This is a genomic window from Streptomyces sp. NPDC058231 (assembly GCF_042882275.1).
Lineage (GTDB): Bacteria > Actinomycetota > Actinomycetes > Streptomycetales > Streptomycetaceae > Streptomyces.
Genome location: NZ_JBHVWN010000008.1, coordinates 126,080 through 182,556, shown reverse-complemented (window position 1 = coordinate 182,556; position 56,477 = coordinate 126,080). Strand labels below are relative to the sequence as shown.

At 69.5% G+C, this 56,477-nt stretch carries 56 protein-coding genes (2 of these 56 running past the window's edge); 11 read left to right on the top strand and 45 right to left on the bottom strand.

All coding sequences use genetic code 11. From position 1 onward, the window contains the following. The 8 genes from ACFVXE_RS08765 to ACFVXE_RS08730 all read right to left on the bottom strand — a co-directional run. Positions 1-39 carry the 5' portion of a LysE family transporter gene (locus ACFVXE_RS08765; RefSeq protein WP_389670303.1) on the bottom strand. Its footprint begins 570 nt before the window's first position, so 39 of the gene's 609 nt are visible here — the first part of the coding sequence; the start codon lies at positions 37-39; the stop codon falls past the left edge of the window. A gap of 15 nt (positions 40-54) precedes the next feature. Further along, on the bottom strand, positions 55-843 hold the full coding sequence (locus ACFVXE_RS08760) for an EI24 domain-containing protein (RefSeq protein ID WP_389670302.1): 789 nt from the start codon (positions 841-843) through the stop codon (positions 55-57). 129 nt (positions 844-972) lie between these two features. Next, the gene (locus ACFVXE_RS08755) at positions 973-2,490 is read right to left on the bottom strand and encodes an alpha-N-arabinofuranosidase (RefSeq protein ID WP_389670301.1); all 1,518 of its coding nucleotides are present in this window, start codon (positions 2,488-2,490) and stop codon (positions 973-975) included. Positions 2,491-2,531: 41 nt separating this feature from the next. Further along, complete coding sequence (locus ACFVXE_RS08750; protein WP_389670300.1) at positions 2,532-3,413, bottom strand: carbohydrate ABC transporter permease; 882 nt, start codon at positions 3,411-3,413, stop codon at positions 2,532-2,534. After that, a complete protein-coding gene (locus tag ACFVXE_RS08745) occupies positions 3,410-4,369 on the bottom strand; it encodes a carbohydrate ABC transporter permease (protein ID WP_389670299.1) in 960 nt (319 codons plus the stop codon). Before ACFVXE_RS08745 ends, ACFVXE_RS08750 begins: the two co-directional genes overlap by 4 nt. Further along, the gene (locus ACFVXE_RS08740; protein WP_389670298.1) at positions 4,366-5,718 is read right to left on the bottom strand and encodes an extracellular solute-binding protein; all 1,353 of its coding nucleotides are present in this window, start codon (positions 5,716-5,718) and stop codon (positions 4,366-4,368) included. The genes ACFVXE_RS08745 and ACFVXE_RS08740 overlap by 4 nt, the downstream gene beginning before the upstream one ends. Positions 5,719-5,903: 185 nt before the next feature. After that, on the bottom strand, positions 5,904-6,332 hold the full coding sequence (locus tag ACFVXE_RS08735) for an organic hydroperoxide resistance protein (protein WP_389670297.1): 429 nt from the start codon (positions 6,330-6,332) through the stop codon (positions 5,904-5,906). Between the two features lie 83 nt (positions 6,333-6,415). Further along, the gene (locus tag ACFVXE_RS08730) at positions 6,416-7,435 is read right to left on the bottom strand and encodes an NADP-dependent oxidoreductase (protein WP_389670296.1); all 1,020 of its coding nucleotides are present in this window, start codon (positions 7,433-7,435) and stop codon (positions 6,416-6,418) included. A gap of 128 nt (positions 7,436-7,563) precedes the next feature. Between ACFVXE_RS08730 and ACFVXE_RS08725 the strand changes: the two genes are divergently transcribed. Further along, positions 7,564-8,007 (top strand): MarR family winged helix-turn-helix transcriptional regulator, encoded by a 444-nt coding sequence (locus ACFVXE_RS08725; RefSeq protein WP_389670295.1) that lies wholly within the window; start codon positions 7,564-7,566, stop codon positions 8,005-8,007. 27 nt (positions 8,008-8,034) lie between these two features. Here the strand turns inward: ACFVXE_RS08725 and ACFVXE_RS08720 are convergent, their stop codons facing one another. Continuing rightward, on the bottom strand, positions 8,035-8,640 hold the full coding sequence (locus ACFVXE_RS08720) for a hypothetical protein (protein WP_389670294.1): 606 nt from the start codon (positions 8,638-8,640) through the stop codon (positions 8,035-8,037). 354 nt (positions 8,641-8,994) lie between these two features. Here ACFVXE_RS08720 and ACFVXE_RS08715 point away from each other — a divergent pair, with 354 nt between their 5' ends. From ACFVXE_RS08715 to ACFVXE_RS08705, 3 genes are all read left to right on the top strand, one after another. Further along, positions 8,995-9,558 (top strand): hypothetical protein, encoded by a 564-nt coding sequence (locus ACFVXE_RS08715; RefSeq protein WP_389670293.1) that lies wholly within the window; start codon positions 8,995-8,997, stop codon positions 9,556-9,558. Between the two features lie 148 nt (positions 9,559-9,706). Then, entirely contained in the window at positions 9,707-10,744 is a 1,038-nt protein-coding gene (locus ACFVXE_RS08710) for a rod shape-determining protein (protein ID WP_389670292.1), read from the top strand. Between the two features lie 20 nt (positions 10,745-10,764). Next, positions 10,765-12,360: a GAF domain-containing protein gene (locus ACFVXE_RS08705; RefSeq protein ID WP_389670291.1), complete on the top strand. Its 1,596-nt coding sequence runs from the start codon at positions 10,765-10,767 to the stop codon at positions 12,358-12,360. Here ACFVXE_RS08705 and ACFVXE_RS08700 read toward each other — a convergent pair. Further along, positions 12,338-12,769, bottom strand: coding sequence for an Lrp/AsnC family transcriptional regulator (locus tag ACFVXE_RS08700; protein ID WP_389670290.1), 432 nt, complete (start codon positions 12,767-12,769; stop codon positions 12,338-12,340). The two genes, ACFVXE_RS08705 and ACFVXE_RS08700, sit on opposite strands and share 23 nt — an antisense overlap. Before the next feature lie 315 nt (positions 12,770-13,084). Between ACFVXE_RS08700 and ACFVXE_RS08695 the strand changes: the two genes are divergently transcribed. Further along, positions 13,085-14,590, top strand: coding sequence for an acyl-CoA synthetase (locus ACFVXE_RS08695; RefSeq protein ID WP_389670289.1), 1,506 nt, complete (start codon positions 13,085-13,087; stop codon positions 14,588-14,590). A gap of 195 nt (positions 14,591-14,785) precedes the next feature. After that, entirely contained in the window at positions 14,786-15,586 is an 801-nt protein-coding gene (locus tag ACFVXE_RS08690) for a VOC family protein (protein ID WP_389670288.1), read from the top strand. A 45-nt stretch (positions 15,587-15,631) separates the two neighbouring features. On the opposite strand, the gene ACFVXE_RS08685 is transcribed toward ACFVXE_RS08690, so the two are convergent. The 5 genes from ACFVXE_RS08685 to ACFVXE_RS08665 form a co-directional block, all read right to left on the bottom strand. Beyond that, entirely contained in the window at positions 15,632-16,909 is a 1,278-nt protein-coding gene (locus ACFVXE_RS08685; RefSeq protein WP_389670287.1) for an MFS transporter, read from the bottom strand. Between the two features lie 120 nt (positions 16,910-17,029). Next, positions 17,030-18,913 (bottom strand): ABC transporter ATP-binding protein, encoded by a 1,884-nt coding sequence (locus tag ACFVXE_RS08680; protein ID WP_389670286.1) that lies wholly within the window; start codon positions 18,911-18,913, stop codon positions 17,030-17,032. A 153-nt stretch (positions 18,914-19,066) separates the two neighbouring features. Further along, positions 19,067-19,264, bottom strand: a complete 198-nt coding sequence (locus ACFVXE_RS08675) for a hypothetical protein (RefSeq protein ID WP_389670285.1) — start codon at positions 19,262-19,264, stop codon at positions 19,067-19,069. Positions 19,265-20,559: 1,295 nt separating this feature from the next. Then, the gene (gene xerC / locus ACFVXE_RS08670; protein ID WP_389670284.1) at positions 20,560-22,137 is read right to left on the bottom strand and encodes a tyrosine recombinase XerC; all 1,578 of its coding nucleotides are present in this window, start codon (positions 22,135-22,137) and stop codon (positions 20,560-20,562) included. A 72-nt stretch (positions 22,138-22,209) separates the two neighbouring features. Continuing rightward, complete coding sequence (locus ACFVXE_RS08665; protein ID WP_389670283.1) at positions 22,210-22,791, bottom strand: helix-turn-helix domain-containing protein; 582 nt, start codon at positions 22,789-22,791, stop codon at positions 22,210-22,212. A 135-nt stretch (positions 22,792-22,926) separates the two neighbouring features. Here ACFVXE_RS08665 and ACFVXE_RS08660 point away from each other — a divergent pair, with 135 nt between their 5' ends. Next, positions 22,927-23,148 (top strand): DNA-binding protein, encoded by a 222-nt coding sequence (locus tag ACFVXE_RS08660; protein ID WP_389670282.1) that lies wholly within the window; start codon positions 22,927-22,929, stop codon positions 23,146-23,148. A 288-nt stretch (positions 23,149-23,436) separates the two neighbouring features. On the opposite strand, the gene ACFVXE_RS08655 is transcribed toward ACFVXE_RS08660, so the two are convergent. From ACFVXE_RS08655 to ACFVXE_RS08635, 5 genes are all read right to left on the bottom strand, one after another. Then, positions 23,437-23,766 carry a hypothetical protein gene (locus tag ACFVXE_RS08655; protein ID WP_389670281.1) on the bottom strand — a complete coding sequence of 110 codons (330 nt, stop codon included), beginning with the start codon at positions 23,764-23,766 and terminating at the stop codon, positions 23,437-23,439. 70 nt (positions 23,767-23,836) lie between these two features. Beyond that, positions 23,837-24,331 (bottom strand): hypothetical protein, encoded by a 495-nt coding sequence (locus tag ACFVXE_RS08650; protein WP_389670280.1) that lies wholly within the window; start codon positions 24,329-24,331, stop codon positions 23,837-23,839. Positions 24,332-24,536: 205 nt separating this feature from the next. Next, positions 24,537-24,866 (bottom strand): hypothetical protein, encoded by a 330-nt coding sequence (locus ACFVXE_RS08645; protein WP_389670279.1) that lies wholly within the window; start codon positions 24,864-24,866, stop codon positions 24,537-24,539. A gap of 209 nt (positions 24,867-25,075) precedes the next feature. Next, positions 25,076-25,918, bottom strand: a complete 843-nt coding sequence (locus ACFVXE_RS08640) for a helix-turn-helix domain-containing protein (RefSeq protein ID WP_389670278.1) — start codon at positions 25,916-25,918, stop codon at positions 25,076-25,078. Continuing rightward, positions 25,915-26,658, bottom strand: a complete 744-nt coding sequence (locus ACFVXE_RS08635) for a DUF6879 family protein (RefSeq protein ID WP_389670277.1) — start codon at positions 26,656-26,658, stop codon at positions 25,915-25,917. Before ACFVXE_RS08635 ends, ACFVXE_RS08640 begins: the two co-directional genes overlap by 4 nt. A 161-nt stretch (positions 26,659-26,819) precedes the next feature. On the opposite strand from ACFVXE_RS08635, the gene ACFVXE_RS08630 reads away from it, so the two are divergent. Both ACFVXE_RS08630 and ACFVXE_RS08625 read left to right on the top strand, forming a co-directional pair. Beyond that, positions 26,820-26,999: a hypothetical protein gene (locus ACFVXE_RS08630; RefSeq protein ID WP_389670276.1), complete on the top strand. Its 180-nt coding sequence runs from the start codon at positions 26,820-26,822 to the stop codon at positions 26,997-26,999. A 98-nt stretch (positions 27,000-27,097) separates the two neighbouring features. Beyond that, entirely contained in the window at positions 27,098-27,295 is a 198-nt protein-coding gene (locus tag ACFVXE_RS08625) for a hypothetical protein (protein ID WP_389670275.1), read from the top strand. Positions 27,296-27,560: 265 nt separating this feature from the next. Here ACFVXE_RS08625 and ACFVXE_RS08620 read toward each other — a convergent pair whose 3' ends face one another. The 13 genes from ACFVXE_RS08620 to ACFVXE_RS08560 all read right to left on the bottom strand — a co-directional run bounded on the left by ACFVXE_RS08620 (position 27,561) and on the right by ACFVXE_RS08560 (position 40,108). Further along, a complete protein-coding gene (locus tag ACFVXE_RS08620) occupies positions 27,561-28,109 on the bottom strand; it encodes a hypothetical protein (RefSeq protein WP_389670274.1) in 549 nt (182 codons plus the stop codon). A gap of 113 nt (positions 28,110-28,222) precedes the next feature. Continuing rightward, a complete protein-coding gene (locus ACFVXE_RS08615) occupies positions 28,223-28,489 on the bottom strand; it encodes a hypothetical protein (protein WP_389670273.1) in 267 nt (88 codons plus the stop codon). Positions 28,490-28,499: 10 nt separating this feature from the next. Next, positions 28,500-29,537 (bottom strand): N-acetylmuramoyl-L-alanine amidase, encoded by a 1,038-nt coding sequence (locus ACFVXE_RS08610; protein WP_389670272.1) that lies wholly within the window; start codon positions 29,535-29,537, stop codon positions 28,500-28,502. After that, positions 29,537-29,869, bottom strand: coding sequence for a hypothetical protein (locus ACFVXE_RS08605; protein WP_389670271.1), 333 nt, complete (start codon positions 29,867-29,869; stop codon positions 29,537-29,539). Before ACFVXE_RS08605 ends, ACFVXE_RS08610 begins: the two co-directional genes overlap by 1 nt. Before the next feature lie 8 nt (positions 29,870-29,877). Continuing rightward, entirely contained in the window at positions 29,878-30,651 is a 774-nt protein-coding gene (locus tag ACFVXE_RS08600) for a hypothetical protein (protein WP_389670270.1), read from the bottom strand. A 358-nt stretch (positions 30,652-31,009) separates the two neighbouring features. Then, positions 31,010-31,696 (bottom strand): hypothetical protein, encoded by a 687-nt coding sequence (locus tag ACFVXE_RS08595; RefSeq protein WP_389670269.1) that lies wholly within the window; start codon positions 31,694-31,696, stop codon positions 31,010-31,012. A 562-nt stretch (positions 31,697-32,258) separates the two neighbouring features. Next, entirely contained in the window at positions 32,259-33,266 is a 1,008-nt protein-coding gene (locus ACFVXE_RS08590) for a hypothetical protein (RefSeq protein WP_389670268.1), read from the bottom strand. 87 nt (positions 33,267-33,353) lie between these two features. Continuing rightward, the gene (locus tag ACFVXE_RS08585; RefSeq protein WP_389670267.1) at positions 33,354-34,790 is read right to left on the bottom strand and encodes a hypothetical protein; all 1,437 of its coding nucleotides are present in this window, start codon (positions 34,788-34,790) and stop codon (positions 33,354-33,356) included. Continuing rightward, entirely contained in the window at positions 34,790-38,035 is a 3,246-nt protein-coding gene (locus tag ACFVXE_RS08580) for a hypothetical protein (RefSeq protein WP_389670266.1), read from the bottom strand. Before ACFVXE_RS08580 ends, ACFVXE_RS08585 begins: the two co-directional genes overlap by 1 nt. Positions 38,036-38,122: 87 nt before the next feature. Further along, positions 38,123-38,347, bottom strand: a complete 225-nt coding sequence (locus tag ACFVXE_RS08575) for a hypothetical protein (protein WP_389670265.1) — start codon at positions 38,345-38,347, stop codon at positions 38,123-38,125. Then, on the bottom strand, positions 38,347-38,994 hold the full coding sequence (locus ACFVXE_RS08570; protein ID WP_389670264.1) for a hypothetical protein: 648 nt from the start codon (positions 38,992-38,994) through the stop codon (positions 38,347-38,349). The genes ACFVXE_RS08575 and ACFVXE_RS08570 overlap by 1 nt, the downstream gene beginning before the upstream one ends. A gap of 140 nt (positions 38,995-39,134) precedes the next feature. Continuing rightward, positions 39,135-39,512, bottom strand: coding sequence for a hypothetical protein (locus ACFVXE_RS08565; protein WP_389670263.1), 378 nt, complete (start codon positions 39,510-39,512; stop codon positions 39,135-39,137). Then, on the bottom strand, positions 39,509-40,108 hold the full coding sequence (locus tag ACFVXE_RS08560; RefSeq protein ID WP_389670262.1) for a hypothetical protein: 600 nt from the start codon (positions 40,106-40,108) through the stop codon (positions 39,509-39,511). Before ACFVXE_RS08560 ends, ACFVXE_RS08565 begins: the two co-directional genes overlap by 4 nt. A gap of 302 nt (positions 40,109-40,410) precedes the next feature. Between ACFVXE_RS08560 and ACFVXE_RS08555 the strand changes: the two genes are divergently transcribed. Further along, positions 40,411-40,800, top strand: coding sequence for a helix-turn-helix domain-containing protein (locus ACFVXE_RS08555; RefSeq protein WP_389670261.1), 390 nt, complete (start codon positions 40,411-40,413; stop codon positions 40,798-40,800). 2 nt (positions 40,801-40,802) lie between these two features. On the opposite strand, the gene ACFVXE_RS08550 is transcribed toward ACFVXE_RS08555, so the two are convergent. From ACFVXE_RS08550 to ACFVXE_RS08530, 5 genes are all read right to left on the bottom strand, one after another. Next, positions 40,803-41,609 (bottom strand): hypothetical protein, encoded by an 807-nt coding sequence (locus tag ACFVXE_RS08550; RefSeq protein ID WP_389670260.1) that lies wholly within the window; start codon positions 41,607-41,609, stop codon positions 40,803-40,805. After that, positions 41,609-42,316, bottom strand: a complete 708-nt coding sequence (locus tag ACFVXE_RS08545) for a hypothetical protein (protein ID WP_389670259.1) — start codon at positions 42,314-42,316, stop codon at positions 41,609-41,611. The genes ACFVXE_RS08550 and ACFVXE_RS08545 overlap by 1 nt, the downstream gene beginning before the upstream one ends. A 2-nt stretch (positions 42,317-42,318) precedes the next feature. Beyond that, positions 42,319-43,023, bottom strand: a complete 705-nt coding sequence (locus ACFVXE_RS08540; protein WP_389670258.1) for a hypothetical protein — start codon at positions 43,021-43,023, stop codon at positions 42,319-42,321. A 214-nt stretch (positions 43,024-43,237) separates the two neighbouring features. After that, a complete protein-coding gene (locus ACFVXE_RS08535; RefSeq protein ID WP_389670257.1) occupies positions 43,238-43,693 on the bottom strand; it encodes a hypothetical protein in 456 nt (151 codons plus the stop codon). Then, positions 43,693-44,169 carry a hypothetical protein gene (locus tag ACFVXE_RS08530; protein WP_389670256.1) on the bottom strand — a complete coding sequence of 159 codons (477 nt, stop codon included), beginning with the start codon at positions 44,167-44,169 and terminating at the stop codon, positions 43,693-43,695. The genes ACFVXE_RS08535 and ACFVXE_RS08530 overlap by 1 nt, the downstream gene beginning before the upstream one ends. Positions 44,170-44,577: 408 nt before the next feature. Here ACFVXE_RS08530 and ACFVXE_RS08525 point away from each other — a divergent pair, with 408 nt between their 5' ends. Next, on the top strand, positions 44,578-45,141 hold the full coding sequence (locus ACFVXE_RS08525; protein WP_389670255.1) for a hypothetical protein: 564 nt from the start codon (positions 44,578-44,580) through the stop codon (positions 45,139-45,141). 475 nt (positions 45,142-45,616) lie between these two features. Here ACFVXE_RS08525 and ACFVXE_RS08520 read toward each other — a convergent pair whose 3' ends face one another. The 7 genes from ACFVXE_RS08520 to ACFVXE_RS08490 form a co-directional block, all read right to left on the bottom strand. After that, the gene (locus ACFVXE_RS08520) at positions 45,617-51,076 is read right to left on the bottom strand and encodes a hypothetical protein (protein ID WP_389670254.1); all 5,460 of its coding nucleotides are present in this window, start codon (positions 51,074-51,076) and stop codon (positions 45,617-45,619) included. 311 nt (positions 51,077-51,387) lie between these two features. Next, positions 51,388-51,843, bottom strand: coding sequence for a hypothetical protein (locus ACFVXE_RS08515; protein WP_389670253.1), 456 nt, complete (start codon positions 51,841-51,843; stop codon positions 51,388-51,390). 79 nt (positions 51,844-51,922) lie between these two features. Next, positions 51,923-52,654, bottom strand: a complete 732-nt coding sequence (locus tag ACFVXE_RS08510) for a hypothetical protein (RefSeq protein ID WP_389670252.1) — start codon at positions 52,652-52,654, stop codon at positions 51,923-51,925. Between the two features lie 68 nt (positions 52,655-52,722). Next, entirely contained in the window at positions 52,723-53,163 is a 441-nt protein-coding gene (locus ACFVXE_RS08505; RefSeq protein ID WP_389670251.1) for a hypothetical protein, read from the bottom strand. Positions 53,164-53,446: 283 nt separating this feature from the next. After that, on the bottom strand, positions 53,447-53,905 hold the full coding sequence (locus ACFVXE_RS08500; protein ID WP_389670250.1) for a hypothetical protein: 459 nt from the start codon (positions 53,903-53,905) through the stop codon (positions 53,447-53,449). Between the two features lie 14 nt (positions 53,906-53,919). Next, on the bottom strand, positions 53,920-54,741 hold the full coding sequence (locus tag ACFVXE_RS08495; RefSeq protein ID WP_389670249.1) for a cupin: 822 nt from the start codon (positions 54,739-54,741) through the stop codon (positions 53,920-53,922). 82 nt (positions 54,742-54,823) lie between these two features. Then, a protein-coding gene (locus ACFVXE_RS08490; RefSeq protein WP_389670248.1) for a major capsid protein crosses the window boundary here: on the bottom strand, positions 54,824-56,477 show its 3' portion. Its footprint extends 59 nt past the window's final position; the window shows 1,654 of its 1,713 coding nt (coding positions 60-1,713); the start codon falls outside the window, past its right edge — the gene reads right to left on this strand; the stop codon is at positions 54,824-54,826.

The window sequence follows — 56,477 nt, the reverse complement described above, 5'->3', positions numbered from 1 at the left end:
GAGGACGGTGATGACGGCGACGGCGACGATCTCGGTCACGGGCCAGGCCCTCCTCTAGTCCTTGTCGAGGCTGAACGGCGAGGGCGCCGGCTCCCCGTCCCCGGCGGGCGGCGCGACCAGGTCCCGGGCGAGCAGGGTGGCTCCGGCGACGGCGCCCGGCATCAGGAACACAGCGACGAACGGGACCAGGAAGGCGAGCCCCAGCGGCACGCCGAAGCCGAGGGTCAGCAGCCGTCGGCCGCGCAGCAGGACGAGCCGGTCCGCCAGGACCATGCCGCGGCGCTGGAGCGCGACGGCGGTGAGCTCCTCGGCGAGGAAGTAGCCGGTGACGCAGAACCCGATGGCGGGTATCACCGTCTGGCCGACGACCGGGACGAAGCCGAGGGCGAAGAGCAGCACGGCGTAGAGCGAGACGCGCACCAGGATGCGGATGCTGTCGCGGGCGGAGATCCACAGTTCGCGCCAGAGCGGCAGCCCTGACTCGGGGACCTCACCGCCCTCCGCCCGGTCGACCTCCTCGGAGAGCGACTCGTAGAACGGCTGGCCGACCAGCAGGGTCACCGCGGTGAACGTGATCACGGCGAGGAACAGCCCGAGGGCGAAGACCAGCACGGTGAGGGTGGTGCGGAGGAGACCGAGCCAGGGACTGGACCAGGCGTCGGCGAACGGGGTCGACCAGGCGGCGAGGTCGTCGGCGCCGAAGCCGAGACCGACGAGCGCTCCCGCGTACACGACGAGTGTGATGAGGCCGGGAACGAGGCCGAAGCCGAACCACCGCCCGTGCTGGGCGACCCAGCGCTGCCCCTTGATCAGATAGCTGAGACCCACCCCTATGTCGCGCATGGCGTCAGCGTACTTGCGGGCTCGGGCACCCCCGCCCCGGGAGCCGGGGCCGGGCCCGTCCGGCGCGACGGATTGTCCGCAATCGCCGGACAGGCCCGACACGGCCAGGTCAGGTCAGGTCAGGTCAGGTCAGGTCAGGCGGATCATGTTCCAGGACATCGGTTCCAGCGTCGCCCGCAGCACTCCGCCGTCGAGCACGGTGCCCTCCGCCGGGTGCGGGGTGACACGTTCCGGCTCGGTGAGGGTGTTGCGGGCGTCCGGGTCCGCGTCGGCGACGACCTGGTGTGCGGCGATCTCCGTCAGGTCGAAGCCGTGCATGGCGACTTCGAGCGGCAGTGCCGCGTGCCGGCCGCGGTTGACCGCGAAGACCGTGACCGCACCGGTCTCCGGGTCGCGGACCGCCGTGGCGTGCAGCAGGTCCGTCTCGCCGTACTTCGCCGTCCGGTACGTGGGTGAGTCGACACGTACGTCGAGAACCTGGCCGCGCCCGTACCTCGCCGCCTGGGCGAAGGGGAAGAAGGTCGTCTGCTTCCACGCGGGTCCGCCGGGCTCGGTCATGATCGGGGCGATCACATTGACCAGTTGGGCGAGGCAGGCGACGGACACCCGGTCGGCGTGGCGCAGCAGCGCGATCAGCAGGGTGCCGAAGACGACGGCGTCCGTGACCGTGTAGTTGTCCTCCAGCAGCCGCGGCGCCTCGGGCCAGTCGAGCGGGTTCTCCTCGGCCTCCTTCTGGGTGCGGCTCATGTACCAGACGTTCCACTCGTCGAAGGAGAGGTTGATCTTCTTCGACGACTTGAGCCGGGCCCCGACGTGGTCGCAGGTGGCGACGACGCTCTCGATGAAGGACTCCATGTCGACGGCGGAGGCGAGGAACGAGTCGCGGTCGCCGTCGAGTTCCTCGTAGTAGGCGTGGAGCGAGACGTAATCGACGAGGTCGTACGTCTCGGCGAGGACCGTCGCCTCCCACTCGGCGAAGGTCGGCATGGACCGGCCGGACGAACCGCAGGCGACCAGTTCGACGGACGGGTCGATCTGCCGCATCGCCCGCGCCGTCTCGGCGGCGAGCCGCCCGTACTCCTCGGCGGTCTTGTGGCCGGTCTGCCACGGGCCGTCCATCTCGTTGCCCAGGCACCACAGTCGGATGCCGAAGGGGTCCTTGTCGCCGTGTGCGATGCGCCGGTCGGAGAGCTCGGTGCCGGCCGGGTGGTTGGCGTACTCCTGGAGTTCGATGGCTTCCTGGACACCCCGGGTGCCGAGGTTGACGGCCATCATGGGTTCGGCCTGCGGGCCGATCCTCCGCAGGAAGGCGATGTACTCGGAGAGCCCGAACCGGTTCGTCTCGGTGGAGCGCCAGGCGAGGTCGAGGCGGCGCGGGCGCTCGTCGACGGGGCCGACGCCGTCCTCCCACCGGTAGCCGGAGACGAAGTTGCCGCCGGGATAGCGGATGGCGGTGACGCCGAGTTCACGGATCAGGTCGAGGACGTCGGTGCGCAGACCGGCCTCGTCGGCGGCCGGGTGGCCCGGCTCGAAGATGCCGTCGTAGACGCAGCGGCCGAGGTGTTCGACGAAGGAGCCGAAGAGTCGGGGGTCGACGTCGCCGACGGTGAACGCCGGATCGAGGGTGAAGCGCGCGGTGCGGGTCATGACTTCCTCGGTGTGGGTCGGGGTAAGGGTCGCGGTGCGGGTCACTGGCCGGCCAGACCGGTGTGGGCGACACCGGCGACGATCTGGCGCTGGAAGAATACGAAGACGATGATCAGCGGCAGCCCGGCCATCAGTCCGCCGGCCATGAGCTGGGCCCACTGGATGCCGTAGGAGTTCATGACGGTCGCGATGCCGTTCGGCATGGTCATCAGGTCGGGGTTGTTGGTCACCATGTACGGCCACAGGAAGTTGTTCCAGGAGGCGATGAAGGTGAAGATGCCGACCGCGGAGAGGGAGGGCCGGGAGAGCGGCACGACGACGGTGAAGAAGACCCGCCAGCGTCCGGCGCCGTCGATGAACGCGGCCTCCTCCAGCTCCCGCGGGATCCCCTGGAAGAACTTGTAGAGGATGTAGACCATCGCGGCGGGCGCGCACTGCGGCAGGATCATCCCCCAGTAGGTGTCGACCATGCCCATCTGCTGGACGGTCGTGAAGAGGGGGACCCCGAGGACGGCGGGTGAGACCATCAGGCCCGCCATGACGAGGCCCATCAGGGCGCCTTTGCCGCGGAACTCGGTGCGTGCGAAACCGTATCCGGCGAGCGCGCTGACCAGCAGCACGACGGCCGTGACACAGACCGATACGACGAGTGAGTTCACGAACCAGTTGGTGATGTTGCCGGTCTCGAAGATGGCCTTCCACGCCTGCGCCGTCCACACCTTCGGCAGCCAGTGCGGTGGCACCTCGACGGCCTCGGTCTCCGACTTCAGGGAGGTGAACAGGGCCCAGGCCAGCGGGGCCACCCACACCGCGGAGACGGCGACGCCCGCCGCGGTGAGGACGATCTGGCCGGCGGTCCAGCCCTTCCGGACCCGGCCCGCGCGGACCCTGCCGCTCTTCGTACGGATCTCTGTGGCGGTCATCGCACGCCCTCCTCACGCTTGCGCAGCAGCCACATGCGCCCGAGGGCGACGGCCGCAATGATCACGAAGAAGATGATGGAGATCGCGGAGGCGTAGCCCACGCGGTAGCTGGTGAAGCCCTCTTCGAGGGTGTACTGCACGAAGGTGCGGGTCGACTCCTCGGGCCCGGGGCCGAAGTCGTAGATCACGACGGCCTGGTCGAAGACCTGGAGCGACGCGAGGACCTGGAGGGCGATGACGAGACCGGTGATGTTGCGCAGCAACGGCAGGGTGATGTGGACCATGCGGTGCCAGGCGTTGGCGCCGTCCAGTCTGGCCGCCTCGTACAGGTGGTCCGGGATGCCCTGGAGCGCGGCGAGGTAGAGCAGGAAGCTGAAGCCGACCGTCCACCACAGGGTGGTGATGACGACGGCGAGCATGGCGGTGGACTTCTCGGTGAGCCAGGGCGTGTCGATGCCGAGGACGTGGTTGACCATGCCCGTACCGGGGTTGAAGAGCCACTGCCACAGGTTTCCCGCGACCGTCGACGGCAGCAGGAACGGGGCGAAGAAGCACAGCCGCCACAGCCATTTGGCGCGCTCGATGTGGTGGGCGAGCATCGCCATCAGAAAGGCGAGGACGGTGATGCAGGGCACGACCAGGAGCGTGAAGTACGCGCTGTGGCCGAGGGAGTCCCACACCAGCGGGTCCTTGAGGGCCTCGCGGTAGTTGTCCCAGCCGAGGAAGCTCTCGCCGACTCCGGAGACGTTGGCGTCGGTGAAGCTCAGGTACACGCCCCGCAGGACCGGCCAGATCACGAACAGGGCGAACAGTACGAGGAACGGCGCGACGAACCAGCCGCCGTGCTGGAGCCTGCGGCCCAGGCGGGCCCGGACGCTGTCCGTGTCCGCGGGGCCGAGGGAACGTATCGCCTTCGGGGCGGGCGCGAGAGCCGCCCCGGCGCCGGCCGTCGTCATGCGGCACCTCTCTGTGTCTGCGCGGCGGTCCTGCCGTCCATCGGGTTCTTCATGGCCAGGAGCGTTTCCAGGACGTTCTTCATCCGGTGGGCGGCCGCGGCGGGCTCGGCCGACCCGAGGCTGGAGGCGGCGACGACGGGCCCGATGCGGGCGGCGAGGGTGCCGGTGGAGCCCGAGAACCAGGCCTTCGGCTCGGTCGCCTGGTGGTCCATGGCCGAGACGTACTCGTTCTGCGGTGTGAGCTTCCGGTACGCGGCGGTCGACAGGGTCGGCGTGTACGCGGGAATGTGACCGCCCGCCGCCCAGGCCAGGGCGTTCTTCACGATGTACGCGGCCAGCCGGTGGGCTCCGTCGTTGGACGCGCCGCCCCGGTCGGCCTGGTGCGGCAGGACGAAGGAGTGCGACTCGGCGTGGGTCGCCTGCTTGCCGAAGACGGGCGGCAGCGGGGTGGCGCCGTACTCGATCTTCGCTCCCGAGTAGACCGGCACCGACCAGTTGCCCTCCCAGACGAAGGGCGAGCCGTTCATGAACTGCTCGGCGTCGGCCGCGCCGGCGACGGCGTATCCGTCCGTGACGTGCTGCCGCAGGAACTCCAGGACCTGGGTGGCCCTGTCCTCGTCGAAGGTGACCTCGGTCATCGCGTCGTTGAAGTAGGAGCCGCCGAGCTGGGTGTAGAAGGCGACGAAGAACCACCAGGCGAAGTTCTGGTCGTTGGCGTGGATGCCGACCGTCTGCAGCCCTTTCGCGGTCGCCTTCCTGGCTGCCTTGAGGGTGTCGAACCACTCCTGGGTGGAGGTGACCGGCACGATGAGGCCGTCGTCGCCGAGCAGTCCGGCCTTCTTGAGGACGTCCTTGCGGTAGAAGTTCAGCTGGACGTGGATGTCGAGCGGCAGTGCGTAGAGCCGGCCGTCGATGGTGGCGCGCTTCCACAGCACCGGGTTGAAGTCCTGTTCGCGGATGCCGTACCTGGCGAGCAGATCCGTGTCCCAGGGGTCCAGGAGCCGTCCCGGCGCGAAGCCCGCGACGCGTCCCAGGTGGCTCACACCGAGGTCAGGGGCGCGGCTGCCCGCGGCTGCCATGGCGAGCTTGGTGTAGTACGGATTGCCCCACGCGAGGGTCGAATCCTTCACGTCGATGTCCGGGTTCGCCTTACGGAAGGCGTCCAGCATCGCGATCATGTTGTAGCCGTCGCCGCCGCTGAAGAGGTTCCAGTAGCGGACCCGGGAGGCCGCGCTCGACGCGAGGGCGTCGGCACCGCTGCCCAGCGCCGCGAAGCCGAGGCTGCCGGCGACGGCCAACCCGCCCAGCCCCGTGATCAGTTGCCTGCGATTCAGGCCAGGTCGCTCCATGCCCCGCCCTCACTGTTCGAAATCCCGAATACCGCTCGTAACTTCGAACGGACCGTAAAATCGGAGCGCTTGCGCGTCAATGGGTCGCGCAAGAATTCCGAACAATGTCCGGGGTGTCGAACGAAACCGAGGGCCGTACCCCGGCAGGGGTACGGCCCTCGGTCATGTGCGGGCGGCGTGGGCGGTCAGGCGACCGACAGCTCGACCTTGATGTTGCCCCGCGTGGCGTTCGAGTACGGGCACACCTGGTGGGCCTTCTCGATGAGCGACTGTGCGGTGGCGGTGTCGACGTTCGGGATGGACGCGGTGATCGCGACCTCCAGGCCGAAGCCACCCTCGGCGGTCTTGCCGATACCGACCGCGGCGGTCACGGTGGAGCCGGAGATGTCGGCCTTCTCCTGACGGGCCACCACACCGAGGGCGCTCTGGAAGCAGGCGCTGTAGCCGGCCGCGAAGAGCTGCTCCGGGTTGGTTCCCGCGCCGCTGCCGCCCAGCGCCTTCGGCGGGTTGACGACGACGTCGAGCTGACCGTCGTCGGAGTGGACGCGGCCGTCACGGCCGTTCTCCGCGGTGGCGACGGCGGTGTACGCGACGGTGACTTCCTGAATGGCCATGGTGGGGATTCCTCTGCTGTGGGGCCGCGGTGCGCACCCGCGTTCGCGGCCTGCGAATGGAACTGACGGATACCGGGCGGCCGTCAGGCGAGGGAGACGATCATCTTTCCGGTGTTCTCGCCACGCATCAGCCCCAGGAAGGCGTCGAAGCCGTTCTCGATGCCCTCGACGAAGGTCTCCTGGTACTTCAGATCGCCGGAGGCCAGCCAGCCGGCGACATCCTGGACGAACTGCGGCTGAAGGTCGGCGTGGTCGCCGACGAGCATGCCCTGCAGGCGCAGCCGCTTGCCGATGACGAGCGCGAGGTTGCGCGGGCCGGGGGTCGGCTCGGTCGCGTTGTACTGGGCGATCATTCCGCAGATGGTGGCGCGGCCGTGCACATGGAGCGAGGAGATCGCCGCTTCGAGGTGCTCACCGCCGACGTTGTCGAAGTAGACGTCGATGCCGTCGGGGGCGGCCTGGCGCAGCTGCTCGGCGACCGGACCGTTCTTGTAGTTGAAGGCGGCGTCGAAGCCGTACTCCTCGACGAGGAGCTTGACCTTCTCGTCGGATCCGGCCGAGCCGATGACCCGGGAGGCGCCCTTGAGCTTCGCCATCTGGCCCACCTGGCTGCCGACCGCGCCGGCCGCGCCGGAGACGAAGACGGCGTCGCCCTCCTTGAAGGAGGCGACGTCGAAGAGGCCGGCATAGGCGGTGAGACCGGTCATGCCGAGGACGCCGAGGTAGGCGGAGAGCGGGGCCAGGTCGGGGTCGACCTTCACGACGTGCTTCGCCGGGACGTCGGCGTACTCGCGCCAGCCCAGCCCGTGCAGGACGTGGTCGCCGACCGCGATCCCCTCGGCGCCGGAGGCGATGACCTCGCCGACCGCGCCGCCCTCCATGGGGTGGTCGAGCTCGAAGGGCGGGGTGTACGACTTCACGTCGTTCATCCGGCCCCGCATGTAGGGGTCGACGGAGAAGTGGAGGTTGCGGACGAGAACGCGGCCCTCGCCGGGAGCGGTGACCGGTGCCTCACGCAGCGCGAAATCCTCGGCCTTCGGCCAGCCGTGCGGACGGGCGACAAGGTGCCATTCACGGCTGGACGTGGGAAGTGCTGCAGACATGAGCTCGGGGTCTCCTCGATGCCTTACGGATGGAGCGAAGCGTTCCCGCCAGGGAAAAGCTTCATGACGTGAAACAACCATGCTCCTGAATATTTCATATTGTCAAGTAACCGGGTATCCTGAGTGTCATGGCCACCACGCGAACGGATCCCCTGACCCTCGAAGTCGTCGAGCTCATCGGCACTGTCGTGGCGCGCTACTACGAGGAGTACGACCGGGCCGCGGCCGCGCACTCACTGACCGGCGCACAGGCCAGGGTGCTCGGGCTGCTCTCCCTGGAGCCGATGCCGATGCGCAGGATCGCCCAGAAGCTGAAGTGCGAGCCGTCGAACGTGACGGGGATCGTCGACCGGCTGGAGGCCCGCGGCCTTGTCGAACGCCGGCCCGACCCGGCCGATCGGCGGGTCAAGCTGGCCGCCCCGACGGAGAAGGGCATCGACACCGCCCGGGAACTGCGCGAGTCGCTCGGCTTCGCCCGGGAACCCCTGGCGAGGCTGTCCGCCGCGGACCGCGAGGTGCTGCGGGATCTGCTGCGGCGGATGCTCGGCGTGGACGTGGACGCCGCTCACTGACACCTCACCGGGTGGCGGGCGGTCCGCTCAGGAACAGAAGATCAGGAACCAGCACGTCTGCGTCCGGGTCGGACGGGGCGTGGGTGAGGGCGGCGCCGGGTTCTGGGGCGGTGTCGGATTGCCGGTGGGCTGCCCCGTACCCGTCGGGTCGCCGGGGGTCCGGGAAGGACTCGGGGCGGACGACGGGTCCGTGGAGGACGTGGCCCCGTCTGCGGGCGAGGTGGCGGTCGGTGCGCCGGAGCCCTCGCCTCCGGGGGCGCCACCGCCGTTGACGGCCGAGGAGCCCGGACGGGAGGTGCCGGTGGCGTGCGCATCGGTGGCGGGGACCACGGAGGGGCTGCCCACCGGTGCGGGGTCGGCGAGGGCGTGGCTCGACGAAGGGTCGGGCGCCGGTTCGGTCGTGGCGTCGACGGCCTCGCGCACGTAGTCCGAGGCCCCGTCGTCGCCGCTCGGCTCGATGGCCAGCCGGGCGAGACTCAGAGCCCCGGCGGCGAGCACGACCCCGAGAAAGGCGAGCAGCGCCTTGCGGCCGCGGCGCCGGTGCGCGCGGCGGCCACGGCCCGCCCTGCCGCCGGCCCCTGTCCCGGCCCCACGCCTTGCCGCCCTGCCGCCCTGGGTCTCGGCGCCGGACACGCCGCCGCCTCGTCCCCCCTGGCCGCCTCGCCGCGAGCCGCCGGAAGAACGCGCGCCTCGGGACCCGCGCGCGCCCGGTGCGGGTTCGGCGGCGCCGCGGGACCGGCGTCGGCGACCGCCGGGTGCGGGCGGTGCGGTTTTCGCTCGGTCCGCGTCCGGTTCGTGGCCGGAGAGGGCGGGCGTGGCGTAGTGGCTCAGCGCCTCGACCGGGGTTCCGCACCCGGCACAGGCGAGGGCGCCGTTGAGATGCCGCTGACACGGGTGGCAGTAATCCATGGCGCCCGAAGATTAAGTGCCGACAGGACAACAGAGAAAGCGGATCAAGTGAGGATTCTGTGTGGAAGCGTTGAATCCATGACCACCACCCCTTTCGGTGCGCTCGAATTCCAGCTCGTCCTGCTCCGCCGGATGGCCGACCACCATCCGGACCTCGTCGAGGACGCCCGGCACGAACTGGGCGCGTCGCTCGCGCAGATGCGGGAGGCCAACCGCCGCTGGCAGGCGATGGTGCGCGCGCCCCGCGGCCGCGGTTCGCTGCGCCGCTACCGCTCGGTCCTGGGCGAACCCGAGTCCTCCGTGCCCCGCCGGATCGGTGACCTGGAGTGCGACGCGCTGCTCTGGCCGATGCCGCTCTGGCCGGATCTGCGGTTCGAGGTGATGGTCGCGCCCGGCGGGGCCGTGTGGAACGAATGGCTGGTGCGGGCCCCGGGGGCGGCCGCTCCCGAGCTGCGTACGGTCGAGGATCTCCGCCCCTGGTCGTGCACCGTCGACGAGGTGGCACGCGCCTTCGCGCCGGCCCGCCCGATGGAGGGCAGCGCGCCGACCCGGTGGGCGCTCGCGATCACCGCCCCCGGGGCGGGTTCGCCGTGTGTCGCCGAGTTCACCTGGGGGCTGTTCCAGCGACTGCTGTCCGGCTGACTGCGGCGCGCCCCACCCCTGTCGCCCCGTCAGCTCTGTACCCTCCTCCGGCTCATCCCAGCGCGCGCAACCCGTCCGCGCGGCGCACCATGCAGAGAGGGCCGGCTGCCGCCGGCACCCCACATCAGCGCTCTCGGGAGACTCTGCCGTGACCGTCAGTCTTGAGCAGTTGCGCCGTTGCCACGTAGCCGTCGACCTCGGGGCCGCCAGGACCCGTGTATACGTCAAGGGGCCCGGGCTCGTCGTCGACGAGCCGAGCGTCGCCGCCGTGAACACCCGTACCGGCTCGCTCATCGCCGTCGGCGCGCTCGCCGAGCAGATGACGGGCCGCACACCCGACTACATCCGCGTGGTCCGCCCGGTCTCCGGCGGGACCGTCGTCGACATCGATATGGCCCAGCGCATGCTCCGCCATCTGCTCGGCGAGAAGCTCCGCCGCCAGCTGCGCCGCAAGCCGCGGCTGCGCGCCGCCGCCTGCACCCCGCACGACAGCGATCCGCTCGCCCAGCGAGCCACCGTGGAGACCATGATCGGACTCGGCGCCCGGCGGGTCGAGCTGGTCGACACGCTGATCGCGGCAGCCGTCGGCTGCGGGCTGCCGGTCGAACAGCCCACCGCCACCATGATCATGGTGTGCGGGGCGGCGACCACCCAGATCGCGGTCCTCTCGCTCGGTTCGATCGTCACCGCCGCACGGGTCCCGATCGGCGGCGACGCCATCGACCACGCCGTGATCCAGCATCTGCGCCAGCACCACGAACTGATGCTGCCGAGCCAGTCCGTGCGCCCCTTGCAGCTGGCGCTCAGCGGCAACGGGCTGACCCCGCACGGCCCCGCGACGACCGAGATCCACGGCCGTGACGTGGCGACCGGCCTGGCCCGTTCGGTCCATGTCGACACCGCCGCCGTGCGGGAGGCCCTCTACACCCCGCTGACCTCGGTCCTCGACGGTCTCGGCAAGGTGCTGCGCGACTGCCCGCCCGATCTGGTGGCCGACCTCGCGGACCGCGGCATCATGATGGTCGGCGGCAGCGCGCTGCTGCCCGGCCTCGACCAGATGCTGCGCGACGCGACGGGCATGCCGGTGCAGATCGCCGACCGGCCCGACGTCTGCTCCGTGCTGGGGCTCGGTGCCATGCTGGACGGCAAGGTCCAGCCGATGGTCCTCAATCCGCTGGCCGCCTGACCACCACCGGGGTCCGGCGGATGACGGGGCAGGACCGGGACGCGGCCGACGGGCCGCCGGCCGGGGAGCGGAGCGGCAGCTCCCCCCGGCTGCCGCTGCTGCTGGAGTCGGTGCTCAGCGTCGGCACCGATCTCGGACTGCGGGCCACGCTCCAGCAGACCGTGGACACCGCCACCAGACTCACCGGGGCACGGTACGGGGCGCTCGGCGTCCTCGACCCGGAGCGCGGCACCATCACGGAGTTGTTCACCTCCGGCCTGACCGACGCGGAGCGGGCACGCATCGGCGCCTTCCCGGACGGGCACTCGGGGCTGCTCGGCGTACTCATCGAGGAACCGCGGCCGCTGCGCTGCGACGATCTGACCGCCGATCCGCGCTCCAGCGGTGTGCCGCCGGGGCATCCGGGGATGCGCTCCTTCCTCGGAGCACCGATCCGGGTGAGCCAGGAGGTGTTCGGCAATCTGTATCTCACCGGGAAGGGCACCGAGCACTTCACCGACACCGACGTGGCGCTGCTCCGGGTCCTCGCCTCGCAGGCCGGCATCGCGATCGCCAACGCCAGGCTGTACGAGACGGTGCGTCAGCGGGAGCGCTGGATCGAGGGCGCCGCGGCCGTCACCACGGCTCTGCTGAGCGGCACGAACGCGGCCGACGCGCTGATGACGGTCGCCGAGCAGGCCAGGATCCTCGCCGACGCGGCAGCCGGGGTGATCCTCCAGCCGACCGGGAACGGCGGGATGGAGATCGTCACCGCGTCCACGCCCGACGACCCGGTCGGCATCGTCGGCACCACCATCGAGCCCGGCTCCCCCGTACTGGAGCAGCTGCTGGGCGGTGAACCGGTCTTCATCGGCGACTCGGCGACCGATCCGCGGATGACGACCCACGTACGGTCCCGGTTCGGCCCCAGCATGATGCTGCCGCTGCAGAGCGGCGGGCGGCTCATCGGCACCCTCGCGCTGCCCCGGCGGCGCGGTGGCGCACCGTACACGTCGGTGGACCGGCTGCTGGCCTGTCAGTTCGCCTCGCAGGCCGCGCTCGCCCTGGTGCTGGCGGACGCCCAGCAGAACAGGGAGCAGCTCGCGGTCTACGAGGACCGCGACCGGATCGCCCGCGATCTGCACGATCTCGTCGTCCAGCGGCTGTTCGCGACCGAGATGATGCTGGAGTCGACCCGCCGCCGGGCCGCCGCAGCGGAGACGGACGAGCTGCTCGGCAGGGCCGTCGACGAGCTGGACTCCACCATTCAGGAGGTACGGACGACGATCTTCGCCCTCCAGCAACCGCCCGCCGAGGCGCCCACCACGTTCCGCGGGCGGGTACTGAGGGAGACCGCGGGCGCGGCCTCCGTGCTCGGATTCCAGCCGTCGCTGCAGTTCAGCGGGGCGGTGGACACACTTGTGCGGCAGCCCGCGGAGGAGCAGCTGCTGGGCGCGCTGCGCGGCGCCCTCGCCGCCGCGCACCGCCGGGCCGGGGTGTCGGCCATCGAGGTGGAGGTGGACGCGACGGCGCGGCTGCCGGACGGCCGGTCCGCGGTGCGTCTGACGGTCGCCGACGACGGCCGGGACGACGACGGGGCGCGCTCGACGACTCTCACCTGGCAGGCGCCGCTCTGAGCGCGACGCGAGTGCTGGAGTGGGCGACGCCCGCCTCCCGCTTGAGCCGGCGCAGCAGCCCGTCCAGGGCGGCGGTGTCGGCGACGGTGGCGCGGACGAGATAGTCGTGCCCGCCCGTCACATGGATCACTTCGGTGATGCCGGGCAGCGCGAGCACCGCCCGCTCGAACACCTCGTTGGTCGTGTCCATGCGCAGCGTCACGTCGATGAAGACGACCAGGCCCGTCCGGGTGTCGGCGGCCGGGTCGATGATCACGGTGAAGCCGCGGATGACGCCGTCGCGGCGCAGCCGCCGCACCCGGTCCGCTGCGGCGTTGGCGCTGAGGCCGACCCGTACCCCCAGGTCGCGGTACGAGATCCGCGCGTCCTCCTGGAGGACGCTGAGGATTTCCCTGTCCAGACGGTCCATACCGCGATTGTCGCAGCTTATCCCGGATTGTGACTTCGGAGACCTCGTCGGCCCGTGCAGCCGCCCGCCGCTCGTACGGCGTAGGCCGACGGGCCCACCCGCCGAGCTCGGCCTTGACCGACGGCGTGGACACAGCGGGCGGGGTACGTGTACGCGTACGGACGATGCGGAACATCAAGCGGGAGTGAGGGACCGACCAGGGCCGGAGAGCCGGCGGTGTCCGCGGCCGCCCACCGTCCGCCGGGCGCGTACCGGACACCGCGGTCGGGCGGGACTCGCCTACACGCCCCGGGGACAGCCCGTAGGGTCGGGAAGGTGACTTCTCTTCTGCCTGCACTGCAGGACGGCGCCGGCCCGGCGGCCTCTCGGGAAGCCGTCCGGTTCGGCGAACACAGCCTGACGTACGCACAGTTGACAGCGGCGTCAGGCGCGCTCGCCGAGCGGATCGCGGGCGCCGGGCGGGTCGCGGTCTGGGCCACGCCGACCGCCTCGACCGTCGTCGCGGTGGTGGCGGCGCTGCGGGCCGGGGTGCCCGCCGTACCCCTCAACCCGAGGTCCGGCGAGCGAGAACTGGCCCACATCCTCGACGACAGCGCCCCGTCGGTGGTGCTGGCGGGGCCGGGTGACGTGCTCCCGCCGACGCCGGCCCCGCTGGACCGCTGGGACGTCGACACGGCGGCGACGGGGGACGGCGGTGTCCTCCCCGAGCCCTCCCCCGAGTCGCCGGCCCTCATCGTCTACACCTCCGGCACCACGGGCCCGCCCAAGGGCGCGGTCCTGCCGCGCCGGGCGATCGCCGCCTCCCTGGACGCTCTGCAGGACGCCTGGCAGTGGACGGGCGACGACGTCCTCGTCCACGCCCTGCCGCTGTTCCATGTGCACGGCCTGGTCCTGGGCACCCTGGGGCCGCTGCGCCGCGGCGGTTCCGTGCGCCATCTGGGGCGGTTCTCCACCGAGGGTGTGGCCCGGGAGCTGACCTCCGGAGCCACGATGCTGTTCGGTGTGCCGACCATGTACCACCGGCTGGCCGAGATCCTCGGCGACGGTACCGGGCCGGAGGCCGCCGGGCTCGCCAAGGCGCTCGCCGGTGCCCGGCTGCTGGTGTCGGGGTCGGCCGCGCTGCCCGTGCACGACCACGAGCGGATCGCGGCGGCGACCGGGCGCCGGGTCATCGAGCGGTACGGCATGACGGAGACCCTGATGAACACCGGTGTCCGCGCGGACGGCGAACCCCGTCCGGGGACGGTCGGCGGGCCCTTGCGCGGGGTCGGACTGCGGCTGGTCGAGGAGGACGGCTCCCCGCTCGCCGACCCGGCGGCCGAGGGCGCGGTGGGCGAGATCCAGGTACGCGGTCCGAACCTCTTCACCGGCTATCTGAACCGCCCCGACGCGACGGCGGCCGCCTTCACCGAGGACGGCTGGTTCCGGACCGGCGACATGGCGACCCTCGACGCCGACGGCTATGTCCGGATCGTCGGACGCAAGGCAACGGACCTGATCAAGAGCGGGGGCTACAAGATCGGCGCGGGCGAGATCGAGAACGCGCTGCTGGACCACCCGGGCGTCCGCGAGGCCGCCGTCACCGGGGAGCCCGACCCGGATCTGGGCGAGCGGATCGTCGCCTGGGTGGTGCCGTCCGACGCCTCCGCACCGCCCACCGAGGCGGAGCTCGCCGAGCACGTGGCGGCTCAGCTCGCCCCGCACAAGCGGCCCCGCACGGTCCGCTACCTGGAGGCGCTGCCCCGCAACGACATGGGCAAGATCATGAAACGCTCGCTCGGGGGCCGCGGGCCGTCCCGCAGCTCGCGGCAGACGACCTGACGTGCTCCCCCGACGCCGTACGCGGCACGGCCGATCCGCCGCGCCCGCACTCCCAGGACCGGTGGAACCGGGCATCGCGTGAGGATTCACGGATCCCGGCCCGCCGGTGTCCTGACGGCGAGTTGACCGCGCGTGTGACGGATGGCTGGTTAGCGTGAAAAACCGGACCAATCATCGAGTCAGGAGCACAGAACCATGGCCGTAGCACCTGAGGGCACGCCGTGCTGGGCGGACGCCATGTTCACCGATGTCGACGGGGCGAAGAGCTTCTACGGCGACGTACTGGGCTGGACCTTCGGCGAGGAGTCGCCGGAGTTCGGCAACTACACGCAGGCGTACGTGAACGGCAAAGCGGTGGCGGCCGTCGTACCGCCCATGCCCGGCCAGGAGGGGCATTCGGCGTGGTGCCTGTATCTCGCGTCGCCGGATGCCGCCGCCACCGCCGCGAAGATCCATGACAACGGTGGCGAGGTGCTGATGGACCCGATGGAGGTCGGCGACTTCGGCTCGATGCTGCTGGCCCGCGACCCGGGCGGTGTGACGTTCGGCGTGTGGCAGGCCGGGCAGCACGAGGGATTCGAGGCCACCGGCACGCCCGGTGCGTACTGCTGGGCGGAGGTGTTCACCCGGGAGCCCGGGAAGGCGGACGCGTTCTTCCCCGCCGTGTTCCCGTACCACGTGAAGCAGATGAAGGACGACGCGATCGATTTCGCCCTCTACGACCTGGGCGCCGATCCGGTCCTGGGCCGGATGAGGATGACGGACGACTTCCCGCCCGAGGTCCCCCCGTACCTCAACGTGTACTTCACCGTCGAGGACTGCGACGCGGCCGTGGCGAAGGCGACGGAGCGCGGGGCGGTCCTCCGGTTCGGGCCGATGACCAGTCCGTTCGGCCGGTTCGCGGCCCTGAGTGACCCGCAGGGCGCGGCCTTCTCGGTGATCGACGTCAAGACGACCGGGGGCGACATGCCGGAGTTCTCCGACCCGACCACCTGAAGGCGACGCGGGACGGGCGGCGGCCGTCCCGCCGCCCGACGGCGGTCACGGCTGCGGATCGCGCGCGTCGTACCGGGTGAATCCGCGCCACTTCAGCGCGAGCAGCGTCACCGCGATCACGCAGGCGATCCCGCCCCCGGTGATCGCCACCGTCGGGGACGCCAGGTCGGCGACCGAGCCCGCCAGGAAGTCACCGAGCCGCGGCCCGCCGGCCACCACCACGATGAACACACCCTGCAGCCGCCCCCGCATCGCGTCCGGCACCGCCGCCTGGAGCATGGTGTTCCGGAACACCATCGAAACGGTGTCCGCGCACCCGGCCAGCGCCAGCAGGACCAGGCCGAGCCAGAGCTGACGGGTCAGACCGAAGACGGCGACGGCGCCGCCCCAGCACGCCACGGCGACGACCACCGCCAGCCCGTGCCGTCTGATGCGGCCCAGCCAGCCGGAGAACACGCCGCCCAGCAGCGCCCCCATCGCCGGAGCCGCGACGAGCAGTCCGGTGGTCTTCGCGTCACCGGCGTACCAGACCACGGCGACGACCGGGAAGAGCGCCCGCGGTTGGGCGAGCACCATGGCGCACAGGTCGGAGAAGAAGGTCATCCGCAGATTGGGCCGTGTCCCCAGGAACCGCAGCCCGTCGGCGACGGACGCCCGCTTCTCCTTCTGCCCGTTCCCCGCGGCCTCGCCGCGGTCCGGCAACATCGCGGGCAGCCGCCACATCGCGTACAGCGAGGCGCTGAAGGTCACGGCGTCGACGGTGTACGCCGCCCGGTACCCCCACCAGCCGACGATGAGGCCGCCCAGCATCGGTCCGACCAGCGCCCCGGTGGTACTGGTCATGGAGTTGAGCGCATTGGCGGCGGGCAGCTGCCCGGCCGGCAGCAGCCGCGCGATCATCGAGCTGCGGGCCGGTGAGTTGAGCGCGAAACAGACCGCCTGAAGGGCGACGACCGCGTACAGCAGCCCCACCTGCTCCACCTCGGCGACGGACACGGCGACCAGCGCGGCCGAGAGCACGAAGGAGCCGGTGGAGCTGGCCAGCCCGAGCTTGCGGCGGTCGACGGTGTCCGCGACGGCGCCGCCGTACAGGCCGAAGACGACCAGCGGCAGGAACGAACAGATTCCGATCAGTCCGACCGAGAACGCGGAGCCGGTGATGTCGTACACCTGGAGGGAGACGGCGAGTGCCGTCATCCCCTGCCCGATCCAGGAGACCGTGTTCCCGAACCAGAGCCGCCGGTAGTCCGGAGAGGCCCGAAGGGGGGTCAGGTCGGCGAGTATGCGGGTGCGCTGTGCGGGTTCATCGGTCGTTTCGGTCACAGCGGATGGTAACGACCGGCCCGCATCCGCTTTCGTCCGGATACGCACTTGTCACCCGTGGCCGGGTCCGGTCCGACCTGCCGCCGTCGGCACGGACCCGGCGCCCCGGTCCTCTTCCGCTCACTGCCAGGGAACCCCTGAGGGGCTGGCCGGAGGACGGGCGATGCCGTCCCGCGGCGAGGGGTGGGCGGCGAACAGCGTGGCGTACAGACCGCTCCGGCCGAGGAGTTGGGTATGCGTACCGGACTCCACCAGCCTGCCCTCGTCCAGCACCAGGATGCGGTCGGCATCCGCGGCCAGGGCCAGATCGTGCGTGATCACGATCGTGGTGCGCCCTTCGGCGAGGCGGCGCAGCGGACCGAGGATGCGCTGTGCGGCCATCGCGTCCAGACCGGTGGTGGGCTCGTCGAGAATGAGCACGGGCGCGTCGCGCAGCATGGCGCGGGCGATGGCGATGCGCTGCAGCTGGCCGCCGGAGAGCCTGGCGGTACCCGGCGAGATGACGGTCCCGTAGCCGTCCGGAAGGGTGCGGATGAAACCGTCGGCGTCGGCGGCGTGGGCGGCCTCCACCACCTCGGCATGGGTGGCGGTGGCACTGCCGCAGCCGATGTTCTCCTCGATGGTGTCGTGCAGGACGAGTGTGTCCTGGGGCAGGAGCGTGATGTTCCGGCGGAGGTGGGTGAGCGGCAGCGTGTCCACGGACTCGCCGTCCAGCCGGACGCTGCCGGTGTCGGGGTCGTAGAACCTCAGCAGCAGGGAGGCCAGGGTCGACTTGCCCGCGCCGCTGGGGCCGGTGATGACCAGCAGTTCGCCGGGGTTCGCGGCGAAGGAGAGGTCGCGGAGAACCGGCTCGCTGTTGCCGGGGTAGCGGAAGGAGACGTGTTCCGCCTCCACCCGGCCGAAGGCCCGGGTGCGGACCGGCGTGGGCACCGTGTCGGCCGGGTCGGTGACGGTGGGCCGGGTGTCGAGGATCTCGAGCAGTCGTTCGGCCGCCGCGGTCGCAGCGGTGGCCGTCAGACCGAGCTGTCCCAGCGCGCGGACCGGCGGATAGAGGTAGCCGACGAAGGCGGCGAAGGCCAGGAGTTGTCCGAGCGTCATCCTTCCCTCGGCGATCTCCCACGCCCCCAGGCCGATGATCGTCAGAATGCAGAGGGTTTCGAGGACCTGCACGACCTCGGCGTAGAGCGCGGCGAGCCGGGCGCCGGACACTGCTGCCTTGAACCGCTTGCGGGCCTTGTCGAGGAGCCTCTTCTCCTCATCCTGCTGCCTGTTGTACGCCTGGGTGAGGACGACGTTGACCAGCGTCTCCTCGACCACTGCGGTGATGGCACCGTCCGCGGCGCGGCCGCGGCGGGACACGGCACGCAGACGCCCCGTGAAGGCGCGGGTCGCCGCGAAGAAGAGCGGTACCAGGACGAAGGTGGCGAGGGCCAGATCCCAGCGCAGCCACAGTGCGGCGGCGGCGAAGAAGATGGTGCTGAAGAGGGACGATGCCACCCCGACGATGCCGGAGACCACGAGCTGTTCGATGGCCTCCACGTCGCCGGTCAGCCGCTCCACCAGGTCACCGCGGCGGTTGCGCTGGAAGAAGTGCGGCGGCAGCGTCTGGAGATGCGAGAAGACCCGGGCCCGCAGCCGTAGCACGAAGCGTTCGGCGGTCCAGGCGGCGAGCGAACTGCCCAGATACCCCACCGCCGCACCCAGCGCGGCCACGGCGAGCCATTGGCCCGCGGGCTTCCAGAAGGCGCTGACGGAGCCCGTCTGCAGAGCGCTGTCGGTGAGTTTGGCGAAGAGCAGGATCGTCACGGTCTCGGCGATCGCGGCCACGATGGCGAACAGGCAGATCAGGATGATCCAGCGCCGGTCCCCCCGGGTCAGAGGCCAGAAGCGCCGGAACGAGTGGGCGATGCTGATGGGATCGGTCCGGATCGGCACATCGGTCACCGATTCCTGGACCTGCTCCTCGGGGCGCGCGGAGCGCCGGGACGAACTTCGCAGGCGCATGGCGTCACATCACAGGGGTGTTCGGGCTACGGGATCCGTTGCCTTGGACGGTGACAGAGGCCCCACAGCATTCGAGGCGGACCCGCGCCTTGGCACGAGCCTGCCTCGAATGGTGGAGATTTTGTGGTGCAGATTTGGGGTGGGGACGTACGGTCAGTAGCCGCACCAGCCGCCGCCGCGACCGTAGCCACGGCCCCAGCCGCGACCCCAGCCGCCCCAGCCGCCGCGGCCTCCACGGCCGTAACCGCCGTAGCCGCCGTAGCCGCCACCGTATCCGCCGTACCCGCCGTAGCCTCCGTAGCCTCCGAAACGGCCCCGGTCACCACGGCTGAAGATGCTGCGTGCGTTCATCTTCGCCTCCTTGGGAGGTTGCTGTTGCCGCTCCTTGCTCCTGACTGCGGCACCTTCGACACTACGACGCCCCTCAACTACCAACAAGTCGAACAAGGGACCAATAGGACGAAACTTGCTAAATATCGGGATTTTTCAGAGTGTTGCCGGACATAACTCTCTGGCGCATCAGCCCGATACAGCGCACCGGCGGCCCGCCGCGGGGGCGGCCCGCACCCGTTCCGCACCCGCCCGGCCTTGCCGCGTCCGGCCGCAGCAGAACCCTTCCGTGACTGGGCGTCCGTTCGGCCCACGGGCGTGCATATGCCGTTCGCCTATGCATGTGCGCGCCGCCCGGAGTCCGCGGCGAGGCCTCGGACCAACCCGGCCCGCGCACCGGCATTCTGGCGGCCCGGGAGCTCCGGGAAGTGCCGGCCACGCCCCGGCAGGCACAGGCCCTGAACCCCCGGTCCGATTCGCCACATCAGCACACACCGTTCCGGACCCGCCGAACAACTCACCTGCCGGTGAAGGAACTTGGGCGGACCGGGCAGGCGTCGACGCGGGCCGCCACAGGAGCGGACCGGGCATCGGCGCGGGCGGCCGGGGCGGCCACGAGCGTGTCGCGCGCCGTGCAGCTGGATCCCGGCACAGAGAAACCGGTCGTGGCGGCGGTGGCCGGAGCCCCGGCGGATGGGGCGGCGCGAGGCACCCCCACCCCCGGGGGCGGGAGACCGTGCCCGCACCGCGGCGACGGGAGGGAACACGGGATGTGCCTCGTCGTGCACTCAGGGTGGATACGACCGAGTACCGGAGTGCCGGAGGGCCGGGGGCCGGGGGCCGGGGGCCGGGGGCCGGGGGCCGAGAGTGAGCGCCCGCCCGACCGCGGACGACCAGAGCCCCGATCGCACATGCGATCGGGGCTCTGTCACACCTTGGTCGTCCGCTCCCGACCCGACGGGGCCCGGGAGACGCTTCCCAGCGTGTCTCGCGAATCCGACGCTGTCGCGGGTGCATCCTTGCTCCAGCAGTCCGGAACGTTCCTGCACTGCGACCGCCTCGGTGGGGCGGGTGGGACTCGAACCCACGGCCGACGGATTATGAGTCCCCTGTCAGGGGCCTCCCCCTCGTGTCGCCTCGTGCTGTGCAGTGCAAGACGTGCTGGTCAGTGCACCGTTCCAATCTGAGCACACTCCCCCTCGTGTCAGCTCGTGTCGCCCCGTGTCGGCTCGTTACGTGCCGTTCGGCCGAGCAATGGCCGAGCAGAACCCTGCCGCCACCTGCGGAAACGCACCGCCGTCGCGACACCTTCGAAGCTACTCGGCCACGGGTGCAACGTCGCCCCTCCGGGCCCTCGGAACCAGGCCGGCCGCCCGCTCCGCGATCTCCTGGTCGACCTCTTTCAGCAACGACGTGTAGGTGTCCGAAGCGAGCTGAATCGTTGAATGCCGCAACGTCTCCTTCACCGCGTGCATGTCGCCACCACCACCGTGGATGAGGGTGGCCGCGCAGTGGCGCAGGTCCCGCAGGTTGATCGGGGGCAGACCGGCCCGCCGATAGATCCGCCGGAACTCCTCGGACACCTTTTCCGGGTGCAGCCACGACCCGTCGATGTCCACGAACTCCTTCCCTGTCTCCACCCAGTCCGCGGTGTCCAGACCCTGCGCCCGCTCCAGTGCCGCCCGCTCGTTCCACTCCTCCCTCTCCCGGGCCTTACGGACGCGGTGCTCCCGCAGCACGGCCACGTTCAGCGAGTCCAGCGCGATCGTCGCTGCCGACCCGTCCGTCTTCGGCGTGTCCTCGAAGACCTCCCAGTTGTCGACCACCAGCTCCGCCGCAATGGTGATGGCACCGTTCTCCAGGTCCGTGTTCACCGAGTCGTGCCCCACCCCCTCACCACGGCGCAGCCCCCGGAAAGCGATCAGGTGGTAGAACGCGTAAAGCCTCGACTCCTCGGCGACGTCCAGGAATCGCCCGATCTGGGTCGGCGTCCACACCATGACCGCACTCGGCCGCTCACCGGTCTTCTGCCAGTGCTCCACGTGGCGGTCCACCCACAGGACGGCCTTCGGCCGCTTGCCGCTCGCCAGCTCCACCCACTGAGCGGCATTGAACGTGATGTGCTGCCGCCGGATTGCCGCATTGAGCGCCATGCGCAGCGTCGCCCTGATGCGCTGCTTCGTCGCCGGCCCCGTGATGAGCCGGTAGGGCGGCATCGCCGCCAGATTCTCCCGCTCAACCGCGAGACGCGCGGACTCCGCAGCCGGGGGCCTCGACGACTTCCCCCACTTCGCTCGTCGCTCCTGCTCTCGTCGCGCCGCGTTCTCGGCGGCGATGGACTCGTTCCGCTCGTCGATCGAGTCGAAGAACGCCTGGCAGTGGGCGACGTTGAGCCGGTCCAGCCGGTAGTGCCCCAGCCCTGGTAGCAAGTGGACGCGGATGTGGGAGCGGTACCCAGAGGTCGTCGTTCTCTTGGTCTTCTTCGAGTCGACCCAGGTCTGGAGCCACTCCCCCACGGTCATGGACTGGTCCATCGGCACACCGCCGGCCAGGCGCCGCTTCACGTCCTCCGTGCTCGGGATGGGCTCCCGGTCCCGCATGACCGCCATCAGCAGGTCGCTGACCCTGCGGGCGGCGTCCTCGTCGTCACCCGCCAGATCCAGGATGGCGCGCACGCGGCCCAGGTCAGTCTCCGCATCCCCCACCGTGGCGTACCCGGTGCGCCGGAACCGGCGACGAGCCGCCTTGTCTCCAGGCGGCAACTCCTGATGCAGCTCGTGGTTCCCGTGGTTCCGCTTGGACAGCTTCGGGCACTTCGAGCCGAGGCGTTTCCCGTCCTCCCCTCGGCACTCACATCTCTTGTTGATACCGCCAGCACGCCGTGCTCCGGGCATGACGAATTCCCCTCCGTCGTGACGTGACAGGGCGCAGCGCGCCCGCGGGTACGGGCAGTCCCGGCCTGGGCTCTAGGCCTGCCGGTCCAGTCCGGTGAGCGGCGGGAGGGTCAAGCCCCGCCGGACAATCTCGTCGCGGAGCTCGTGGAGCTCCTGGGTCAGTTCGTCGGCGACCTCGCGGGCCGCCCCAGCCTCCGGCCCGCCGGGCTCGCCCTGCCACCGGTAGTCCGAGATCGCCTGTTCCCAGATCCCCTTATAAAGGCGGCGGATCTGGGTCTCCAGGCTCCGGTGCTTCCGCAGGAGGGTCAGCGCCCACTCGCTGGAAACGGGCTCGCCGTTCCACCAGTCCGCAGCTTCCAGAGGCGAGACCATGCGGCCGGGGAGGTGCTCGGCCGCATCGGCGTAGCCGACAGGGAACACGAGTGCCGTCGGCGCCACCTGCAGCGCCTCCGCGAGAACGCTGACCTCGGCAACGGTGACGTTGCCGCGCCTGCCGTTCTCAATGTTGGAGATCACCGTCCGGGGCAGGTTCGCACCCAGCCGGTCACAGGCGTCCGCGAGCTGCTGCGCGCTCATCCCCTGAGCCTGGCGGTGACGGCGCACCTCCTGCGCAATGGTCCTGCTGACACGCGCCGACCAATCCGGTTGCTCCATGCTGACCCAAAGTACACACGATGTTGTGCTGTAACAACCCATGTCGTACAGTGCGCAAAGACGACCCAGATATGTGCTACACACGCCAGGAGCTGAGCCGAAATGACTCAAACGGCTGTCGCTGATCGCTCGGAAATGACGACGAGGGAACTCCTCGACCTCCCTCCGACGACCGACCTCGAAACGGCCGGGCGCGCCTTCGGGATCGGACGCACGACCGCCTACCAGCTCGCCCGGGCTGGCGACTTCCCGTGCCGAGTCGTCCGCGCCGGGCGTCTCTTCCGCGTCGTGACCGCCGACATGCTCCGCGTGCTCCAGGTCCCCGGCGCCGAGGACGCTGCGCCCGCCCCGAGCTGACCTGTCAGATCGGGGCGGTGCATGGCAGCGAACACGACCGACGCGTAGACGAGCGCGAGCACGATTGCTGCGGTGATGAGCGCTCGACGGCGTGCCCGCTCGGCTCTGACTTCATCTTCGCCTCGGTCCGTCTTCTCCACCGCGGCGCCGGGACCAGTCAGCATCGCCGCGACTCCGGGTAGGTCTGGTGCGGCGGCGGTTTGCCTGGGCACGCCACCTTGTGCACCAGGACTAACCCACCCGAGCCGGACGCCCCGAAGATCGGCACCTCTTTGGCCTGCCCGAGCGTCACCGGCCTCTGGCAGTAGTCACACAGCATCGGCCAGCCCTCCGTCCACTAGCGACCGGGGCAGACACCCCCGACAAGGAGCCGAAGGCCTCCGGATCCTCGGCCATCAACAGCAGCAGCCGGGCCACCGGGGGCAGGGTCAGCAGGTCCACCACGCTGTCCTTGACCGGCTGGGACAGGACTTTCCCCCCGAGGCCGTATGCCTTGGTGACGACGTCGTTCAGCGGCCCAGGAGGAGCATCGGCGAACTCCCCCCGGACCACGTCCATCAACCCCCGCACGTGGCTGGCCAGGGCGTTCCGCAGCCGCTCCAACTGGGCAAGAGGCACGTCTACCCCATCGGCCAAGGCGCTGATCGCCGCAGAGTCAGCCTCGGCGCAGTCCTGCCGGATCGCCGCCCTATCCATGGGACACCGACCGGTACCGGCCCACCGTCACGGCCTGAGACACGGCCGCAGGAGAGCACAGCTCACCGGCGGAATCCATCTGCACGGACCAGTACACCCGCGTCTCGTGGGCAGCGGCCACACCAGGGCGCGGCACGCCCAGCTCCGACCCCTTCCCCAGGCACAAGGTGTCCGGAACATCCCATCGCAGTGCCGCGCTGGCCGGGACCAGTGCGTAATACAGGGCTGCGTACCGATCACAGATCACGGGGCCGTTCATCAGTACGTCCGCGAGGTACCGATCCAGGTCCCCCTGGTCCTCGCTCCCAGCCGCGGCCTGGACAACGGCGGACGACATCCGCACGGCCGCGAACAGCGCCCCACAAGGCAGCATCGCGAAGCGGCGCTCGCGCCACTCCTCGCGCACGCGCTGCCGATCCGGCACCGTCGATAACAGCCAGTGCTCAACGGCAAGGCGCCGTTCGGCTCCAGTGGTCAGGGTGGTCACGGCTTTCCCTTCTTCGGGCAGGTGAGACAGGACCGGGGGAACCAGCGGACGCGGTGCCCGCACACCTCGCGCACGCGCTCCCCGAGGTCACGAAGGGCACCGACACGAAGACTGGCCCCGCAGAACACGCAATGCACCCCGCGCTGCTGATGCGTGGACAGGGACTCCACATCCGGCAGGTCCACGTCCGAAGACTCGAGCGTCGTCATGCGAAAGCCGAGACAGGAAGGCGCATCGGGCCGCCCGGTCCGAACGCCGCACCAAGGACCACCGGATCGGTCAAAGCGCCGGAACCGTCCGGCTTCTCCAGCCACCCCAGGCCGTTCATGTAGCAGTCCGCCGGTGGGCAGAGCAGTTGCCAGGGCGCAGTCCGCACGGTGATGGCCCGCATGTCGGCCAACTCCACGTCCGCGCCGAGCGGGACCAGCCACCAGGCAAGGTCAGCCGCCGGGTGGACGAGGACCGGGCCAAGCCGGCGGGAGCCGACCCGCTGCATCGCCTCCACCGACCGCAGCAGGTTGGCCTCAGCGGCCAACCAGCAGCGGCCAACAGGAATCGGGGCAAGCTCATCGCCCGCCCAACGTCGTTGTGCACGTACGGGATCCGGGGCAAATGAGGCAAGCCACCTAGTGCCCGAATTGCGTGTCCGTGGGGCCATGACCTGCACGGTATGGAGAGGCATTGCAGTCGCGCTCGCCGATTGCGCGAGATTGCAGACGGCCTCTCACCGATTGAGGCCCGTTGCTACGAGAGGTCCAACGAGGCCCTCGCCCGACCGATCAGACGGCGGGCCTGCTGTCCGTAGACCGCCGCTTCTTCCATCCATGCCCATGCCCGCTCGTACAGGGCGATGTTCTCCTCGTCGTCCAGCCACAGCTCCACGTTGATCGTCTCAACGACGACGAGCCGCCGGTCGTAGATCCAGAACCCGTGTGTGGGCGGGCGGCGCAACTGCGCGCCGAACGGGACGATGCCCAGCTCGACGGTGTCCAGACCAATCAAGCCCACAAGCCGCTCCAACTGGCCGACCATCACCTCTCGCGGGCAGGTAAGCACGTAGAGCGCCGCCTCCCACACCAGGAACCGGAACCGCCGGCCCGGCTTGTACAAGTCTTCCTGACGCCGTATGCGGGCCCTCACGGCATCCTCGATGTCCCGGGGGATTTGCCGGAACGCAGAGTTCGCCTCGAAAACATGGCGGGCATAATCTGCCGTCTGGAACACCCCAGGAAGACGGGAGACCTCCAGACCCCGGATCGTCTCGGTGGCCGCGCTCTCTGTCACACCCAGCTCTTGCCGGGCCCGGTGGCCGCCGGCGAGCTGCCGTCGCCACGAACGGTATTGCGTCTCCAGCCCTGCCAGACGGCCTTTCAGTTCCCCTGTGAGGTCCTCGCGGCCCGCCGCCTGAGCCCATGCCGCAATGTCCGCGGCGGATGGAGTCTGCTTGCCGTTCTCCAGGCGCGACACCTTGGAGCGCTGCCACCCAAGCACGGCAGCGATTCCCTTGCCGTCGAGACCAGCCTCGGTACGCAGCTCACGGAGTCGCACACCGAGGTTGATCCGAGCAGATTGAAAGTCCGTGCTCACACTGTGGAACGTACCGCCCCGGCGAAGTCGACGGTACGGATTGCGTGATGCCATGCCTTATCGCGCGCCTGGCAGGCCGCGAGCACTTCTGTCGGGTCCTCGGAAATCACGACCCCCACGGTCGTGTCGTCCCCATCAAAGACGAACCGCATCAGGACGCGGGAGTCGAACAGCCAGAAGTCCCAATCCGGCAGGCCCAACCGAACCGCATCAGCACGCTGCAGGTTCCGGATGTCTTCCCCGGCCGCAACGTTGCTCGGTGCCGTAGTCAGCAGGAACCGCTGCCCCTCAGTCGGAGGGTCATCGACCAGCCGGACTCGCTCGAATCGCCGCCCCTCTTCCGTCGCCGTCTGGACGTTGAGCCGCCATTCATCGAACGCCTCGGCGGCGACGTCCTGGCCGTCCAACCAGCGCTGCCACTTAGTGCTGTTGCGGTCGGAGCCGTATCCCCTCCGTGTCTCCAGCCGCCAAGCCGTGTGCTTGAACTCCCGAAACAGGTGGGACGCCTCGGCGAAGGGAATGACCTCCGGCGCGGACTTCACAGTGGGAGCGAATCGGGTGAGCAGGTCACGCGGCACGACGACGAATGTCTCCGACTCCTTCACGTCACGCAGCATCGCGAGATGCTCCGGGTCGGCAACCCTGTCCCCCTGCACCAGCACGTCGCTGGTCCCCTCGACCTCGTAAAGGGTCGGGCAGTCTCCTCCGTCGCTCGTCGTGCCAATGAACCGCAGTGTCATCTCTGCCTCCGTCAGTCTCCGGGGTGTACCGACGACCAGGATGCGCCGAATGGCGATCAGCCACGCTGAGATTGCGGCAGATTGCCACCGCACCAGAGCTGTTGTCGGTTGCGCGCAATCGCCGGGAACTGTCTGTCACACGCTGCCCTTACCGTTGTGCCATGCCATCCCGCTCCCGGTGTCACGACCTGCTGCGACCTGCTGCTGCAAGGATCAACGCCCGGATCCGCCAACTGATAGACGAGGAGCACGACCAGGAGCACCGCGCCGCGGAGTACGGGCGCCTCCTGCTCCAGTGGGCCGATGTCACCCGTACCGGCGATCTCTACCCGGCCGTGTAGCCAGCGGCCGGACACTCTGTCCGTCGAGACTCTGCCACTCGGATGGCCAGGGTGTGCCGCAGCCAGGCACACGGGCCTGACCGGTACGATCCCACCCCGTGGCAATCGAACTGAGTGACGAACTGGTCGAGCTGGAAAAGGCGGCCTGGGCCGAGCAGCAGGAGCACCGGCTGACGGTGGAGACAGCGGCCCGCGTACAGGCAGCGATCACCGCCCACGCTGAAGCGACCGGGCAAAGTCGCTATGAGGTCGAGATGGAGCTCAAGCGCGTCGTCCGACACCCCGAGGGCTCGTGACTCGCGGCCAGTAGCCGCCTATCGCATTCCAGGGCCGAAGTAGCAAAACGTCCGGGGTGGGACTGCGTGCCCACCAGTCGACAGCGCCCCGCCTGGGTTCCACGCCAGCGGGGCACCGTCTGCCCAAGCAGCGCAGAAGCGATGGATGCAAAGGACGCTGTCACGATATCGACGGCCTCCGACACCGGACCCGACCAGGCTCGGGCAAGGACATCCAGACCGGAATGACCACGCCGAACAAAAGATCACCCGGCGTGTCCACGACTCACGTCCCCTCGTCTTCTGCCTCCCAGAAAAGCGTATCCCTATCCGAGCCCATGTCAGGGAACGGCCAAAGGGCACGAATCGCGTCAACTCTCCCCACACGCGCAGGCATCGATTCGACGCGAAGGTAGGCGCCAAGGGCGGCGATGGCGTCGGCGCAGAGATACATCCTGTCGACCCGTCGGTCTTCCCAGGTTCGCGTATCGCCAACAGGTGAGAACGGCATGAAGAAGGTAGCCTCCCGAACCCGGTCGCGAAGGGCGGCGTCTGGAACACGCTGCATCAAGACTTGTATGTTCAGCACACGCTCATGAAGCTGCTGGCTGCGCGTCTCGCTGTCAGGGCCGGCCCGGCGAGCGTCGCGCTGAATCTCGAACAGCTCAGTAAGAGCTGCCTCCACAGCCACTGACGCACGCACCTGGCGCCGTTCCTCACGTGCATGAGCTGCCTGCTGCCGTTGAGCCGCGACGGCGGACCAGATAGAAAGTGCCCCTCCGACTCCGGTACCCACCAGGCCGAATGCCGCCCCCACCCACACCGATGTTTCCATGCAATCATCCTGGCCGACGATTGGCACCTGCGAGCGAGATCGCCCGCCCCCGGAGCCGTGGGGGCGGGTGATCCGTCATGAGGCCGCGGCCGGTGCGGCGTGTCCGGTGCTGGTCAGTTGCCGGCGCGGTCGTTGAGTGCCTCGGTGACCGCGTCCCGGATCTTCTGCTTCAGCACCCCGTTGGTGTTCTCGTGGATCTCGCCGAGGACCTGGTCCTGCTTCCCGAGACGTGTCATCAGAGCAGCAGCCCCGAGCACCGGACCGATCAGTGCGACGTACTCCGCGGTGACCTCCCCCGCGATAGCCAGGGCGACGTATCCGGCTACCGAAATCGCGACGACCGCGATCTGATACACGAGCTGAACCGATTTGTCGTTCATGGGTCGAAGGTCACTTCCAGTAGAGGATCTGCGCCTGGCCGGACACCAGGTCGTGTGTGGCCGCGTCGCCGAAGACCGCGTACTCGACGCCGAGGGATGCCCCCTCGTCGACATGCCCGCCCCCGTTGGTGACGTCCACGAAGGTGTCCCCGACTGTCCCCTGGCGTTCGATGATCTGGCCGGCTTTGGTGCGCTTGTCGCCCTTGGTCTCGTAGAAACGGATCTGCACCGTCACCTCGACGCCGACCCCAGCCAAGCGCAGAGTCACCGTGCCGGAGTAGTCCGCGGGACCTGTGACGAGCGGGCCGGCCAGCGGCACGGGCAGCCACTCGTCGGCCGGTCGTCCCACTGCCTTCGTCACTACGGGGTTTACTCGCGTGGGCATGTCGTCCTCCTGTGTCGGGTCCCAGCTCGCTGGGTGCGTCAACCGCTCCGCGACGTCCTCGCGGAGTCCGGGCATGGTGAAACCGATCGGGTCGACCTTGTCCCTCGACCACTCCCTGTGGCCGATGGCCGACTTGCCCTCCACGCCCCACTCGTCGCCCTTCGCGCGGTGGGCGCGGATCATGGCGGCCTGGGTGCGCACGATCGCGTCGTACTGGACAGCGGGCCAAGGGTCGTCGCCGTCGCCGAGGTTCTCGCACTCCCAGCCGTAGAAATGCCGGTTGCCGTCGACACCGTCGACGTTGCCCAAAGTGGGCGGGGAGGGCCGGACGCCGTAGGACTCGTCGATCACCTGGTCCAAGACGTGGGGGCAGCCCCCGCCCGCGTGGTTGGTGCGGCCGTAGCCGACCAGGTGCACCCGGCCGTCCTTGGCGATCATCCCGTCGCACAACGGGCCTGGAAGGTCCTCGTATCCGGCCCGGACGATCTCGACGGTAGCCGCGGTCCCGGACGTCACCGTGTGGTGGACGATCGATCCGTAGACCGGCCCCCAGGGGCCCTTGTGGTTGCGGTTGTGGGTGCGCCAGTCCCCGACTTGCACCACCGTCACGCCCTCGGCACGCAGCGCCTGCAACAGCTCATCGGCTGTCAGTGGGGTGGCCATCACGCACGCGCCTCTGCTGGAGCAGGGCCCTCGTACCCGGACAGCCTCCGGGCGGTCACGTCAGGCACGCCGGCTGCGATCAGCGCGTCGTAGTCCTCGCGCTTGCGTTCGTCTTCCTCGGCCTGGATGGCGGCGATGTGTGCCTCGTTGGCTGCGTTCAGCTCGTTGATCCGGGCCTGGTACTCGGCCTCGGTGACGAGGTGGCCCGGACTCGTCAGGGTCGGCTCGCCGGTCGTCGATTCGATACGACCACTGGAACCGTCGTCGTACAGCACCCAGTACGTCACGGGCTCCACGACCGGGAGGTCGCCACCCAGTTCGGTTTCAGGCATGGGACTCCTTAGAGGCTGATCATCAGCACGCGGATGTTGACCTGGATGCGGTTGTACGTAGCGCCGCCCGTCCCGCGGTCGAACGTCACATCGAGGGGAATGGCCACGGTCGCGCCGGGGCCCAGGAGGCTGGCGTTGTGGAACGTCTTCGTGGTCTGCACGTGGACGTCCGTGTTCACCGAGGACCCGGAGTTCCGGATGTAAAACATCTCGTCGGTGTCCTGGCCGTATCCGGCTCCGGCGCCGGCTGGGAGGTTGAAGTCCACGTCCGTCTCGCGCCACACGATGAGCAGCGCGGGGCGACACAGGTCGGGGTTCGTCACGTCTGTGCTGAACGTGGCGCCGGGCTCGTCGAACCCTGGCGGCACCGTCACGTTGTTGTAATTGCGCTCTTCGAAGAACGACCTGAACGAGGTCTGTCCGCGGGGCTCGCCCCGGAGTACGCCGTCGGTGCCGCACACGACCACGCCGCCGCTGGTGTCCGGGGCGCACGGGTAAGGCCACGTTCCCGTCGCGACGGCCAGTGGGGCGCCGGCCGACCCGTCGCCGGTCAGGCCGCAGCCGGCGGTTACCGCTCCGCCAGTGGCTGCGGGGACGTACAGGCCGTCGTCAGCTCCGACGACCAGGTTGTTGCCCGCGTCGGTCGACAGGTGCGCGCTGACGACGCCGGTCGCAGGGTCGTAGGCCGTGCCGGGGCCGGCCGAGATGCACGACCGAACGTCGTCACACGAGACCGGGGCAGCCGTCGTACTGATGACCCCGGTCGCAGGGTCGTAGGCCACTCCGGGGCCGGCCGAGATGCACGACCGAACGTCGTCACACGGCACCTCGGCCGCCGCCGCGCTGACGACGTAGGGGTTGGCCGCACTACCGTTGCCCTCGACTGTGACACCGGCGCCAGCCGCGACGGTGCAGGTGCACCCGGAGCTGCCGCATCCACATCGGGCCAAGAGAACCATCTCCGCATGTCGGAGTTCTTCGCCCGGCCCAAAACCAGCAACAACCGGGAGTCTAGAGCAGGGGACCCGTGTCCGGACGTGTCCGGACGTGTCCGGACAAGCCACGGAGACCGGCGGACAGCCGCCGGACACCCACGATCAGCCCGGGGGCTGACCTGCTTGGACACTGTCCGGACAGGTGTCAGCCGTAGAGCTCGATAACGACCAGCCCGCCGCCGCCGTCCGATCCGTCCTGGGCCGATCCGTTGATGGACACGCTGCCGCCTGCCCCACCGCCCCACCCGCGCGACGTGGTTCCCGGGCCGTTGGTCGCGCGCCCGTAGCCGCCATGGCCGAGGTGCGACGCGCCTCCCATTCCCGCGAGACCGGACGTACCGCTCAGGCGGAGCGCCCCTTCTCCCGGACCGCCGCCTTGGGCGAGTTGCCCAGACCCGCCGAAAGGTCCAGGGATGCCGCTGGCGGTCGTCATGCCGGTGCCTGTCGTCATGCTCGCGGTCCCGCCGTCACCACCGGTGCCCACCACGAGGCCGCCGAAGGAGGAGTTGCCGCCCGCGACACCGGGCTGGTTTCCAGTACCGCCAGCGCCGCCCGCTCCGACCACGATGGTCTCGACAGCGCCCAGCAGCGCGACATCGATCAGCGAACTGGACCAGCCGCCGCCCGCACCGCCGGGACGGAAAATCGCCTCCCCCGGATCGGAGTCGGCGCCTCCCGAACCACCACCCGCCCCCTGCGCCTGGACCCGCACGCGGGCCAGCCACGGATAGTCGGCTTTCTCGAACTGATAGGTGCCCGGTGAGCCGAACGTGACGATGTCACGCAGCCCCATGGTGCCCGGGACCAGACACAATTCGCCCTCGTCGTTCACGACGAAGTACTCCCCGCACGCGCATACTGCGGCCGTCGGACTCACCCCACAACTACGTAGTGCGCCCGGCCCAGAACCAGCGGCCTTACGAGGTTAGCTCCGCTTCGTCGGCTGCGGCGTTGCCGTCAGGTGGACAGCGATGCCTGCCCCGGCCGGCACGGCAGGCAGGAGGCCGAGGCCGAGGATTGCCTGGGTGCGCCACACTCGCACCGTCACCTGCGTCGGCGTCGCTCCCTCGAGCACGACAGTGAGCGTCGACACCCCGTCGGGAGCCGCATCAACGGGAAGCGCACCGACAACCGGTGCCGCATCAAGCGGTGTCGCGTATGCCCAGGTCGCACGGCCGTCCTGCCCTGTAGTGACTACCGCAGCAACCGGAGCTCGGCCTGCCGGACCTGCCGGACCCGGCGGACCCGGACGCCCCTCCTTCCCTTGGGGCCCTACCGGACCAGGACGCGGCCTCTGGTTCTCAACCGACCGGGTACGCCGGTCCAGGTCACGCAGCACACCGGTCAGAGGGCTGTCGACCGACCGCCTCGCCGAGGACCCGCGGAGCGCCATGTCAGGCTCCTGCCGGTGTGAGCTGCACAGTGACGCGCTCGCCGTCGGCGTCTCCAACAACCTTCATCCCGACGATCTTCAGACTCTGCGAGATGTTCCGGCACGTCGCCGTGGTGGTGACGTCCACGCACCAGCCAGGCACCAGGGAAGGGATGTCGATCGCTGCTTCGGGCGAAAGGGTTGTCTGCTGGGAGTCGATGAACACCGGGGCCGGGGAACTCGCCCGCAGACGGGACCGGGCGGCCAGGGTCGCGGACGCCCCGTCCAGCACTGAGGTCTCCTCGACGGAGCGCTCCAGCAGCCCGTAGTACGGGTGGATGCCGCCTGCCTCGCCCTTCACGTCGTCCTTGCCGTGGATCACCCAGCGGGTAGCCAGCGCGAGACCGTCCTCGACGATGACCAGGCCATCGGGGAAGTCCGCGTCAGTCAGCGATCCGACGCGGCCGCAATACTCCTCGGGCATGAGCAGGATCCGCGAGCCAACCGCGGTGTAGTCGAGCCCCGTCTCGGCCAAGTCCCTCAAGTGGTCGCCGGTCTGGCCGACATCCTTCTCGTACTCGCGATCACCACGGATACGGGTCGGGGCAATGACCTCGACACTGTGTCCGGGGTCGTCCGGGGCGAACCCGTCCTCGATCAGCCACAGCGCGATCTTCGCCAGCTCCTCACCGGTGAACCGGATGCTGGCGTGCGGAACCCGCCTGTCGAGCCACGCCAGGATGTCCGCAGCCTGGATCTCCACCGTGCCGTCTGCGTTCCACTCTGGCGAGAGGATCGGCCCCTCCCAACAGGGCTGACCGTCGCGGTAGATGGCGAGCCGGTGCCGCCATGAGCGGACTCGCGCGAGCTGAGCGCAGCAGTCCCCGTCCGGCTGCACAAGGATCTTGGCTGTCGAGATGTCGTCGAGCACTCGGGCCCACTCCACGGAGAGCAGGACGTCAGCGTTAGCGACGACGGCGCCGTCGCGGTCGATGATGCGAGCGGTATGCGATCCGCAGCCCACTGGCATAGGGGCGCACTCCTCGTGTCAAGGTGCGCCCGGCCCAGAACCAGCGGCGTCGTCAGCGTAGCCCGCCCACCCGATACGGACGGGCGGTCAATACTCGCGGCCGGAGAGGGCGATCGAGATCGTGGCGTCGTCGGCCGGCATGAAAATCGCGTCGGCCTCGATGAGAACGCAGTAGTTCGAGCAGTCCAACAGCGGGAACTGGAGTGGTCCCCCGTTGCGGCCGTGGGCGTCTGACGAGCTCTCGCACGTTCCGGCGCACTCCACCGATGCGCGTTCCACCTGCCCGTCCAGGATCACGGCGCCCCCCGCGGGGACATACGCAATCTCAAAGACGCTGTGCGGGTTGCACCGCTCTGCTTCGGCAACGTCCTCGCAGGACATGCCGTCGTGTTCCTCACGGCGCTCATAGAACGTCACCGTGACGCGCCGCAGGTCTTTGCTGCCCGCCTCCACGGTGATGAGCGGGGCTGCGCCGAACCACCCGGGCCATGTACTCAGGTCGAGTTCGTACGCAGCGGTGTTGACCGCGAGCGCGCTGCAGAAGCACGTCTCGGGTGGAGGCGCCACCGGCGGGGTCACGGTTCGGCATGTCGGGTCGCTGCACAGCGCGTCCATGTTGGGGCATGCCGCCAGGCGACATGTGGCGTCACACGGCAGGTCGAGCGAGTCGCGGTCCGGCCACGCCAGATCACACGCGGCGTCCGTGAGCTCCACCGACACGGAGCCGGGTGGGCAAGTGTCGCCCAGCTCGATGCACACCGGGTCATACGGGTCGTCGATACTGCGGTGCACGCACCAGGTGATGCACTCGGTCCCGTCGTCGGTCGGGATCTGGACGTCGAGCACGGGCACCGGGTCGCCCCACGCCCACGGTGTGGCCGCGGTGAGCACGAATTCCACGGTGAGGACGTCCGCGCCAGCCGAGCAGCCACCTGAGCCCGTACAGCTGTTGCCAGTGCGGGCTACGACGCGCGGCCCCTCGACCAGGGCAACACGGCGAAAGGTCCTGCGGTGCCGGGCGGCGAAAACTTCCGGCTCCTCGAACTCGGCCGGGCAGCAGTTGAACAGCGACAGGCAGTCCCCTCCACAGCCTGCACCTGTGCACCCTGCAAGAGCCTGCGCGAGCCACCTCAGCCCGTAGTTAACGGCGCAGCACGTGGCGCCGAGGAGTACCGCAGTGACGGTGATAGTGCGCGGCAGGATGCGGGCCGGCCCCAGGGCGGCACTGCCTGCTGCCGACCGGGTCACGGTCCGTTGAACCGGGTGGTCGTCGAGCCCGTCGACGGAAAGGACCAGGAGGCCAGCGAAGTCGGCGGACTCGGGCACGTCCGGGTCATACCACGGGGCGCCATCCGCCTCGGGTGTGGTGTACGGGTCATCTCCCACCAGTAGGGCGTCGAATGTCCCGCAACCGCACGCTGTGACGCTGTCGAGCGGGCTCCCGACCGACAGGAGGTAGGCAGCCAGGCGGGCGGAGTTCGCGATCTCCGTATCTCCGAACTGGAGCCACCACTCAAGTGCCATCAGATCCCCGCCGCCAGTGCCATTCGGTTGATCACCCGGTGGGCTGTGGCGTGCGCGTCGCCGGCCTCGGTGATGTGGAAGGTGTTCGTGATCGACGCCGTGCGCGGGCTGTTCGCCGCCCTGCCCCCGGAGGCCTTGCCGGCTCCGAGGATGTCGAGGAGTCCGGACTGCTCCGCAAGCTGCCGTGCCCGCTGGGGGCGCGTGAGCGGAATGATGACCTCGGGTCCGGCCTCGCCAACCAACGCGGGCGTGGCTGAGGTGACGATCCCGCCGTTGGCAAATGGCAGCAGTGACCTCACGGAGCTGGGAAGGCCGCCCTTGATCTTGCCGACGATTTGCGAGCCGATGTCGCCGAGCGAGGCAACGATCCTGCCCGGCAGAGAAGAAAACAGGCTGACGATGCTGGAGATCAGCGAACTCACCGCAGACCGCGCCGACCCCAGAGCGCTGCGAAAAGCGCCCGCGATACGCGACCCCAGTGACGACAACGCCGATCCGATACGTCCCGGCAGCCCGGCGAAGAACGTCACGACGGACGCACCCAGCGACTGGGCCGTCGACAGCGCGGAGGTCCCCGCGCTCCTGAACGTGGCTGCGATCCGGCCTGGAAGTGCCGCTAGTGCCACGCCGATCCGGCCTGGCAGTTCGGCGAAGAACGCGACTGCCGAGGCCACGAAGCCGGTGACGGCTGACACGGCCGAGGTAAATGCGGACGACAGAACGCCCATGATCGCCGTACCGAGCGAGGCGAGCGCGGAGACCACTCGTCCGGGTAGTTCGGTGAAGATGAAGATCACCCCGGCCAGGGCGGTCAGTACGGCGATACCGAGGCCCGCTACCGCGTTCACGAAGAGAGTGACGAGCAGGCCAGGGAGCGCGGCCAGCGCGGACATGATCATGCCGGGGAGTCCGGTGAAGAACCCGATCACGGCAGTGATCCCCGCCGACACGGCGGCGACGGCGCCCTGCCACGCCGACACGAAGAGCGTGGCGATCATCGAGCCGAACGAGGTGAGAGCCCCGACGATCACCGACGGCAGAGCGACGACGAAGTTCACTGCTGAGGTCAGGCTGGAGACCAGGCCGGTCAGCACGGACACCACGGCGGAGATGACTGGGACGACGGCGTTGATGACCAGCCATGACGCGAACGCGGCGGCGATTTGAAGGATCGGCGCCGCCAGGCTAACCATCGCCGAGACGAGCGGGACCAGCGCCGCGACCAGGCCGGCGACGGGTGGCAACAGGGGGACCAGCGCGCCCACGAGCGCGTTGAACGCGTCGACGATCGGCGGGAGGATCGGCAGGAGCGACACGAGGATCTGCCCGACCAGCGGAGCCAGCGCGGCAACGACCGTCGTCGCTGCCTGACCGATCGACGCCAACAGCGGCGCCAAGCCCTTCGCGGCGTCACCGAGCGCGGCACCGAGCGCCTCCGCGACCTGGGACAGCACCGGAATCAGCGGCGTCACCGCGCTGAGGAGCCCAGTCACGATGCCGACGAGTGGCCCAAGCAGCGGAACCACGACCTGAACGGCCGCCCCCAGCACAGACCCGAGCAATTGCGCGAGTTGGGCGATGCCCGGGGCGAGGCTGCCCGCGAGCTGAGCCACCAGCGGACCTACAGCAGCGACCAATTGAGCAATGGCCGGGACGATGCTGCTCGTCAGGATCGGGACGAGCTGCGCGATCAGCGGCAGCACCGCGGTCAGGGCGCCGCCGAGCGCCTGGCCCAGCTGGGCCGCTACCGGCCCCAGGGCGGCGAACAGGCCCTGGAAGGCTGCCGTCAGTCCCGGGATCAGGGGCAGCAGGGTGCTCGTGATCGCCGAGATCACCGGGGCGAGAGCCGCGGTGACCGTCGTCAGCGCCCCACCGAGGACCGACGAGAACAGCTGGGCGAGCTGGGTGACCAGCGGCAGCAGCGGCTGGATCGCCGACCGTACGGCGGTGATGATCTGTGTCAGCGCGCCGAGCGACCCGCCGCCGCCAGCGGCGAGCGCCCCGAACACGTCGCCGATCAACCCGCCGACCTGGAGGACGAGCGCACCCAATTGCCGGAAGATGCCGAGAGCACCGTTCACCCAGGCGACGGCCTGCCCGCCCTCAGCCGCCCTCGACAGGAAGTCTCCGATCCCCTGCCCGAGCTTGGCGATGGCGCTTCCCGCCCGCCCGCCGAACGCTTCCGCGACGGCGCCGCCCACCTGCGACAGACCGGCGATGACAGGAGCGATCGCGGCTGCCAAGCCCTTCGTGGCCTGGTCCGTCCCTGTGACGATCTGAGTAACCGACTTGATGCCGTCGGCCGACTTGAAGAAGCCGGCCACCTTACTGGCGGCCGCCCCGAAGTTCCCCGCGACCGCAGCAAGGCCCGTCTTCAAGGGCCCGCTCAGCGCCTTCGAGACTGCGGTGATCTGCCCCTGGAGCGGCTTGAAGAACGCATCCTGGACCGTCGACTTGAGCTGATCGAAAGAGGGCTTGAGGGCGCGGACCTCCCGCGCCGCAGCTCGGGCGGCAGGCGACAACCCTTCGAGGGCCTTGGTGAACTTGTCCGCGTCATCGCCCAGCGCGGCACCGAACGCGTCGCCGACACCAGACAAGGCCAGCTTCAGGGCGCTCGTCGCAACGATCGCCCCGCCGATCGCGGCAGGGACCGCCGCGATAATCCCGGCCGCCGGTGCCAGCGACACCAGGAGCGAGGAGACGCCGGCCGCAGCCGCCAAGGCTGCCCCGCCGATCGCCGCGAACTTCAGGCCGCTCGCCAGCAACCCGCCGACACCGCTGGCCACTGACGCCAGCCCCCGCAACGCCCGGGTGAAGTTGTTGACGTCCGGGTTCACCGGCACCGACAGAGTCGGCATATTGTGCGTGCGCAGCCGCGCATCGAACCCCGACAGGTCCGGCACGACAGTGACCTGGAACTCCTCGCCCGCCAGGAGCGCGCGGATCCGCTCGACAAACCCCGTCAGGTCCGGAGCGACCGGGATGTTGATGCTCTCCAGCGACCTCAGTCCGGTCAGGAGCGCCGCATCGAAACGGCTGAGGTCCGGAACGACCCGGACCGACACCGAGGCGGCGTCGAGGCCGCGCTGAATATTCCTGCGGATTTGGCTGCCGACGGTACGCGTGGCCCGGTCCAGCGCCCGCTGGATACGCAGACCGAGATCGCGGGCATCAGCAACCGCGCCTGCCGGATCGAGGACCACTGTGATGCGGGCAGACCCGTAATCTTCGTCATCGCCGGCCACCAGGCAACCTCACGCATGTGCAGAGGATTGCCTGGCCCATAACCAACGGCGTACGGCAGGGCGCGCAGCCCGGCCGTGATGTCCAGACTAGCCGGTGCGGCCTCCCGTGAGCTTGGCGTCTTCGGCCGCGAGCTGCGCGGCAAGCGACTGCGCCCGGTCCATGTCGAGACCCACACCGGGCGGACGAACCTGCCTCTCCCCCGGGGTGCGGCGCCGGCCTCCGGGCGGGGCGTACAGCTTGGCCCGGTTCCGCTGCCTCTCGGCGTCGTCCTCAGCCGCCGCGTCCATCGCGGCCTCGGCAGCCGCGAGCATCACCTTGAGCGGCCACGCGTGGATGTCGACCCCGCTGAGCGCGAGTTGGCCACACCACGAGTCCCACGCGGCGGCGATGTTGCTGCAGAGCCGCCAGACGACGTAGGAGGGCGCTGACCCGCGCCACCGCCGAACAGCTCGACAACCCACTCCAGCAGCTCGACCAGGACCCGGTCCGGGAGGCGCAGCCCGTCGACAACCCGGGCGTTCGCGATCTCCGCCGCGTAGGCCTCGGCCTCAGCTGCGTCCGCGAACGACTCCACGGGTTTCCCGTCCACGACGACGTCGAGGCGGGTGAACAGCTCGGCGGACTCCGGCAGCATGAGGCGAGCGAGGAAGTCACGCAGCGCACGGGACACCCGGCGGAGCTGGGCGGGGTCGACCCCAGACAAGCCGTCCAGGCTCACGCCACTCGACTTCTGGGCGTCGATCAGCGACTGATACGCATCCATGAAGTCATCGCCCATGACCTCGGGTTCGAAGTAGAGCTCGAAGCCGCCGATGTCGGCCACGTGAGGGACCGTATTGAGTGCAAAAGACCTTGTTGCCACTGGTGTGCCCTTGTCTCCGCGCGTTTCGCCCGGCCCAAAACCAGCGGCGTACGGGGAAGCGTAGAGCAGGTCCAGCTCGTCGAGCTGCGGGAGCATCTGACCCACTGTCGCCATCGACTACCGTGAGTCCCGGGTGCGCCAGTTCATGGCTGGTAGTTCAGCTGAGCCCCCTGCCGAACAGCATCAGCAGGGGGCACAGTCGATTCCCGGATCAACTCCGCACGGCCGGAGCCCGATCAGCGGCCTTCCCGAAGTGCGCGCTTCAAGAAGTTGTTGGGCTTCGTGCCAGGGTGCCGAACGTAGGCCGCGTACACCACGCGACCACCGACCTCGAACCGCAGCGCCTTCGCCCTGCGCGGGCGGATGATGTGCGGCCGGGTCCCGTCGAGGACCAGCCTCACTTTGGGGTGGTCGCAGACGATGACGCCCTGGAGGCCCTTCGGCCCATCCGTGACCTTCCAGGTCACGTAGCTGCCCATGGAGCCCAGCGCCTCGCGTTCGGCGATCCTGGCCGTCCTCTCCGTCCTCTCGGCCAGCTTCCGAGCCGTACGGCCACCGCGCAGCCGCAGCAGCCGGGAGATCTTGCCGGTGTCGATCCGCACCTCAACACTCACGGCGACTCCTCGTCGTCAGGGCACTGCCCGCAGCCCGGCAACGCCACGGTGACGCGCTGCTCCAGGCCAACGCAACCTCCTTCCGGCCCGACCGTCCGCTGAACACCCATCACGAACCGTCGGCCGCGCGGCCGCTGTTCGGTGCCGGGCAGGCAGCACAGCAGCGCGTTGAAGACGCTCGTCATATCGACGTGGAGGACCTGCGCCGCCGCCGACAACTCGTCACAGGTGGGCGGACAGCCGGTCTCAGTGACCGTCGGGGCGCAGCGCAGCAGCGTGACAACCAGCTCCAGGCCGGTGACCGTCGGCGGCGCACAGCCACGCACTCCCTGCACGACGCGGGCCTCGGCCGGAAAGTCGGCGTCCGTGGACGGGAAGATCCGCGCCACCGACACCGTGAGCTGCCCGCCGGTGGACTCCTGGCCGCACGGGTCGTCGCAGGAGTCCCACGCAACTTGCCCGGGCACCACGCACGCCCGGCAGGACGGACAGCCGGGCTGCCCGTCGACCTGGGCCGCGGTGCGGTCCAGAGCGACGCACACGCAGCCGAGGACAGCTTCCGTCAGGTCGTGGATCGCCAGTGGACTCAGGGCCATTGGTATCCCCTTCGCGTAGAATTCGGGACATACCAAGACCCCCGCGACGGCTGCAACCGTCCGGGGGCGTGGCCGACTGAACAGGAGTCGACATGGCCCAGGCTACGTGCCCGGTCGTTTTCGCCAACGGCGCTCGATGTACCCGCCCCCGTAAAGGCGCCAGGTGGTGCCACCCGTGTTACGCGTGGAGCAGGAACCACAGCGGGCAGGACCCCAACGGACGCACTGCGTACCGCCGCAACGGAGAGCTGCAAGCCACACTGCGAGTTGCAGCTGCCGCGACCACCGACGAATGCATCATCATGACGACTCCGAGCGGTCGCCGACCGAAGGCCGACTCCGGCGGCATGGTGATCTGGGCTGCTCGCGCGGTGTGGATCATCGCGAACGGTGACCCCGGGGACCTCCTCGTCCTCCATACCTGCCACCGCGGGGACGAGGGCTGCATCAACATCCGCCACCTGTACCGAGGCGACCAGAACCGCAACGTTCAGGACATGGTCGAGGCGGATCGGCAGGCTCGTGGCGAGAGACAGGGGCGAGCGGTCTTGTCCGCAGAGCAGATTAGGCAGATGCGGCAGGAGTACATCCCTCGCGTGATCACTCAAGCCTTCCTCGCGAATAAGTACGGAATCAGCCGTTCGCACGTTGCGAACATCCTGCGTGGCGCGGAGTGGAAGCACGTCGCCTGATTTCACGGCCACTGGTGCGTCCTCGGTCGGCGGTAATCCGGGCTGTAGGCGCGGCTCTGAGACTTGAGCCGGTACGGGTTCACCGCCATCAACCAGGCATCGGCCATCGGGAGACCCGTGAGACCGGACTCGTACATGATCGTCGGGTCCGGCCTCTCGATATCCACGCCCTGGCGCGAGATCCGCGTCGCGTTACGGACGGTGGCGTTACACCCACACGAGCCGCCGCCACAACCGGCCAGGTAGTGACACACCAGCTCCGAAACAGCCGCAATCGCCGCCTCACCCAGCGGCAGCCCCGTCCGGTACGTCACCGCGGCCGTACCAGGCTCCGTCGGCGGCTCATCGAGCTGCTGACAGGCGTCCCAGCAGTCTCCGTCGAGGCGGACGAGGATGTTCGGCACATCCACGCGGTACGCCTCCGGCGGCAAGATCACACCGTCGACCACCACCGACAGCACGTCGAAGACCGGCCCATCCAGTTTCAGTTGGCAGAGCTCCGTGCACGAGCAGTCGGTCCGACACCCGCACACCGCGTTACGCCACACACCCCCGTCGTCCATGTACGGGATGCGCCCGCCAGACTGCGGCACGCCGGCCGTCCAGAACGGCGCATACTGCTCCACGCACGACTTGCCGCACGGCCGAATCGTCACCGGGCACGACGGACCCCAGCGCATGCCTGACAACCGCCACAAGATCTCCGAGGCGACCCGTGTCCACCGCTCGATCTCATCTGCCTCGTACTTGGACACATCGCAGCAGGGGTGGAACGGCCACGGGTCACAGGGGCTTGCCTGAAGCGGCATCACCGCCTCCGTGTCTCGTAGTGGCTCGGCTCGGGGAAGGCACGCCGGATGAACTGGCCGACGTGCCCGTGGGCGAAGGAGTCGGGCATGGTCGACAGGAACGGGCTTTCCGGCCCGTAGCCGCGCGGCGCCCGGTGCAGGATCTTCACGTCCCGGATGCGTTCGCCGCCAAGGCCGTTGAGGACGCCATACAACGTCCGCTTGTGCACCACGTCCAGGTGCCGCCCGGTGTCCAGGGCCTTCAGCATCCCGGTTTTGTCGGCAGGCAGGGGTACATGGAGCTCGTAGGACACCGGGTCGGGGTGTCCCAGGCTCTCCAGGAGCTTTCTGGTCTCCCGCATGCCGCGCAGGTACTTCCCCGAGGCGCGGGCGGCGTAGTACGACTCCACCGTCCGCACAGGTCCGCGGTGGAGTACCGGCATCTCCTCCATGGGGTGCATGACGAACATGTCGTCGTTGCACAACAGGAACTGCCCGGCCACGTCGGGGTGCTCGCACGCTGCACGCACTGCCACGGTGGTGTTCTGGTATTTCGTGCCCGTCTGGCGAGTCGGGATGTGCCCGGCACCGGCCGCCCATTGCGGCCGGTGCCCTACAAGCCACACCCGGCCGTGCGGAAGGTGGGCCGCCCACGAACGCAGCGCGTAGCGCAGTTGCTCGTTGACGGCCCCTTCCCTCACCGGGACCACAATGTCTGGTACGCCCATGGTCAGGACACCGAGCAGAGGCCGCCGGCAACCGGGGCGTAGTCACACGTCGGCTCCGGCGGAGCGACAGACGTGATGAACGTCCTGCGATGACAAGCCGAGCCAAGCGGGGTGAGCAGAGGCCCGCCGGTGCCAGCCGCGTCGATCGGCATGACGTCGTACGGGCCGGTGCCCCAGCCGCCGCCTGCACGGGTCGCACCGGTCAGCGTGAGCGATGCGGCCTCGCTGCCGACCTCCAGGTCCCCGAGCATGCCGTTCGTGACCCACGGCAGGAGGAAGTAGATCCACGCCCCCTCGCCCGCACCGGTGGCCTCACACGCGTCCGCACCGAGGACCTCGGCCCACAGCTCCAGTGCGAAGCCGGAGTTGCACTGAACCGAGCAGTCGTCGTAGCCGATGGGCTTGCCGTCGAATCCGTAGACCACCGGGTTGCCGGTGGTGATCTCGACGAACTCGGGGCTGACAGAGAAGAAGTTCAGCTCGGTGTCGAAACCCTTGAAGCTCGGGCAGCCACGCTTGAAACCGCAGACCCTCCCATTTGCGGCTTTATATTCCACATCCTCGCCATCATCGACATTCGAATTCATTGCGAGTGAAGCAAAGCAGTCGAACACGAATCCGTTGTCGTCGCCGCAGACCGGGCGGCCACAGCCGTCAACCCGGGTAACGCGGATCGTGTCCGCGTTCGCGATCAGGGGGCAGGACATCTTGGGCCTCCAACAGACTTGCGTTGGCAGCCCGGCCCAAAACCAGCAGCGCTACCACCCAGCATAGCCAGGTGGTAGCGCCGCTCCCCGTGGCTTCTACGACGGGTCAAGCTCCACGCAGCTCCAGCGCGAGGTCGCCGCAGTCCTCAGCCTGGAACGCCGCGATGACGCCGCAGTTGCACCAGTTACCGCAGTAGTTCGTCGCTCGTGCCACTCACCCGTCAGAAACCTTTCTGGTTCTGAAGTTCAGACAGAACGCGACCTCACCGCCCACGGTCCCCGTGTCGATGTGTTTCATGGCCTCCACCCGCACCACGGTCGGGCCCGCCACCTCGTACATGGCACCGCAGGTGGCGGTGCCATGGATGGTGAGGCCACGGGCCTCCGTGGACGTGTCCGCGAACACGAAACAGGCCCGTGACGTCATCGGCACTTCCACTCCGGCGGTCACGTCGAACAGATGGGCCTGAACGTAGACGTTCGTGATGGGTCCGGTGCCGCTGACGCCGCCCTGGACGTCCGCCTCCAGCTGGTACACGCCTGCCTCGGGGAGCGTGAGGTCCGTGCCGGGGACCGCCGTCCACGTGTCGAACGTGCCGCCCAGGGCGAGCTGCCCGGACGTCTGCGCCCACACCGGGCGGGGTGTGAAACTGCCGTCCGTGCCGGCCATCAGTCAGCCACCTTCTTGAAGCGGAAGTTGAGGATCCACAAACCGCGCTGCGTCGTCGCCCCTACGTCGCAGCGCCAGGAACCTTGCACCTGCACGGTGGTGGGCCCTGTGACCGTGTACAGGGCCCCGCAGGAGGCGTTGGCCTGGATACCGTTGGCGCCTGTCGTCGTCGAACCGATCAGGATGACGCGGCGATCCGTCCGTGGAACTGTGGCCCCTGCCGTGACGTCGAAGATCCGGGCGTCGATGATCGCGTTGACAACCGCAGCCCCCCAGGACTGCGAACCTTGGATGTCGGCAACCAGCTCGTAGGTGCCTGATGTAGGCAGCACCAGGTTCGTAGCTGGGTCACCCACGTAGGTGCCGGCGGCTGGCGAGTCCAGCGCCACGAATCCGGACGCCTGCCCGGTGACGGGGGTGAGTCGGGCGCCGACGGTCCACGTGGCGGGGCAGGCCCCGGCTGCGGGGGCAGTCACGTCCACGTCGATGGACCGCTCGGTGCCTACCGCGGTGCCCGGCGCCACGCCCTCCACTACGGTGCTCGCAGCGAGTAGGCCGGCTGGCGACTGCACCAGCGCGTTGCATTCGGCTGGGTCCAACCGGACCGCTGTGCGTGGCGTGCCGCACCCGCAACCCTTGACCATCAGACATTCTCCCTTTGTGTTGGTGGATCAGCCGAGGTACTCGGCGGATCGTGGCGATCGCGCATTAGGGCGTGTCCGATGGGGCGGAGTTGATCGGTGGGTTCTCCACCGGATGCCGGGCACACGCACCTGATTCGTCATTGAACGTGTTCAGTAATGGGCCTAGGGTGGCGGCTAAATGCCCGCGGATGCTTGTGGCGCGACTTGCGCGGGCAGAGCCGGGCAGGAGCGGGGGTCGAAATGGCGCGACTGTTGGGCAGACGTGAAGCCGACCGCAAGGGGGCAGCGCCGTCGTCCGTTTCGATGGCTGTGCTTTGTGTGGTCATTGCCGCGTTGGCACTGGCGTGGACCGGAAGGCTCGACAGTCTCCCGGCGGGCGTCGCGTTGCTCCCCCTCACGCTGGTGGTCGGCCTGCCAGTGCTGTTGGCTGCGAGCGCGCTGCTGACCGCCGCATACATCCTGCCGACTGTGGCCCTGGGGCATTGGTTCGGGCGACTCGCAGGGCACGGGAGAAGGTGGTGGTGGGTGGCGGTCAGCACAGCCGTGGGGCTTCTGCCCGCAGTCGGCCTGCCCACGATGGCCCGAATGTCGCAGAGCGGGATCCATGAGTGGCGACAACTCGCCGTGGACGGGCTGCTGTTTGCGGGAGTGCTTTGGGCCGCTTCGGCGCCGGCTTCCCTTGCCGTCCACATGACTGTGCTGCGTGAAGAAGCAGGACGTCCGGTCCGGCCAGTTGGTGACATCCTCCTCTGGGGGACCCTCGGGTTGTCTATCGAACTCACCACGTTGTTGGTATACCTCTGAGCCGTCGCCGAACCCGCGTCCGGGCTGCGTTCCGCCTCTACGGCGACCGCGTGGACGGTCAGCCCGGATGCGGCTGTTGCCGCGGCGAGGAGGCTGACGGCGAGGAGCGTGACGGGCAGCGCGGCATCGACGTGGGCGGTGGGCGACCCGGCTGTGTTCGTGGCGAGACGGACCGACCGGAACCCCGCCCGGGCCTCGACCGTGAGCGTCACGATCGGTGGCGTAGAGAATGCGGGTGTCCATGTGAAGACGACGTCCCCGCTGCTGTTGGTGACGCCTCTGGCGCGGGCGATCCGGGGGCCCGCGGGAGCGGGGTTACTGGGCGGCCCCTGTGGCCCCTGAACACCCGGAAGTCCCTGGGGGCCTTGGGTGCCCGCCGGGCTCTCATGCCCCGGGGCGCCGGTCGGTCCCGCCAGTCCCTGAGGAGCAGCGGGACCGAGCGGTCCCTGAGTACCGACACTGCCGTCGGTACCGCTCACAGGGTCACCGCGGTGGTGAACGCGACCGTCACCGTGCCCGTTCCTGCGGTGATCGTCAGAGGTCCGGTCAGGGCCGCATCCGTGTCCCTGGCCACAGACCAGGTGACGTTTTCGCCGTCGTGCAGCGTGCTGTCCCCGTCCATGGTGGTGACTGTGCCGTTGCCGGCGTGGCTGACAGCGGTGACCGACTGGAGCAGCGTTACCCCTGCCGCTGACCACGAGCCGCCTGGGGCGAGTTCGACCCTGCGGGCCTGGACTCCCATGGCCGGGGGTGCTCCCTCGACCGGGCAGGCCACCGGGGAGACCGGGGTGTAGGGCGTGAAGGCCTCGTCGTATGTGCCGATCGTGGTCAGGGTGCCGTCTTCGGCGACCGCGATCAGTTCGACGTATTCGACGACCCCGTCTGCCGTCTGGTCGCACCTACATTGCTCCACGACCTTGACCGGCCCGTCAGGCGCCCCGGGGCACACTCCGACGGTTCCGGCCACCGTGTACGGAGTGGCGCCGTCCAGGGCGGTGTCAGCGGCCGTGATCGTGCCGTCCGCGGTGACCGTGAGGAGCCGCAGGAACGGCACCGGGTCGGCGTCCGGGTCGGCGAGCAGGTCACACAAGACCACAGCCTCGGTGTCCGGTCCGGGTGCGGTCGTAGTAGCTCCGTCGCCTCCGGCCGCGCACGTCGCGACCTCACCCGCAACCGTGTAGGGCGTGACGCCGTCGAGCGCGAGGTCGTGAGTCGACGTCACCGACCCGTCGCAACCGAACGTGATCGCCCGCAGGAACGCCGTCGAACCAACCGTCAGTGCCTCGGAACGCACATCAGCAGGGATGACGATCAGGTCCCGGTCGGCGCCGTTGCCCGTGCTTACGTCCGAGATCCGCAGCGTCACCGCGCCCGATGCCGGAGCGGTGAACGACAGCGGGGTCTCGTTCACGTATCCCGTGGCGGCGCCTGTCCCGTTGCTGATGTTGCGCTGCAGGGAGGCGAGGACGGTCGTGCCGTCAAGGATCTCCACGAGGTAGATCGCGTCCGACGCGGCCGGGTTCGGCACGCCGCTTCCGGCCCAACTGGTCGAGAACCGGAAGGCGTACCCGGTGTCGCCCGTGAGGCCAGTGACAGGGAGGGTGGCGACGCCGTTCGGGGCGACGTTGCCGCCCGAGTAGTACAGGCCGGCACCGACAACCTTGACGTTGCCGGTCCGGGCGAACGCGCTCATCGGAGTCGGGAAGGGCGGCTCGGGCGAGTACACCAGGTCGCACAGCTGGACGAGTTCGGTGTCCCCGCAGGGCTCGCCCGGCAACTCGTCGCTGGCGTCGCACACCTTCACGAGCAGGGCCCGGCTGCCGTTCTCGCAGTCCACGACGTCGCCGGTCGGAGCGGTCACCGAGCTGCCGTCGCCGGACGAGGCGCACGAGCCGACTTCGCCCTCCACGACATACGGCGTGGCGCCGTCCAGGCCGAGATCCTGGGTCGCGGTGAGGCCGCCGTCGCAGTCGAAGGTGAAGCGCCGCAGGAACGGTGTGGAGGTGACGGTCAGCACCGCCGTCCGCACCTCGATCGGCATCAAGTACAGGTCACGGTCGTTGATCGCACCGCCGGTCGTCTGGTCAGTGAACCGGATCGTGACCGCGCCAGTAGCGGGGGCGATGAACGCCAGCGGCGGCAGGTCCTCGGACAGGGCACCGCCCGGGAACGCGCTCGACCCGTTGGAGGTGTTCCGGGTCCTCGTGGCGAGGACCGTGGTGCCGTCGAGGACTTCCAGCAGATAGATCGCGTTGTTGTTGGCCGGGTCGGGGGCTCCCGCACCGATCCACGCGGATGCGAACCGGAACTCATACATCACGGCCGGGAGCAGCCCGCTAACGGTCAGCTCGGCTGTGCCGTTGGCCACCTGGTTGGCCTGGGCGAACCACAGGGTCGTGCCGCCGTTGACTGGTACCACGTTCCCGGTCAGCGTGAAGTCGCCCGCCGGGGTCGGAATCGGGGCCTGCGGGTCGTAGGTCAGGTTGCAAAGCTGCGCGACCTCGGTGTCCCCGCACGGCACGGCCGGGGTGCACAGGCTCGTGGCGGTGCACTGGCCGACCTCGCCCGTCACCGAGTACGGGGCACCGTCCAGCGTCGTGTACGTGACGGATTCCACCTGGCCGGTGTCGCAGTCCGTGACGACGTTCGCCAGGACCTGCTGTGCGCATCCGGTCTGGTCGTACACGGTGCTGGCGGTGAACTGGGACAGATTCCACCCGGTCTCGCGCGGGGCGCCCGAGCAGACGTCGTAGGAGTCCAGCGCCATCACCACGGCCACGTTTCCCGCCGCGAGATCCGCAGCGGGAACAGACGCAGTGACCGTCAGTGTCCCGGACCAGCCGACCGGCGTGTTGGCCGGGACGACTTCCAGGGCGACCTGCTGGGCGCCGTTGAACAGGCGCATGTGCCCCGTCTGGGCGCAGCCCTTGTCCGGTCCGGTCTGGGCGACCAGGACCGACACGGTGACTGTCGCTGTCCCGTCATCACACGCGGGGCGCACCCCGGTGATGGTGGCGGCGAGGCTGTTGACCTTGCCGGGCGTGCCGGGCTGCGGCCCGGTGCCGGGCGGCAGGGTGAGGGTGCCGCCGTCCCACAGAGTCTGAGCCCCGCTCACGGGCGCGGCGACCGTGTCCGGGTAGTAGGGCGTCGGGTCCGTGTCCGCCAGAGTCGGCGTCGGCTCCCCGTCCTGCGGCAGGTCGCACACCAGGAGCGTGGAGGAGTTCCGGCACGGCGCCTCGCCCGGCGATTCGTCCTCGGCGTCGTCTGCGCCGCACACGCTTACCGTCGCGTCGGCCGGCACGGTGACCGGGTCCCCCGTCGCCAGATCGACGTACCGGGTGTTCGTGCGGTCGCCTGACTGGTCGTCGTAGACGTACTCCGCCAAGACCTGCGTGACCGTGCCGTCCGCCGCGACCACACACAGGACGTGCGTTTCCACGTCTACGCGCTGCTCGGGCGGCGGGGTCGGGCAGCATTCCTGTACCTGCTCGCACTGGCCGACCGTTCCGGTCACCGTGTACGGCTGCCCGTCGAGCGTCGTGTCCGTGGTGGAAATGACGGCGCCGGTCTCGCAGTCGGTGACCTGCTTGCGCATGAACTGCTGCGTCGACGTCATGACCACATCGAGCCGGCCCTGAAGCCAGTTCGCGCCGCCGACGTCGCGGACCTCGACCTCGATGACGTTCGGCCCGGCCGTCACAGGAACCTGCGAGCTGGCGCCGTTCGCCGGGAGGTTCCACTGGGCGTAATGGCCCGTGTCGGTCCCGTTGACCCGGATCTTGCACGCCCCGTCGGCCAACAGCGCGGTCGCGGAGATGAGCGCCATGCCGTCTTCGGGCGCCGTGAACGTTTTCGTCAGCACCCACCGGACGGGCGCCGCGTCGTACCCGCCCCACGCGTTGTCACAGCTGGTGGACAACCCGAGGTTCCCGTCGGCGCGCACCGACAGGAACGCGGGCGCGGACCAGATCGGCGCCGCCGAGATCGCGACTTCGGGCGCGTTGTATCCGGCGCATCCGCCGGTGTCGTATGAGGCGAGGGTCCACCCGTCGCCGTCCGTCACGCCGGCCGTGTCCAGCACAGTGACCGTGCTGGTCGCCGACACGTCGCACAGCAGCGACGACGACGTGTCCCGGCACGGCTCGGGCTGGCCCGGGGATTCACCATCACCCGTGCCGGTGCACTGGGAGCAGCAGCCGCCGGCCTTGAGTGTCGTGCCGAGGAACGACACGAAACAGCACGCGGTGCCGCCGCCGTTGTTCGCGTACCCCCAGGTGATGGTGGCGGGAGGCGTGTTCCAGTAGGCGAGGACCGTGGGCCCGGGGTTGGCGGACTCGTTGGTGCGGATAGTGCCGGTGGCCGGGTCGTAGGTGCCGGTCCCGTTTTCGAACACCACGCTGTCTGGGCGCGGCGTCAGCCCGCTGATGCCCTCGAAGTTGTCGAGGTCGTTGAAGTCCAGCCGGAACCGCGTCATGGCCTGCGCCTCGGGCGACAGGTCCAGCCGGTAAGCGGTGGGGTTGTTGAAGACCGGGTGGGTGGGGTCGTAGGGGCCGCAGCTCCCTCCGGCCGGGTTGCTGGCGTGGAGGTGGACGGTCGCGACGTCCCCGGTGTCGGGGTTGGTCACCGTGTAGATGAAGTCTCGTCCGCCGGGCAGGGCCGGGTCCTCGACGATGCCGGACAGTGGCCAATCCAGCTCCACGAGCGAGGGCACCCCGCCCGTGCAGTCCACGACGTTGACCGGCGTGTAGGCGGTGGTGCCGTCCAGCTCGGTGTCGCGTACCTCCGTGACGGCGCCGGTGCAGTCGTACACCATGTGCCGCAGGAACGGCACTGCGCACCGCTTACCGTCAGCGTCCGGGGCGACCGCGGGGTTCAGGTCGCACATGCGCATGACCGTCACCGAGGACACGCACGGGTCCGCAGCGTTCGGGCATACGGCCAGGTGCGTACCCCCGGGAAGGGCCACGGGGTTACCGGTGACGGAGTCGACGTAGCGGACTCCGGTCCGGTTCCCGGTGGTCTGGTCGTAGATGATCTCCGCGAGGACGTTCTGGAGGACGTCGTCGGTGGCGTCGTCGACGAGGCACAGCGGGACGGGCGCCACTTCGAACGTGGGCGGCATCTGGCCCGGGGACTCGTCTCCGTCCCCGCCCGCTGCGGCGGGGCAGTCGACGGGGGCGACGGGCGTGTACGGCTGGTCGAAGTCGCCATCGATCCACGTGCCCAGGAGCGTCGGGGTGGCGCCCGGGGTGCACGGGTCAACGGCCCACAGCTCGGTGAAACGGACGTCGCCCAGGCCGTCACCATCCACATCGTCACAGCCGCAGCGTTCGACGATCTGCGGGGCGCATGTCTGGGTGGGCTCGCCCGGCGACTCATCCCCGCCCGCGTCCTGGGTGCAGTCCACGGGGTTCTGCGGGGTGTATGGCTGGTCGAAGTCGCCGTCGACGTAGGTTCCGACGAGGAACGCCGGCGAGGCGCCGCACGTGTCGACCGACCACAGTTCGACGTACCGGACGTCGCCGATACCGTCACCTGTCGTGTCGTCGCACGCGCAGCGCTCCACGATCTGCCGGGCACACGGAGGTTCTCCGGGCGACTCGTCCTCGTCGCCGCCACTCGGGCAGATGCTCAGCTGCCCCTGGAGGGTGTAGGTAGCGCCGGTGGCCGCGTCGACAAGGCGTACGGAGTCGATGCTGCCGTCGTCGGCGTAGTGGTACTCCACGAGCACCAGCCCGAACACTGTGCCGTCGGGAGCGGCGTCACAGAAGACGCCCGAGACGGTGATCGAACGGGCGTCGCCGCAGGCGCCAGCCGCAGCCGGGGGGACGCCCGTCGTGAAGGCGCCGGTGGACAGGTTCAGCCAGCCGGTCTGCTGGACGTTGCCCACGCAGTCGCGCTCCGCGACCACCGCGATAGGCGTTCCGTCGGGCAAGCAAAGGCCCGTGGTCGCAATGGGCTGGGTAAGCGACGGGCATTCCGAGCCGCCGCACCCGCCTCCGCAGGACGAGAAACCGCCGCCAACGGCCATGTCAAACCTTCGCATTCTCAGGGTAGTTGCTGGTCAAGAAGTCCGTGTCCAGTGCGGCAAGGCATGGTCGTGGCTGAAGTGACCTGACGGTGGCCTGGCGCTTTCCCAGAGGCAGCGCCTGGCCACCGTCGGGCGCGGTCAACCGATGCACTCCCACGTCAGCGCGACGGCACGGTGTAGCCGCCCGAGGTTCCGCTCATGTGATCCGCTCCTGCCTAGCTGCTGATCTTGGTGAAGGCGAGGCGCTCACTGATCAGGGCCGAGCGTGTGGAGTCGTTGAACCCGACGTACTGGCGCATCCCCTCGAGGCGGATCGTGGTCAGCCCGGTCACGGTCACGTTGGCGTTCAAGGTGCCCGCGTTCTGGAGCTCCAGGACGCTGCCGCCGCCGTCGTTGAGGTTGTCGTACTGGATCCGCCTGGTGGTGCCCGCGATCTCGGCTCCGGCTGTCACGTCGAACAGGCGGGCATTCACCGCGACCGCCCACGGAGTGGTCCCGGTGATGTCCGAGAACACGTCAGCAGACACCGCGTATGTTCCGGCCTCCGGAAGCAGGACCTCCGCGCCGGTCGTCACCCACGTGTCCGCAGCCACGGCCTGGAGGTCCGCGGTGCCGCCGGTCACCTCTCCGAACAGTAGGGGCGGCGTGTAGGCGCCGCTGGTTCCGCTCATGATCGCCTCTTATGGGTCGCTGTGGAGGGCCCGCGGCCCCGCCTGGAGGTTCGGGGCCGCGGGGGTCGGGAGAGGACGGTCAGGCGTTGGTCCATGCCACAAGGGCCGTGGACGCCGCGCCGGTCGTGACGGAGGTGACCGTCAGGTTCGAGTCCTGGTCGCGCGTCACCGACCACGTGAGGGTCGCTCCGGCCGGGATGGTGACCGTGCCGGAGTCGGTGACCACGTCCGTGGTGCCAGTCAGCGTGGTCACGGTCAGGGACTGGAGGCCGGCGGTCGGAAGAGCGGCCGCCGTCGACGGGGCGAGGTTCGCGCCGCCGGAGTGCACGGTCACCGGGGCGGGGGGCGTGGTCGCGTCGACCGTCGACGTGCAGTCCACCGGCGCGACTGGCGTGTACGGCTGCGTCAAGTCGCCGTCCTGGAACGTGCCGATCAGCTCGGGCGCAGCGCCGTTGCACGGGTCGACAGCCCACAGCTCGGTGTACGTGACGTCTCCGACACCGTCACCGTCCGTGTCATCACAGCCACACCGCTCGATCACGGCCTTCGCGCACGGCAGCTCGCCCGGCGACTCCTCTGCGGGAGTCGCGTCACACAGGCCCACGGTGCCCGCGGGCGTGTACGCGGTCGTGCCATCCAGTGCCGTGTCCGTCGTCGTGACGGCCCCGGCCGCATCGACGGCGTACCTGCGCAGGAACGGCACGCTCGTCCCGTCAGCAGCCACGTCGCACAGGACGGCGATCTCATTGTCGGCGGGGATGTTGACGTTGACGGTGCCGCCACCGCCGCCGCAGCAACTCTTACCGGCCATGGTGGTTCTCCTCTGTGGGGTAGTGACCGTGGTTGGCCACAGGTGTCAGGCGGTTCGGGATGGGGCGGTCACGACTCGTCACCGGAGGCACAGGGGCTGAGCCACTGGATGTAGGCGGTGGCGCCTTCGGGGAGATCGACGGTGAACGGGTCGCACAGGCGCCCGGGCTCGCACGAGTTGGTCGACGGCGCACTCCAGCTGAAGGCCGTGCCGCACTCGTTGATGACGGTTGCCGCGCCGGTGCAGTCGGTGACCGTGACGGGCCCGCACAACACGGTGATGGATACCGACTCGGTACCGGGGGGCATGTTCCAGGTCTCGGGCCCGGACAGGCCGAGGAGTTGCGGGCACATCGCGACGGGCTCGCACGGTGCGCACTCGCCGACCGTGCCGGCCGGGGTGTACGCGGTCACGCCGTCGGTCGTGGTGTCCGTGGTCGCGGTCACCGCGCCGTCGCAGTCGTGGACGAGGTGGCGCAGGAACGTGGTGGACGTCCCGTCGGGGGCCACGTCACACAGCGGGAGCACGACGACGCTCGCGCAGCCCTCGGACGTACCGCAGGGCCCGGTCCCGGCCGGGACAGGCCCGGGCGTGAACGCGCCGGTTGAAGGGTTGAGCCAGCCGACGGTCTCGGGAGCGGCGGCGGGGGCGCCGTCGCATACGCACGGTGAGCGCAAGACGAGGAGGACCGGCGTCCCGTCTGCGAGGCAGAGCGGGGTGGATGTGATGGAGGGGCTGCAGCACGAGGTGCCTGGTGTCCCGCCGCCCCCGCTGGTGAGACAGGGCAGCGGCTCAACCGGCATCGGGGGCCTCCCCGTGCTTCAGGCGGCGGTGGGTGTCCCGGCCGCGCTCGCTGGTGAACTCACGTGGGCAGACGTCGCAGTGGAAGCCGTTCTCGCCGGCCGTGAGCGGCACCGAGTCCGGCCCGTACGCCTCGGCAGGGACCTCGGGCAGCGGCTCGCCGGGGACGGACTCCTGCGCAGTGAGCCCTTCGGGGGTTGCCACTCCCAACATGTCGCCGGGGCCCGGCTCTGGCCGTCCCTCGGCCGCGTCCTCCGCCGGAGACACGTACCGCTGCCCGTCGATCAGGGAGCCGATCAGCAGCGGTTCGGGCACCGAGGTGAAGAGGTCGACGGGTACGCCGAAGGCGTCTGGGGCGACGGTGCGCACCTTCGGCCGCTGCTCCACCGCCCACCCGGCGAAGTCCCGCATCTGCTCGCGGGCAGGCTTTACACGAATGGTCGGGCGCATGGCCTCTCCTGGAGCTAGCACAGGGTCACGTTGATGGCGCACACGGCGCAGGTGGTCCCGACGACGACAGTCCGCTCGGCCAGCACGCGCAGGTCGTTCAGTCGGATATCGATCGCGGGGCCTGCGCGGTCGGGGATGATGTCGACCGGCCCGCGCCTGACGAGGACCGGCCCTGAGATGTACAGCCATGCCGTGCCGGGGTCGGCCGGGATGCCCCCGGGGCCGGTGTTCTGTGCGGAGTACCCGGCGCCGAGCACCGCACAGTTCCCAGTGAGGGTCCGCGGTGTGCCGTCGACGAGCGACAGCACATTGCAGCAGCCGAGGAGCGCGGCGGCCCCGGCCGGGACGTGCAGGACTCCGATGCCCCCGTACGTCTCGGCAAGGCATCCTTCGAGCGCAGCGACGCCAGCCGCCATGCTCACCGGTCCGTCAGCGGGCGTCAGGTCGACCGCCCGCATGGCCAGTTTGTCGCGCCAGAAAGCCTCTTCGATCGCGCGCTGCTCGCCGAGTTCGAGGGTGGCCGTGACCTGCTCCACGGCCTCCTCGTAGCTCCACCCCATGGTCGAGCACTTCGCCCCGGCGTAGATCGTGTGCGGCTCGGCGAACTCTGCCTCGGGTGAACAGAACTCCTTCGGCGGCACGATGGCGCCCGGGGACTCCTCGGAACACCAGCCGGTGTCGCGCACGGGGCAGCACCCGAGCGACATCCACTCAACGCCGAGGAGTTCGTGCATGTCCTCGATGTCGACGATGTCGACGCAGCCCCCGAGGATGCCGTGCGGCAGCGGCACACCGGGGATCGCCTCGACTCGGCGCCGCAGACCTGGACTCGGCACTGGCCGACCTCCTCAACCTGGTGAAAATGCGGGGAGCCGAGGGCCCGGCGTGCTGCCTGGCCCTCGGCTGGGACGGGTTGAGTCAGGCAATCGGGCAGTCAATGCCGAGCTGCTCGCCGGTGCGGCCGTCGGGGCACACGGGGACCGTGACCACACGCGCTTCGCTGTTCCGCGTGATCAGCGCCGAGCACTCCTCGGTGAACAGGGCCGTGTAGTCGTTGGTCTGGAACTTCGAACTGTCATGGATCACGCCGAGGCTGATCTCGCCGCCGCGTCCGGCTTCGAACGTGCCGGCTGGGTAGATCAGGAACGGCACGGAGTCGGGCCACGCGGTGGCGGGGGCCGGGCCACCGATCTGGGTGGGGACGGTCGGGTTCAGGCCGCGCGCCCACTGGATCGAGATGCCGAGCTCAGCGAACGCGTTGATCACGTTTTGGATCCTGACGTCGCTGACAGGGACACCGTTCTGGCGGGCAATGTCCGCGAGGAACAGGTTCTTGCTCCACCAGGGGAAGACGACCTCGATGTTGATGTTCTGGCAGAGCGACAGCTTTTCGGTCATGTCCGCTGCCTGGAGGGCGACCGCTGCGAAAAGCGCCGAGAAAGCGCCGAACGTCGGGGCGATCGTCACCGCTGTGGACGCGGCGACGGCCTGGGTGAACAGCTCCTGGCGGATGCGGATCTCATGGGCAACCATCGCCAGCGACTGGTAGTACGCCACGAGCTCCGGGAAGTGCCGCTGGGTCAGGATGCCGGACTCCAGGCACGCACCGATGGCTTCGCATCGGACCTCAACCGGCTCGGGGCACGGGATGCGGAAGCACGGCTTGACCGCCCCGCTGATGTCGTCGGCCTCTGTGTGCACGAACGTCATGGTTGCGACGTCGAGCGACGGCATCGGGAAGTAGCGCAGGCCGCCTCGGGCGAGCTGAATTTCCGGCAGGTCCCACAGCATCTCCGGGCAGGACATGCCGGTGAGCTCGTAGACCGTCTCGGACGGGGCGCACCAGCCGCCGGACGCCACCAGGTCGCCGCCGTTGAGCCGGTTCTGGTCGCCGGCGAGGACGACCGCACGGGTCCCCTCCGTGCCCGAGGAGCTGTCGTTGACGATCAGCTCGGGCTGGAACGGGAGCCGGTAGGACGCGGTGAGGCCAACACCGCCGCCAGCGGTCTTCAGCGCGTTGGCGCGGCGGATGATGCCTTCGGTGACGCCTTCCATGTCGAGGGCCTGGCCCGGCGAGTATCCGGGGACGTCGACGGAGGCGGTGATCTCCGGGCGCGGGTTGGGGTCCGGCGGCAGGACACGGGGCTGGTGGCGGCGAACGCTGGAAAGGTCCAGGGCCGGGCGGCGCACCGCGGCAGCGGTGACGGTCTCCGGGGCAGCCTCCTCCTCGGGCTCCGCAGCGGCGGCAGTCTCCTCCGGGGCCGCCTCCTCGCCCTCGGTGGCCCCGTCGGCGTCGTCGCCACGCACCTGCGCCGCGAGCGCGTCGATCTCGGCGGCGGCCTGCTCGGCGGCTTCCCGGCGGGCGCCCTGCTCGGCACGGATCGACTCAACCGCGGTGGCCAGGGAGCGCAGCGCTTCGAGGTCCTTCGTTGTGACGGTGGTCGACCGTGACTTCGCGTCGAACTCGGTGACTGCCCCGGAAAGAGCACTGGCCAGCTCATCGTCATTAAGGGTGGTGATGTCGTCGGGCAGCTCGAACGAATCCATGGGCAGATCTCCAGTGATCGATCTT

What these genes read in the sequence shown, in the direction of transcription:
- ACFVXE_RS08760 (WP_389670302.1), bottom strand. Translation starts at nt 843, where the DNA reads ATGCGCGACATAGGGGTGGGTCTCAGCTATCTGATCAAGGGGCAGCGC.
- ACFVXE_RS08755 (WP_389670301.1), bottom strand. Translation starts at nt 2,490, where the DNA reads ATGACCCGCACCGCGCGCTTCACCCTCGATCCGGCGTTCACCGTCGGC.
- ACFVXE_RS08750 (WP_389670300.1), bottom strand. Translation starts at nt 3,413, where the DNA reads ATGACCGCCACAGAGATCCGTACGAAGAGCGGCAGGGTCCGCGCGGGC.
- ACFVXE_RS08745 (WP_389670299.1), bottom strand. Translation starts at nt 4,369, where the DNA reads ATGACGACGGCCGGCGCCGGGGCGGCTCTCGCGCCCGCCCCGAAGGCG.
- ACFVXE_RS08740 (WP_389670298.1), bottom strand. Translation starts at nt 5,718, where the DNA reads ATGGAGCGACCTGGCCTGAATCGCAGGCAACTGATCACGGGGCTGGGC.
- ACFVXE_RS08735 (WP_389670297.1), bottom strand. Translation starts at nt 6,332, where the DNA reads ATGGCCATTCAGGAAGTCACCGTCGCGTACACCGCCGTCGCCACCGCG.
- ACFVXE_RS08730 (WP_389670296.1), bottom strand. Translation starts at nt 7,435, where the DNA reads ATGTCTGCAGCACTTCCCACGTCCAGCCGTGAATGGCACCTTGTCGCC.
- ACFVXE_RS08725 (WP_389670295.1), top strand. Translation starts at nt 7,564, where the DNA reads ATGGCCACCACGCGAACGGATCCCCTGACCCTCGAAGTCGTCGAGCTC.
- ACFVXE_RS08715 (WP_389670293.1), top strand. Translation starts at nt 8,995, where the DNA reads ATGACCACCACCCCTTTCGGTGCGCTCGAATTCCAGCTCGTCCTGCTC.
- ACFVXE_RS08705 (WP_389670291.1), top strand. Translation starts at nt 10,765, where the DNA reads ATGACGGGGCAGGACCGGGACGCGGCCGACGGGCCGCCGGCCGGGGAG.
- ACFVXE_RS08700 (WP_389670290.1), bottom strand. Translation starts at nt 12,769, where the DNA reads ATGGACCGTCTGGACAGGGAAATCCTCAGCGTCCTCCAGGAGGACGCG.
- ACFVXE_RS08690 (WP_389670288.1), top strand. Translation starts at nt 14,786, where the DNA reads ATGGCCGTAGCACCTGAGGGCACGCCGTGCTGGGCGGACGCCATGTTC.
- ACFVXE_RS08680 (WP_389670286.1), bottom strand. Translation starts at nt 18,913, where the DNA reads ATGCGCCTGCGAAGTTCGTCCCGGCGCTCCGCGCGCCCCGAGGAGCAG.
- ACFVXE_RS08675 (WP_389670285.1), bottom strand. Translation starts at nt 19,264, where the DNA reads ATGAACGCACGCAGCATCTTCAGCCGTGGTGACCGGGGCCGTTTCGGA.
- xerC (WP_389670284.1), bottom strand. Translation starts at nt 22,137, where the DNA reads ATGCCCGGAGCACGGCGTGCTGGCGGTATCAACAAGAGATGTGAGTGC.
- ACFVXE_RS08665 (WP_389670283.1), bottom strand. Translation starts at nt 22,791, where the DNA reads ATGGAGCAACCGGATTGGTCGGCGCGTGTCAGCAGGACCATTGCGCAG.
- ACFVXE_RS08660 (WP_389670282.1), top strand. Translation starts at nt 22,927, where the DNA reads ATGACGACGAGGGAACTCCTCGACCTCCCTCCGACGACCGACCTCGAA.
- ACFVXE_RS08635 (WP_389670277.1), bottom strand. Translation starts at nt 26,658, where the DNA reads ATGACACTGCGGTTCATTGGCACGACGAGCGACGGAGGAGACTGCCCG.
- ACFVXE_RS08630 (WP_389670276.1), top strand. Translation starts at nt 26,820, where the DNA reads ATGCCATCCCGCTCCCGGTGTCACGACCTGCTGCGACCTGCTGCTGCA.
- ACFVXE_RS08620 (WP_389670274.1), bottom strand. Translation starts at nt 28,109, where the DNA reads ATGGAAACATCGGTGTGGGTGGGGGCGGCATTCGGCCTGGTGGGTACC.
- ACFVXE_RS08615 (WP_389670273.1), bottom strand. Translation starts at nt 28,489, where the DNA reads ATGAACGACAAATCGGTTCAGCTCGTGTATCAGATCGCGGTCGTCGCG.
- ACFVXE_RS08610 (WP_389670272.1), bottom strand. Translation starts at nt 29,537, where the DNA reads ATGGCCACCCCACTGACAGCCGATGAGCTGTTGCAGGCGCTGCGTGCC.
- ACFVXE_RS08605 (WP_389670271.1), bottom strand. Translation starts at nt 29,869, where the DNA reads ATGCCTGAAACCGAACTGGGTGGCGACCTCCCGGTCGTGGAGCCCGTG.
- ACFVXE_RS08590 (WP_389670268.1), bottom strand. Translation starts at nt 33,266, where the DNA reads ATGCCAGTGGGCTGCGGATCGCATACCGCTCGCATCATCGACCGCGAC.
- ACFVXE_RS08585 (WP_389670267.1), bottom strand. Translation starts at nt 34,790, where the DNA reads ATGGCACTTGAGTGGTGGCTCCAGTTCGGAGATACGGAGATCGCGAAC.
- ACFVXE_RS08575 (WP_389670265.1), bottom strand. Translation starts at nt 38,347, where the DNA reads ATGCTCGCGGCTGCCGAGGCCGCGATGGACGCGGCGGCTGAGGACGAC.
- ACFVXE_RS08570 (WP_389670264.1), bottom strand. Translation starts at nt 38,994, where the DNA reads ATGCTCCCGCAGCTCGACGAGCTGGACCTGCTCTACGCTTCCCCGTAC.
- ACFVXE_RS08560 (WP_389670262.1), bottom strand. Translation starts at nt 40,108, where the DNA reads ATGGCCCTGAGTCCACTGGCGATCCACGACCTGACGGAAGCTGTCCTC.
- ACFVXE_RS08555 (WP_389670261.1), top strand. Translation starts at nt 40,411, where the DNA reads ATGACGACTCCGAGCGGTCGCCGACCGAAGGCCGACTCCGGCGGCATG.
- ACFVXE_RS08550 (WP_389670260.1), bottom strand. Translation starts at nt 41,609, where the DNA reads ATGCCGCTTCAGGCAAGCCCCTGTGACCCGTGGCCGTTCCACCCCTGC.
- ACFVXE_RS08545 (WP_389670259.1), bottom strand. Translation starts at nt 42,316, where the DNA reads ATGGGCGTACCAGACATTGTGGTCCCGGTGAGGGAAGGGGCCGTCAAC.
- ACFVXE_RS08540 (WP_389670258.1), bottom strand. Translation starts at nt 43,023, where the DNA reads ATGTCCTGCCCCCTGATCGCGAACGCGGACACGATCCGCGTTACCCGG.
- ACFVXE_RS08535 (WP_389670257.1), bottom strand. Translation starts at nt 43,693, where the DNA reads ATGGCCGGCACGGACGGCAGTTTCACACCCCGCCCGGTGTGGGCGCAG.
- ACFVXE_RS08525 (WP_389670255.1), top strand. Translation starts at nt 44,578, where the DNA reads ATGGCGCGACTGTTGGGCAGACGTGAAGCCGACCGCAAGGGGGCAGCG.
- ACFVXE_RS08515 (WP_389670253.1), bottom strand. Translation starts at nt 51,843, where the DNA reads ATGAGCGGAACCAGCGGCGCCTACACGCCGCCCCTACTGTTCGGAGAG.
- ACFVXE_RS08510 (WP_389670252.1), bottom strand. Translation starts at nt 52,654, where the DNA reads ATGGCCGGTAAGAGTTGCTGCGGCGGCGGTGGCGGCACCGTCAACGTC.
- ACFVXE_RS08500 (WP_389670250.1), bottom strand. Translation starts at nt 53,905, where the DNA reads ATGCGCCCGACCATTCGTGTAAAGCCTGCCCGCGAGCAGATGCGGGAC.